Source organism: Streptomyces cinerochromogenes (assembly GCF_014648635.1).
Taxonomy (GTDB): domain Bacteria; phylum Actinomycetota; class Actinomycetes; order Streptomycetales; family Streptomycetaceae; genus Streptomyces; species Streptomyces cinerochromogenes.
Genome location: NZ_BMRM01000018.1, coordinates 56,962 through 114,632 on the forward strand (window position 1 = coordinate 56,962; position 57,671 = coordinate 114,632).

The 57,671-nt window shown below is 71.0% G+C and carries 47 protein-coding genes and 3 pseudogenes (2 of these 50 only partly in view); 17 read left to right on the plus strand and 33 right to left on the minus strand.

Annotated features, from left to right (window positions below; genetic code table 11):
- Both IEZ20_RS30030 and IEZ20_RS30035 read left to right on the plus strand, forming a co-directional pair.
- Window positions 1-447 carry the 3' portion of a hypothetical protein gene (locus IEZ20_RS30030; RefSeq protein ID WP_189304468.1) on the plus strand. The gene continues 324 nt to the left of window position 1, outside the view, so the window shows 447 of its 771 coding nt (coding positions 325-771); its start codon lies beyond the left edge, outside the window; it ends in the stop codon at window positions 445-447.
- Between the two features lie 1,577 nt (window positions 448-2,024).
- Window positions 2,025-3,284, plus strand: a complete 1,260-nt coding sequence (locus IEZ20_RS30035) for a metalloprotease (protein ID WP_229896321.1) — start codon at window positions 2,025-2,027, stop codon at window positions 3,282-3,284.
- A 50-nt stretch (window positions 3,285-3,334) separates the two neighbouring features.
- On the opposite strand, the gene IEZ20_RS30040 is transcribed toward IEZ20_RS30035, so the two are convergent.
- Entirely contained in the window at window positions 3,335-3,655 is a 321-nt protein-coding gene (locus tag IEZ20_RS30040) for a hypothetical protein (RefSeq protein ID WP_189304469.1), read from the minus strand.
- A 322-nt stretch (window positions 3,656-3,977) separates the two neighbouring features.
- Here IEZ20_RS30040 and IEZ20_RS30045 point away from each other — a divergent pair, with 322 nt between their 5' ends.
- Complete coding sequence (locus IEZ20_RS30045) at window positions 3,978-6,308, plus strand: ATP-binding protein (RefSeq protein ID WP_189304470.1); 2,331 nt, start codon at window positions 3,978-3,980, stop codon at window positions 6,306-6,308.
- 12 nt (window positions 6,309-6,320) lie between these two features.
- Here the strand turns inward: IEZ20_RS30045 and IEZ20_RS30050 are convergent, their stop codons facing one another.
- From IEZ20_RS30050 to IEZ20_RS30065, 4 genes are all read right to left on the minus strand, one after another.
- Entirely contained in the window at window positions 6,321-6,809 is a 489-nt protein-coding gene (locus IEZ20_RS30050; protein WP_189304471.1) for a TolB family protein, read from the minus strand.
- Window positions 6,810-7,316, minus strand: a complete 507-nt coding sequence (locus IEZ20_RS30055; protein WP_189304472.1) for a TolB family protein — start codon at window positions 7,314-7,316, stop codon at window positions 6,810-6,812. It abuts the gene before it with no gap.
- A gap of 194 nt (window positions 7,317-7,510) precedes the next feature.
- Entirely contained in the window at window positions 7,511-8,056 is a 546-nt protein-coding gene (locus tag IEZ20_RS30060) for a hypothetical protein (protein WP_189304473.1), read from the minus strand.
- 273 nt (window positions 8,057-8,329) lie between these two features.
- Entirely contained in the window at window positions 8,330-8,806 is a 477-nt protein-coding gene (locus IEZ20_RS30065) for a MarR family winged helix-turn-helix transcriptional regulator (RefSeq protein WP_189304474.1), read from the minus strand.
- A gap of 43 nt (window positions 8,807-8,849) precedes the next feature.
- On the opposite strand from IEZ20_RS30065, the gene IEZ20_RS30070 reads away from it, so the two are divergent.
- On the plus strand, window positions 8,850-9,773 hold the full coding sequence (locus IEZ20_RS30070) for an alpha/beta hydrolase (protein ID WP_189304475.1): 924 nt from the start codon (window positions 8,850-8,852) through the stop codon (window positions 9,771-9,773).
- Between the two features lie 237 nt (window positions 9,774-10,010).
- Here IEZ20_RS30070 and IEZ20_RS30075 read toward each other — a convergent pair whose 3' ends face one another.
- Window positions 10,011-10,796, minus strand: a complete 786-nt coding sequence (locus IEZ20_RS30075; RefSeq protein WP_189304476.1) for a helix-turn-helix domain-containing protein — start codon at window positions 10,794-10,796, stop codon at window positions 10,011-10,013.
- A gap of 63 nt (window positions 10,797-10,859) precedes the next feature.
- On the opposite strand from IEZ20_RS30075, the gene IEZ20_RS30080 reads away from it, so the two are divergent.
- The 3 genes and pseudogenes from IEZ20_RS30080 to IEZ20_RS39935 form a co-directional block, all read left to right on the plus strand.
- Window positions 10,860-11,666: an SDR family oxidoreductase gene (locus IEZ20_RS30080; RefSeq protein ID WP_189304478.1), complete on the plus strand. Its 807-nt coding sequence runs from the start codon at window positions 10,860-10,862 to the stop codon at window positions 11,664-11,666.
- Window positions 11,667-12,121: 455 nt separating this feature from the next.
- Window positions 12,122-13,270, plus strand: coding sequence for a serine hydrolase domain-containing protein (locus tag IEZ20_RS30085; RefSeq protein ID WP_189304480.1), 1,149 nt, complete (start codon window positions 12,122-12,124; stop codon window positions 13,268-13,270).
- A gap of 172 nt (window positions 13,271-13,442) precedes the next feature.
- Window positions 13,443-13,538, plus strand: a pseudogene (locus IEZ20_RS39935) (IS5/IS1182 family transposase); the annotation flags it as partial.
- A 68-nt stretch (window positions 13,539-13,606) separates the two neighbouring features.
- Here the strand turns inward: IEZ20_RS39935 and IEZ20_RS30090 are convergent.
- Window positions 13,607-15,028: an NAD(P)/FAD-dependent oxidoreductase gene (locus IEZ20_RS30090; RefSeq protein WP_189304482.1), complete on the minus strand. Its 1,422-nt coding sequence runs from the start codon at window positions 15,026-15,028 to the stop codon at window positions 13,607-13,609.
- Between the two features lie 74 nt (window positions 15,029-15,102).
- Here IEZ20_RS30090 and IEZ20_RS30095 point away from each other — a divergent pair, with 74 nt between their 5' ends.
- Window positions 15,103-16,278, plus strand: a complete 1,176-nt coding sequence (locus IEZ20_RS30095) for a carboxylate-amine ligase (RefSeq protein ID WP_189304484.1) — start codon at window positions 15,103-15,105, stop codon at window positions 16,276-16,278.
- 407 nt (window positions 16,279-16,685) lie between these two features.
- Here the strand turns inward: IEZ20_RS30095 and IEZ20_RS40775 are convergent, their stop codons facing one another.
- On the minus strand, window positions 16,686-17,039 hold the full coding sequence (locus tag IEZ20_RS40775; protein WP_373303996.1) for an 8-oxoguanine DNA glycosylase OGG fold protein: 354 nt from the start codon (window positions 17,037-17,039) through the stop codon (window positions 16,686-16,688).
- 195 nt (window positions 17,040-17,234) lie between these two features.
- Between IEZ20_RS40775 and IEZ20_RS30100 the strand changes: the two genes are divergently transcribed.
- On the plus strand, window positions 17,235-17,795 hold the full coding sequence (locus tag IEZ20_RS30100; protein WP_189304487.1) for a cysteine hydrolase family protein: 561 nt from the start codon (window positions 17,235-17,237) through the stop codon (window positions 17,793-17,795).
- Between the two features lie 34 nt (window positions 17,796-17,829).
- Here IEZ20_RS30100 and IEZ20_RS30105 read toward each other — a convergent pair whose 3' ends face one another.
- From IEZ20_RS30105 to IEZ20_RS30120, 4 genes are all read right to left on the minus strand, one after another.
- Window positions 17,830-18,102, minus strand: coding sequence for a hypothetical protein (locus IEZ20_RS30105; protein WP_189304489.1), 273 nt, complete (start codon window positions 18,100-18,102; stop codon window positions 17,830-17,832).
- Between the two features lie 464 nt (window positions 18,103-18,566).
- Entirely contained in the window at window positions 18,567-19,013 is a 447-nt protein-coding gene (locus IEZ20_RS40780; protein WP_189304491.1) for a DUF3618 domain-containing protein, read from the minus strand.
- A gap of 58 nt (window positions 19,014-19,071) precedes the next feature.
- Window positions 19,072-20,709: a M4 family metallopeptidase gene (locus IEZ20_RS30115; RefSeq protein WP_189304493.1), complete on the minus strand. Its 1,638-nt coding sequence runs from the start codon at window positions 20,707-20,709 to the stop codon at window positions 19,072-19,074.
- A gap of 421 nt (window positions 20,710-21,130) precedes the next feature.
- Complete coding sequence (locus IEZ20_RS30120) at window positions 21,131-22,534, minus strand: PAS domain-containing protein (protein ID WP_229896323.1); 1,404 nt, start codon at window positions 22,532-22,534, stop codon at window positions 21,131-21,133.
- A 366-nt stretch (window positions 22,535-22,900) separates the two neighbouring features.
- Between IEZ20_RS30120 and IEZ20_RS30125 the strand changes: the two genes are divergently transcribed.
- The 3 genes from IEZ20_RS30125 to IEZ20_RS30135 are packed head-to-tail and all read left to right on the plus strand — an operon-like array spanning window position 22,901 to window position 27,686.
- A complete protein-coding gene (locus tag IEZ20_RS30125; RefSeq protein ID WP_189304497.1) occupies window positions 22,901-24,274 on the plus strand; it encodes an ATP-grasp domain-containing protein in 1,374 nt (457 codons plus the stop codon).
- On the plus strand, window positions 24,271-26,301 hold the full coding sequence (locus tag IEZ20_RS30130) for a PEP/pyruvate-binding domain-containing protein (protein WP_189304499.1): 2,031 nt from the start codon (window positions 24,271-24,273) through the stop codon (window positions 26,299-26,301). The genes IEZ20_RS30125 and IEZ20_RS30130 overlap by 4 nt, the downstream gene beginning before the upstream one ends.
- Window positions 26,298-27,686, plus strand: coding sequence for an MFS transporter (locus tag IEZ20_RS30135; RefSeq protein WP_229896324.1), 1,389 nt, complete (start codon window positions 26,298-26,300; stop codon window positions 27,684-27,686). Before IEZ20_RS30130 ends, IEZ20_RS30135 begins: the two co-directional genes overlap by 4 nt.
- A gap of 170 nt (window positions 27,687-27,856) precedes the next feature.
- Here IEZ20_RS30135 and IEZ20_RS30140 read toward each other — a convergent pair whose 3' ends face one another.
- The 3 genes from IEZ20_RS30140 to IEZ20_RS30150 form a co-directional block, all read right to left on the minus strand.
- Window positions 27,857-28,219 (minus strand): hypothetical protein, encoded by a 363-nt coding sequence (locus IEZ20_RS30140; protein ID WP_189304501.1) that lies wholly within the window; start codon window positions 28,217-28,219, stop codon window positions 27,857-27,859.
- 323 nt (window positions 28,220-28,542) lie between these two features.
- Window positions 28,543-29,838 carry an MFS transporter gene (locus IEZ20_RS30145; RefSeq protein ID WP_189304503.1) on the minus strand — a complete coding sequence of 432 codons (1,296 nt, stop codon included), beginning with the start codon at window positions 29,836-29,838 and terminating at the stop codon, window positions 28,543-28,545.
- On the minus strand, window positions 29,835-30,374 hold the full coding sequence (locus tag IEZ20_RS30150; protein ID WP_189304505.1) for an ArsR/SmtB family transcription factor: 540 nt from the start codon (window positions 30,372-30,374) through the stop codon (window positions 29,835-29,837). The genes IEZ20_RS30145 and IEZ20_RS30150 overlap by 4 nt, the downstream gene beginning before the upstream one ends.
- A 71-nt stretch (window positions 30,375-30,445) precedes the next feature.
- On the opposite strand from IEZ20_RS30150, the pseudogene IEZ20_RS39945 reads away from it, so the two are divergent.
- A pseudogene (locus IEZ20_RS39945) lies at window positions 30,446-30,753 on the plus strand (IS630 family transposase); the annotation flags it as partial.
- A gap of 267 nt (window positions 30,754-31,020) precedes the next feature.
- Here IEZ20_RS39945 and IEZ20_RS30160 read toward each other — a convergent pair.
- From IEZ20_RS30160 to IEZ20_RS30185, 7 genes and pseudogenes are all read right to left on the minus strand, one after another.
- The gene (locus tag IEZ20_RS30160) at window positions 31,021-31,497 is read right to left on the minus strand and encodes a hypothetical protein (RefSeq protein WP_189304509.1); all 477 of its coding nucleotides are present in this window, start codon (window positions 31,495-31,497) and stop codon (window positions 31,021-31,023) included.
- A 61-nt stretch (window positions 31,498-31,558) separates the two neighbouring features.
- A pseudogene (locus IEZ20_RS40620) lies at window positions 31,559-31,764 on the minus strand (NF041680 family putative transposase); the annotation flags it as partial.
- A gap of 217 nt (window positions 31,765-31,981) precedes the next feature.
- A complete protein-coding gene (locus tag IEZ20_RS30165) occupies window positions 31,982-33,187 on the minus strand; it encodes an alpha/beta hydrolase family protein (protein WP_189304511.1) in 1,206 nt (401 codons plus the stop codon).
- 79 nt (window positions 33,188-33,266) lie between these two features.
- Window positions 33,267-33,629: a winged helix-turn-helix domain-containing protein gene (locus tag IEZ20_RS30170; RefSeq protein WP_189304513.1), complete on the minus strand. Its 363-nt coding sequence runs from the start codon at window positions 33,627-33,629 to the stop codon at window positions 33,267-33,269.
- The gene (locus IEZ20_RS30175) at window positions 33,626-34,372 is read right to left on the minus strand and encodes a hypothetical protein (protein WP_189304515.1); all 747 of its coding nucleotides are present in this window, start codon (window positions 34,370-34,372) and stop codon (window positions 33,626-33,628) included. The genes IEZ20_RS30170 and IEZ20_RS30175 overlap by 4 nt, the downstream gene beginning before the upstream one ends.
- Before the next feature lie 139 nt (window positions 34,373-34,511).
- Entirely contained in the window at window positions 34,512-34,841 is a 330-nt protein-coding gene (locus IEZ20_RS39955) for a recombinase family protein (protein WP_229896325.1), read from the minus strand.
- Between the two features lie 786 nt (window positions 34,842-35,627).
- A complete protein-coding gene (locus IEZ20_RS30185; RefSeq protein WP_189304517.1) occupies window positions 35,628-36,035 on the minus strand; it encodes a VOC family protein in 408 nt (135 codons plus the stop codon).
- A gap of 442 nt (window positions 36,036-36,477) precedes the next feature.
- On the opposite strand from IEZ20_RS30185, the gene IEZ20_RS30190 reads away from it, so the two are divergent.
- The gene (locus tag IEZ20_RS30190) at window positions 36,478-39,768 is read left to right on the plus strand and encodes an amidohydrolase family protein (RefSeq protein ID WP_189304519.1); all 3,291 of its coding nucleotides are present in this window, start codon (window positions 36,478-36,480) and stop codon (window positions 39,766-39,768) included.
- A 189-nt stretch (window positions 39,769-39,957) separates the two neighbouring features.
- On the opposite strand, the gene IEZ20_RS30195 is transcribed toward IEZ20_RS30190, so the two are convergent.
- Window positions 39,958-40,944, minus strand: a complete 987-nt coding sequence (locus IEZ20_RS30195; protein WP_229896326.1) for an SMP-30/gluconolactonase/LRE family protein — start codon at window positions 40,942-40,944, stop codon at window positions 39,958-39,960.
- A gap of 136 nt (window positions 40,945-41,080) precedes the next feature.
- Here IEZ20_RS30195 and IEZ20_RS30200 point away from each other — a divergent pair, with 136 nt between their 5' ends.
- The gene (locus IEZ20_RS30200) at window positions 41,081-41,527 is read left to right on the plus strand and encodes a MarR family winged helix-turn-helix transcriptional regulator (protein WP_229896327.1); all 447 of its coding nucleotides are present in this window, start codon (window positions 41,081-41,083) and stop codon (window positions 41,525-41,527) included.
- A gap of 279 nt (window positions 41,528-41,806) precedes the next feature.
- On the opposite strand, the gene IEZ20_RS30205 is transcribed toward IEZ20_RS30200, so the two are convergent.
- Window positions 41,807-42,154: a GNAT family N-acetyltransferase gene (locus tag IEZ20_RS30205; protein ID WP_189304522.1), complete on the minus strand. Its 348-nt coding sequence runs from the start codon at window positions 42,152-42,154 to the stop codon at window positions 41,807-41,809.
- A 619-nt stretch (window positions 42,155-42,773) separates the two neighbouring features.
- Here IEZ20_RS30205 and IEZ20_RS40480 point away from each other — a divergent pair.
- Window positions 42,774-42,902, plus strand: a complete 129-nt coding sequence (locus tag IEZ20_RS40480) for a hypothetical protein (protein WP_268253084.1) — start codon at window positions 42,774-42,776, stop codon at window positions 42,900-42,902.
- 235 nt (window positions 42,903-43,137) lie between these two features.
- Here IEZ20_RS40480 and IEZ20_RS30210 read toward each other — a convergent pair whose 3' ends face one another.
- The 3 genes from IEZ20_RS30210 to IEZ20_RS30220 all read right to left on the minus strand — a co-directional run bounded on the left by IEZ20_RS30210 (window position 43,138) and on the right by IEZ20_RS30220 (window position 47,998).
- A complete protein-coding gene (locus IEZ20_RS30210; RefSeq protein ID WP_189304524.1) occupies window positions 43,138-43,359 on the minus strand; it encodes a hypothetical protein in 222 nt (73 codons plus the stop codon).
- A gap of 113 nt (window positions 43,360-43,472) precedes the next feature.
- Window positions 43,473-44,612, minus strand: a complete 1,140-nt coding sequence (locus IEZ20_RS30215; protein ID WP_189304526.1) for an NAD(P)/FAD-dependent oxidoreductase — start codon at window positions 44,610-44,612, stop codon at window positions 43,473-43,475.
- On the minus strand, window positions 44,612-47,998 hold the full coding sequence (locus tag IEZ20_RS30220) for a LodA/GoxA family CTQ-dependent oxidase (RefSeq protein ID WP_189304528.1): 3,387 nt from the start codon (window positions 47,996-47,998) through the stop codon (window positions 44,612-44,614). Before IEZ20_RS30220 ends, IEZ20_RS30215 begins: the two co-directional genes overlap by 1 nt.
- Window positions 47,999-49,000: 1,002 nt before the next feature.
- Between IEZ20_RS30220 and IEZ20_RS30225 the strand changes: the two genes are divergently transcribed.
- Window positions 49,001-51,841 (plus strand): ferritin-like domain-containing protein, encoded by a 2,841-nt coding sequence (locus IEZ20_RS30225; RefSeq protein WP_189304530.1) that lies wholly within the window; start codon window positions 49,001-49,003, stop codon window positions 51,839-51,841.
- Window positions 51,842-52,139: 298 nt separating this feature from the next.
- Here the strand turns inward: IEZ20_RS30225 and IEZ20_RS30230 are convergent, their stop codons facing one another.
- The 6 genes in view from IEZ20_RS30230 to IEZ20_RS30255 are tightly spaced (at most 5 nt apart) and all read right to left on the minus strand, a layout consistent with a single transcriptional unit that may run on beyond the window.
- A complete protein-coding gene (locus tag IEZ20_RS30230) occupies window positions 52,140-53,528 on the minus strand; it encodes an alkaline phosphatase family protein (protein WP_189304532.1) in 1,389 nt (462 codons plus the stop codon).
- A complete protein-coding gene (eboE, locus tag IEZ20_RS30235) occupies window positions 53,525-54,694 on the minus strand; it encodes a metabolite traffic protein EboE (RefSeq protein ID WP_189304534.1) in 1,170 nt (389 codons plus the stop codon). Before eboE ends, IEZ20_RS30230 begins: the two co-directional genes overlap by 4 nt.
- 5 nt (window positions 54,695-54,699) lie before the next feature.
- Entirely contained in the window at window positions 54,700-55,548 is an 849-nt protein-coding gene (locus IEZ20_RS30240) for a TatD family hydrolase (RefSeq protein ID WP_189304536.1), read from the minus strand.
- Entirely contained in the window at window positions 55,548-56,201 is a 654-nt protein-coding gene (locus tag IEZ20_RS30245) for an EboA domain-containing protein (RefSeq protein ID WP_189304538.1), read from the minus strand. The genes IEZ20_RS30240 and IEZ20_RS30245 overlap by 1 nt, the downstream gene beginning before the upstream one ends.
- On the minus strand, window positions 56,195-57,037 hold the full coding sequence (locus tag IEZ20_RS30250) for a sugar phosphate isomerase/epimerase family protein (protein ID WP_189304540.1): 843 nt from the start codon (window positions 57,035-57,037) through the stop codon (window positions 56,195-56,197). Before IEZ20_RS30250 ends, IEZ20_RS30245 begins: the two co-directional genes overlap by 7 nt.
- On the minus strand, window positions 57,034-57,671 hold the 3' portion of the coding sequence (locus IEZ20_RS30255) for an SCO3242 family prenyltransferase (protein WP_189304542.1). 283 nt of this gene lie beyond the right edge of the window; only the last 638 of its 921 coding nucleotides appear in the window; its start codon lies beyond the right edge, outside the window; its stop codon occupies window positions 57,034-57,036. Before IEZ20_RS30255 ends, IEZ20_RS30250 begins: the two co-directional genes overlap by 4 nt.

Consider the following 57,671-nt stretch of genomic DNA (forward strand, 5'->3'; position numbering starts at 1 on the left):
GGTGTCCTGTACGACGCCGAGGGTGTCATCGTGCCTTCTCGTAAGCGCAGCAGGTCGCAGAAACCGAGTGCTGTGGTCGGTGCCCACAGGTTCGAGGCTGGCGTCAAGAAGCTGCTGCGGAGCCGGGGGGTGACGGCCGTCCCGGCGATGATTCGCGACCTGGACGGAATCGCGAGCGTGTTCCTGACGGACCTTGCCCGGGACGCGGCCATGGTCGTCCGCGAGGGCGGGGTCAACCGTTGGGGTACGGTCACCCCAGTGATGTCGGGCGAACCGGCCCCACTCCCGTTCCTCAAGGATTCCTTCCGGGCCGTGCCCACCCGCAGGGGGGACAGGCGGACCATCGGCAGGGATGACATCCTGGCCGCCACCACGATTCAGTTGTTCGGCGGCAATCTCAGGCAGCGCGCCCTCACCGAGGCACGCGAGGCGACACCGCACACGTAGGCCCGCTGAGCGGGTGCGACCGACATCGCCGCCCGCACCCTCAACTGCCAGGACGGACGCGCCGAATGAGATGGCCTCTCAGATGATCACCGGGAGCCCGGAGCAGCATGTTCCAGCGCTTCGCCGTGCCGAGGTGCTGAAGCACTCTGCTGGCGGCGACCGCGGCCGTCCGGCCGACGCCCTCGAGGTGCAGAACCTGATGGCGATTCTTGGAAACGGTCGGGGGCGACGGTCGGGGGCGCTCCTCGCCTCGCTTCCTTGGCCTTCGAAGTGAGGCTGGGGAGCGAAGAGCCAATCTTGATCTCCTGTGGATGGGTTCGGGCCATGACTGGTGACTGGCGGAGGGACCGGATCGGGGCTGCACGATGTGCTGCGGGATGCGATCGGCAGCGAACTGGACCGGTTGCGTTCGACGGACTGACGGTGGGCCGGTCGATCGTCAGGACGGCGCGCCCGGGGAGTGACCTGCAGTACGCCGTCGCGGCACAGCGCAGGGCGTTACCGTGACGGGCTGATCGTCGCTGCACGTCTCACATCACGGTCGGGGCCGTGGCGCCCCGGGCGAACAGTCCGACTGGTGAGGAGGGGACTCATCGATCGGGATGGCTTTCAAGGCGGTGCCCCTGGCCACGCTGGTGTCGTGAGGCCGGTGACGCGGTTGTCGTCGTCGCGCCGGGCCGTGCGCGGGTCGGGGACGGCAGGGACAGCCTGGCCGCTGTCGAGGGGTTGGGCGCGGGCGAGGAGCCGGCGGTGGCCGGCCGGTACGGCCGTGATGCGCAGGTGGAGCCCGGACCGCCAAAAGCCAGGTGCGGGAAAGGGGGTGCGGCGGGTCCAGCCTCTCGGCGACTGGGGCGGTGGCGGACGCTGCTGTCGGCAGAGCCGGCCGAGGCCACGGGGGTGATGTCGGCGGACAGCATCAGTCGGCCACAGGGGGCCGATGAACGTGCTTGGAATGATCAGGCAGGCCGGGTGCCCGGTCTGTCGGCCGGTCGTTCGTCAACTCGTGGTGCGCCTCTTCACTCTTGCAGATGATGGACCAGACGCATTGACGATGATTTTCCGGCCATTCACGTCGCGTCAGCAGGTAGCGCCGGGGCATCTGTGGTCTGAGCGACATGAAGACGGGTCGGACGGAGCCGACGGCCTACTGCTTATCAGGCACGTGCCTGATAAACCGGCCTCGCTGAATTGGCCGGGAGACGCGATCAGCCGCTTTCTCTGATCAAGCGCATGCGCTGTGATGTCTTCCCGCCGGAGTCGTCCCGAGACACACGTGTGCGGTCCGGTGGTGGCCGCAACGGGGGGTACGCCCCACCCGTTCCCATTCCGCACCGAGCCATTCCAGCAACGGCAGCTCCGAGCAGGCCATCAGCCTCGGTGGCATGCCCCGACGACTGTCTTCCGGATCCAGCCCGACCGCGCTCCGGGGCGGCAGCAACCCCCGCCCACTCCCCATGCCATGGCCACGCCGCATGACCGGTGGCCAGGCAGACCGCGCAATATCCGCTCGCACGGTCGGCTCGTGGCACCCCCAAGAGGCGGCCACCGCTCTCCACTGCGCCCTGCAAGGAGTTTGGATGCCATACCCGTCCTTCCCCCGGTGGTTCGCCGCTCTGTGGCCCAGCCGGCGACGGCAACCGGGCGGCCCTGCACCCCACACCACAGATCATCACCCCCACACCACCACCACCACCCGGAGCCGAAGCACACGTGCCCTCGTCCGTGGGCTGGTTCCCGCAGCACTGGTCCTGCTCCTGTCCGGCACTCCTCTTGCCACACCGCAGGCGAGTGCCGCCGCGGCTCCCATCTGCCTGAGCGGAGCCCTGGCGTTCGACCACCGCGACGCCGAGGCCGGGACCGCCAAGCCCTGGATCACCTCACCGGCCCGCAACGCCAACTGGGAGCTGTGGGGCCAGACGTCCCCCGGTGCCGCCTCGCGCCTGCTGGCATCCGGACTCACCGGCGTGGACGGCGGAACGTTCAACGCCTGCTACCAGGCCACCGGGTCCCTGCCCGAGCTCCACATGAAGTTCCTCTCCGCCAGCACACAGACATGGCGCGTCATCCCGGATCGCCGGTCGGCCACTCCGTATTCGTTCACCACCGCGTCACTGACCGGCGTTGCCACCAGCCGGGACCTGGGCACGGTCAAGGTACCCAGCTCGATCCAGGGTGCCTGGAACGTGGAGGACACCCTCAACCTGCTGTACTGGAAACGCGGCAACCCCGACTCCGGGTGCTGGACCAGCCATCAGGCCAACGGTGCCTGCGACCAGCTCACCGTGGTCTGGGACCCGGGTGCCAGTGACGGCGGTTACTGGGACTACGGCAACACCAACTACGTCATCCTCGCCGGCGACATGCCCGACTCCCACCACCTGGTGCTGCACGAGGCAGGCCACTGGCTGCAGTGGCAGCTGTACAACCACTGGTTCCCGCGGGTGACCAACTGCAACCCGCACTACATCAACAGGAGCAGCTCCACCACCTGCGCCTGGACCGAGGGATTCGCCGACGCAGTCGCCGCCTACGTCCTGGGCGACTACCGCTTCGTCTACCCCGACGGCACCTCGTACAGCTTCTCCAACGGGCGCTCCACCCCGGGCTGGGACGCCGGTGACACCGTCCAGGGCAGGGTCGGCAGTTCCCTGCTCGACCTGTGGGCGGCGAACGGACCCGACGGCGGCAACTGGGACCGCACCATCCGTCTGATGACCTACAACGCCAGCACCGATTTCCGTGAGTACTTCATGGCCGACCGGCCCACCGCCTCACCTCCGCTGAGCACGGCAGGGGCTGCCAGAAGCATCATCTTCAGCCACACCATCGACTACTGAAGCGGTGACCGACCGTTCCCCCGCGACGGACCACTCCTGGCTACCCGGCGTCACCCCGACCACGTCAGGCCCGAGTTCAGCCCGCCGCCCGCCCTGACGAACCCGGGCAGCTCGCCGGACCGGCCCACTCGGCTCAGCCGTTGAGGACCGGCCGGAAGACGAGACTGCTCCTCGGTCGCCTGTCCCGCCGGGTTGCCGGCCCGCCCCTCGTGCCTCGTCGTGCCCTCGCTGCGGCTGCGCCGTTCCCCGGCTGACACGCCGCCACGGCTCTTCGGCGTGCCGACCACATCGACCACGCCGACCACGCCGACCACGCCGACCACGCCGACCACGCCGACCACGCCGACCGCGCCGGCCGCCAGCGCGGTCACGGCAGGACGGCTTGTGCCGGATCAATCCACGCTGACGCCCGTGCCCGTGCCCGTGCCCGTGCCCGTGTCCGTGCCCGCGTCCTGGCGCGGCACCGCGGTCCCGTCGTGGCCGATCGGTCGACGGGCCGGTCCGGATCCCCTGCAGAGCGGTCCTCATGTTTCGCAGAGGCACTCACAAACGGCATCAGACGAAGGAGAACAGGGACTGGTCGGACACCAGGGGCGAACCCCTACCATTACCTCAGTGGAAGGGGGGCGGCTCGTGACGGGAAACCACTACGCAGGTGACCACATCCCCATCTCAGGTACGTTCCACGGCCCCGTGACGGGAAAGGTCGTGCACCACCATCACGGCCCTGTCCCGAGAGCCACCGCGTCCCTCCCGGCCGCGCCAGCTCTCTTCACCGGCCGGGACCACGACCTGGCCCGGCTGTCGGCCGCACTCGACCCGTCCGCCGAGTCCGAGCTTCCCGTCCTGGTCTGCGCCGTCTCCGGCCTGGCGGGCATCGGGAAGACGTCACTCGCCCTGCACGCCGCCCACCGGGCCGGCGAGGACGACTGGTTCCCGGGCGGCACGCTCTTCGTCGACCTGCGCGGTTACGACGACCACCCTGTCGCCGCCGGCCAGGCGGTACTCGCACTTCTCGACGCACTGGGCATACGCGGCACCGACCTGCCGGCCACACCCGAGGGGCAGTACGCCCTCTACCGTTCCCTCCTGGCCAGGGAGCAGGCGCCGCTCCTGCTGGTTCTCGACAACGCCTCCCACGCGGAGCAGATCACCCCCCTGCTGCCCGGCCTCCGTCACCACCGCGTCCTCGTCACCTCCCGCAACCGCCTCACCGACCTCGACGCCCGCATCATCGACCTCGACGTGCTGACCGAAGAGGCCGCGATCGATCTGATCACCAAGGCTCTCCGGCTCAGCGACGCCCATGACGACCGGCCGGCCCGGGAGCCCGACGCCGTGAGAAGGCTCGCAGCCCTGTGCGGTTGCCTCCCGTTGGCCCTGCGGATCGTGGCCGGCGCCCTGCGGAAGCAACGCCATCGTTCGCTCTCCTCGCTGGTGGAGGAGATCAGCGCCGCGAGCGACTCCACCCGAGCCCTCGGCGTCCGCCCGGTCCTCGACGTCTCGTACGCCCGGCTGCCCAGAGCGCAGGCCCGGCTGCTGCGGCTGCTCGCACTCGCGCCCGCCGCCGACATCTGCACGGAGGCAGCCGCAGCGCTGGTCCGCCGGCCGCCCGATCTCGTACGCGGTCTGCTGGAGGAGCTGGCCAACGCCTACCTGATCACGGCTCTCCCGGACTGCGCGCGGGGCCTGAGGTGGCGGTCGCACGACCTCGTACGCGCCTACGCGGCGACACTGAACGCCGGGAACCGCCTGCGGGCTCCGGGGCGTGAACAGGCGCGGGCCCGCATGCTGACCTTCTACAACCGGAGGGCGCACGCGGCCGCGCTCCGCGTGCACTGGACGCCGGGTCTGCCCGAGCCCGACTTCTTCTCCGACAGAGAGGAGGCGCTGGCCTGGCTGGACGCAGAGCGACACGCCCTGGTGAGCCTCGTCCAGGAGGCCGAAGGCGCCTGGTACGCCCCCGCGGCCGTCGACCTGGCTCTGTGCCTGGCGCCCTTCCTGGCCTTGCGACGGCACTTCAGCGACCTGGTCACCGTCAGCCGGGCGGCTCAGCGGATGGCGCACCGCAGGGGCGACCGCTGGAGCGAGGCCGTGGCGTGCACCAACCTCGGTCGCGCGCTGTCGTACCTGGGGCGAGCGACGGAGGCGATCGACGCCCACGTCGAGGCACGTGCGCTGTTCCGGGGCATCAGCGACCGCCAGGGCGAGGCCGAGGCCATGCACGACTTCGGCAGCACACTCGTGGCGGCGCGACGTCACGGGGAAGCCGCCGACGTCTTCACCCGAGCCCGCGAGCTGTTCCAGGGCATCGGCGACCGCTGGGGCGAGGCGATGGCCTGGTACAACCTCGGCCACACACTGCGTGAAGCGGGAGAGCCGCCAAGGGCAGTCGACGCCCACGCCCGCGCCGGCGGACTGTTCAGAGAACTCGGCGACCGCGAGGGCGAGGCCATGGCCTGGAGCGGCCTCGGCCTCGCCCTGGGGGACGTGGGGGAGACGGAGCAGGCCATCGATGCCCACGCCCGTGCCCGCGACCTCTTCCATGAGCTCGGTGACCGCGTGAGCGAGGCCTCGGCGTGGATCGACCGCGGTTCCGTCCTCGTGCGTGCCGAGCGCCGGTCCGAGGCCGCCGGTGCCATCAGGCACGCCCAGGAGCTCCTCCGGGGAACGGCCAACCGCGCGGGAGACGCCACGAAGTGGCACGGCCTCGCTGTCGTCCTGCGGGACATGGGGCGGACAGAGGACGCCATCGAGGCGTTCGGCACCGCCCTGGAGCTCCATCGCAGGGGCGACGACTGGTACGAGACCGGACGTACCCTGAACCATCTCGCGCGCGCTCACCACGACACCGGGAATCTCGCCGCAGCCGGGCAGACCTACGCTCGGGCCGCCGACGTGTACGGCCGTGCCGGGGCCCTCACGGAAGCTGCCGAAGCCAGGGCTCTGGGTGAACGATGCCGGAGCCACCGGGGCCCGGCCGGCCGCTGCGAACCGGACTCGCAGGCGCCTTACGGGGAATGACCGAGGAGTACGTCAGGGGCGCCAGTCCGCCTCCATGTCGTGGGAGTCGGTCTTGGTGAGCTTGGTCGTTCCGGTGCCGTCCGCGTGGACCAGGTACAGGTGTTCGGGGTCCGCGTCGTCGCCCCCGCCTCGGGTGAAGACCAGACGGCTGCCGTCCGGGGACCACGAGGGGTACTTGTCGTTGAAGCGGGCCGAGGTGATGCGGTGCACTCCGGTGCCGTCGGGGCGGACGAGATAGAGGTGCGCGAAGCCCGAGGAGTCGACCCGGCTGAAGACGATGCGGTTGCCGTGCGACCAGTCCGGCGTCCAGTCGTGGGAGCCGGAACCGGTGACCGCCGTCTGGGCCAGGGTGGACAGCCGGATCCGCATCACCCTGCTGTGTCCGCCGGCGTCCGCCCGGCTGAACGCGAGGAACTTGCCGTCCGGGGACCACGTCGGATGGAGGTCGTCCGCCGAGGTGTGGGTGAGCCGGGTGGCGGGAGTGCCGTCGATCTCGGCCACCTAGATCTCGCGCTGGGTGCCGACCGGCTTGGCGTAGGCGATCCGCTTGCCGTCCGGGGACCACGCCGGGTCGGATGCGCCCTTGGTGCCGGGGACGGCCTTCAGGCCGCCGCCCGTCGTCTTCATCGTCCAGACGCCGTCGATGGCGCCGCCGGATCCGTAGCGCACGAAGGCCACCCGTTTGCCGTCCGGGGACCAGCTGGGCATCACGTCGCTGACGGTGGAGGTGTGGGTGAGTCCGACCGGCGTGCCGCCGCCGGCCGAGATGGCGTACAGGTCCTCGACGGGGGCTCCCGCGGTGTAGCGGGCGAAGACGATGGGGTGGTCCGCCGCCGCTCCCGCGTTCCCTGCTGCGTTGAGCGTCAAGGGCACGGTCATGGCGAGCACGGTGGCGGCCACGGCCGCCCGGCGCCGCCGCGTCGTGCCGGCTCCGCCCGTCCTGACGGTTCTTCGTGCCGCCCCTTCGGCGATACCGCCGCTGCCGGTCTTGTGGTGCAGGTGCGTCAAGGTGTCCCCCCGATGGCTCGTCCGCGGCCCGCTGCGGGCCGCTCCGGCGGGTAAACATCCCACCCGGCGGAGCTCCGGGGAAGCGACGATGGCCGACGGTACGGGCTCTGTGACACGTTCCGGACGCCGCCGTCACACGCGCGGGGTGCGGACCGGCGGTGACCGGATGTCAGGGCGCGGACGGTGACCGGATGTCAGGGCGCCTCCGCCATGAAGTCGGCGACCAGGTCCGCCGGATTGGCGCTCGACGTCAGCTCGAACATCGCGTCCGGGTCGAACATGTCGTAGAGGATCACCGGCACCGGCCGCCCCAGCACCGCCACGATCCGGCCGCTGTCGTGGAGGTGCCTGGCCGCCGCGACGCACACCTCGTAGAACCATTCGACCAGCCGTTCGCCGCGGTCGTCCGCCTCCTCGTCGTCCTCGTACCAGAGCCCCCGGGACTCGGCCTCCCGCCGGTGCGACCGCGCGCCGTCAGGGTCACGTCCGACGGTTCTCACCCCTTCGAGTCCCGTCTCGGGGAAGAACGCGTAACTCCAGCGTGCCTCCCAGGCATCCGGCATCTGCCGCGCCGCCGCCACAGCGTCGGCCTCGGTCGTGTAGCCGATCGCCACGTACGGATACCGCGGATCCTGGTCGACGCTGTCGACGCGGAACGTCACCGCGTAGATCCCGCTGTCCGCCGGGAACTCTCCGACGACCTCGCCGGCGACCCGTTCCATATGTTCTCCGAACGCCATACGAGCCCTTCCTCGATGAGGTCGAAGATCATAGAGAACGCGAGGAGCGGAACTGCGTCGCCCCCCCGGCTCCGGCGGTTCGCCCACGGCGCGACCGGGTGACCGGACCGGACGGCCTGATCCGCCCGCCCGGCAGGGTGGGGGACCCGGGCCATGGGTCGCCCGGGCGGCGGCCGCCGCCCGTTCCCTACAGCTCCGGGTCCTCCCGAGGCGGGCGTGCAGACCCGTGCAGGCCGGGTGTTCCCACCCGCCCTGGACCGGGGGGGATGTCCATCAGCCTGTGGGCATGCCGGTCCGGTTGCGTTCGAGTACGGAGCGCAGCTTCGAGATGGCGCGGACGGCGGCCGCGCCGGAGGGCCCGTCGAGCGTGTCTGCGATCAGCGTGGTGAGTCCGTCGGTGAAGGTTCTCTCCGCCGCGTAGACGAGTTGCGAGCCGTCGTCGGTCAGGGCCAGCAGGGAGGACCGGCGATCGGATGGATTCGGCTGCCGGACGATCCATCCCTGTTTCTCCAGGCGGTCGGCGCTCTTGCTGGTCGCCCCGACGCCGATGGCGAACTCGGCGGCGATGTCCGCCACGCGAGCCCCGGGATGGTCGCGCAGGAAGCGCAGGAACTCGAACTGCGAGGTGACGATCCCGTGCCGCTCACGGAGACGGTCGTTGAGGGCGTTGTACAGACGCGTCTCGCAGCGGACCAGATCGGCGAAGAAGCCCGGGAGGTCGACTTCGTCACCGCTCAATCTATATGCCATGGCATATAGTGTAGAGGAAGCTACTTACGGCGGGAGCACACCCATGAGCAAGGAACAACGCGCCCGGATCGACGCGATGATGCGGCAGCCGCGGCCCGAGGGCCCCCGGTCGGCCGAGGAACTGCGGGCCGGATTCAAGGCGTTGATGGCCCAGATGATCGTGCCCGACGGCATCCGCACCACGCGGACGACGCTCGGCAACCGATCCGCCCTGCATGTCGAGCCGGGCAACGGGCCCCGCGCCGGGACGATCCTGTACTTCCACGGCGGCAGCTTCGTGTTCGGCTCCCCCGAGACCGCCCTGCCGCTGACGGGACACCTCGTGGCCAAGACCGGCTTCAGGGCGTACTCGCCGGACTACCGGCTTGCCCCCGAGCACCCGTTCCCGGCCGCGATCGAAGACACCCTGAGCGCCTACCGCGACCTCCTCGACAGAGGCACAGACCCCTCGGCCATCGCGTTCGCCGGCGACTCCGCCGGCGGCGGCCTCACCGTCACCACCTGCCTCGCCGCCCGTGACGCGGGCCTCCCACTGCCCGCCGCCATCGTGGCGTTCTCCCCTGGCCTCGACGCCACCCGCACGGGCGAGAGCATGGACACCAAGGAAGGCATCGACCCGATCTTCACCCGTGAGACCGTTGAACACACCGGGGCCATGTACCTGGCCGGGGCCGACCCCCACCAGCCCCTGCTCAGCCCGGCTGTCCTCGCCGACCTGACCGGCTTCCCTCCCATGCTGATCCAAGTGGGAACGAACGAGATCCTGCTGGACGACTCCACGCGCCTTGCCGCGCGTGGGAGGGCGGCCGGGGTGGACGTCATCCTGGACGTCACCGCCGACGTGCCGCACGTTTTCCAGTCGTTCGCCGGCGTTCTGGACGAGGCGGACGAGGCACTGGACCGCGCGGCTCTCTTCCTCAGGCAGCGACTTGGCGCTGGGTGCGCGGCAAACGCGTCAGCGAAGTAGGTTCAGCCCCAGTCCGCGGAAGCTGTCGGGCACCACACCGGCAGCGGCTCCCGGACGCCGTGGGGCACGGCTTCGCCCACCTCCGAAACTGACGCGTGCTCGGCAAGGTCCCGCACCCGGCACGAGCACCCCGAACTCTGCGCACCCCAGAGCTGTGACCAGCAGCATCACGATGCACCGTGCTCGTTCACCACAGCGCCGGTCGGGACTTCCTTGCGGCGGCAGAAGTCCGGCGCGTCAGGCAAGAGCCGCCAGGGCCGCTTCGGAGGGACTTTCGGCCGTCGCCTGATACACGATGATCACCTGATGCTCGGCGCCGCCGACGGTGAGCGCCTGCCTTCGCAGGGCGAGGCTGCCGACGACCGGATGCGTGAAACGCTTGAGTTCGTCCCGGGCGGGCCGCGTCTCGTGCCGCATCCACAGACGACGGAACTCCTCGTCCGTCTCCAGCTCGGCGATCAGACGGACGGTCTCGGGGTCGCGTGGGTCGGCTTCGGCGCGCAGGGCCGCTGCGGTCTGCGCGGCTACCTCTGCCCAGTCGGGGAAGAGCCGGCGGGACGCCGGGTCGAGGAACACCGCTCGGACCAGGTTGCTCCCGGGCCGGTACATCGGGGCGAGCGCACAGGCTTTCTTGTTCGCCGCCAGTACGTCGAAGCACCGGTCGCGGACGTACGCGGGGCGGTCCGCCCAGGCGTCGAGCAGCCGGTGCACGTCCGCGGAGACCTCGGTCCGCGACGGCGGCACGGGGGCGTAACCGGCGAGGGCGTGCAGGTGGGCGCAGGCGTCGGCGTCCAGCTTCAGTGCCCGCGCGAGGGAGCGCAGTACCTGGGACGAGGGGTGCCGGTCGACGCCCTGTTCGAGCCGGACCAGGTACGGCTCGCTGATTCCGGCGAGGTGGGCCAGTTCTTCCCGGCGCAGTCCTGCCACCCGGCGGCGTCCGCCTGCGGGCACCGCCGCGTCCGCCGGAGCGACCCGTCCGCGCCGGGCCTTGAGGAAGTCTCCCAGAAGATTGTCGGCCGCCATGATGCGAGGGTAACCCTGCAAGGGTGCTGGCTGGCCAGGTGGGAACGGCGCAGGCTCGATGTCATGAAGACCTGGTTCATCACCGGCGCGTCCCGCGGCTTCGGCCGTATCTGGGCCGAGGCCGCTCTCGACCGCGGCGACCGTGTCGCCGCCACCGCACGTGACCCCGAGACCCTGCAACCGCTCCTTGACACACACGGGGACGACATCCTCCCGTTCCGCCTCGACGTGACCGACCGCACCGCCGTGACCGCCGCGGTGCAGCGGGCCGCCGAGGTCTTCGGCCGCCTGGACGTGGTCGTCAACAACGCGGGCTACGGCTTGTTCGGCATGGTCGAGGAAACCACCGAGGAACAGGCTCGCGCGCAGCTCGACACCAACCTGTTCGGCCCGTTGTGGGTGACGCAGGCGGCCCTGCCGTACCTGCGGGCCCAGGGCAGCGGTCACATCCTGCAGGTCTCCAGCCTCGGAGGCCTCGCCGCCTTCCCCACACTCGGGCTGTACAACGCCTCCAAGTGGGCCCTGGAGGGAATGAGCGAGGCCCTGGCCCAGGAGATCGCCCCCTTCGGGATCCACGTGACGCTGCTCGAACCCGGCCCCTACGACACCGACTGGTCGGGCGCCTCCGCAGTGCACACCGAGCCGCTCCCCGCCTACGAACCCGTCCGCGCCGCACGCCGGGCCGGTGCGTCCGCCCGCACGCCCCAGGACGCGCGAGACACCGCCGCCGTTGTCCTCGAACTCGTCGACACCGACGCACCGCCCCTGCGGCTCTTCCTCGGCACCTACCCCTATCCGGTTGTCGAGGCGGCCTATCGGAAGCGGCTCGACACATGGAACGAGTGGCGGCACCTCGCCTCCCGTGCGTGACCGGCACGGAGCATCCAGCGGCCTCCAGGACCCCCACGCGTCACCTGCTGCACGCTGTCACCGGCATCGGGTACGGCACGCTTCGACGGCAGCCGGTGCGTCTGCCCGCGCCGACGTGACAGGAACAGGGCGCCCTGCGGCTCGGTGACAACCGGCCTGCCCTTGCGACTGCCGACGATCAGCCGATTCCCCACCGTAGGCCGCAAGAACAGCTGGCAGCTGGCCGGGCTCGCCGGTCATCGCACCCCCCGTTGGATGCCGTCCCGCCCGTTCGCGGCCGGATTGGCCGGTAGTCGAGCGGACCTTGGCCGGGACTGGCTCCACGGCTTCCGCCGACTGCGGCCTTCTTGAGACGTTCCGTGACGAGGCCTCGGCCACCGCACCTGTCGACGCCGATGATTCCCGGCCCGTGCGGGAGTCTGTCTTTCGACAGCAATCTCCTGGAAGGCGGCCTCATGACGACCCTGCACGACTTGCTCGAAGCCCACGTCGGTGCCGGTACGCTGCCGGGAGCGGTTGGCCTCGTGGCCCGGGGTGACCAGGTCGAGGTGGTGGCCGTCGGCACGCAGGACGCCGGTGACGGCGCCCCGATGGCGAGGGACTCCATCTTCCGGGTCGCCTCGATCACCAAGTCCGTCACCGCCGCCGCACTGCTGATCCTCCTGGAGGAGGGCAGGGTCGCACTGGACGACCCGATCGGGATGTGGCTGCCGGAGCTGGGGAAGCCGGTGGTCGTGCGCACGCCGGCGAGCCCGGTGGACGACGTGGTGCCGGCCGACCGGCCCATCACCGTATTCGACGTGCTGGCCTCCCAGGCCGGGTACGGATTCCCCTCCGACTTCACACTGCCGGCGGTGCAGGAGTTGTTCACGGTGCAAAAGGACGGCCGGGTGCCGAGCAACTTCCCGCCGGCCGACGCGTGGATGGCGGCGCTCGGCCGCATCCCGCTGCTGTACCAACCGGGCGCTGCCTGGCTGTACGACACCTGCTCCGTCCTGCAGGGGGTACTGATTTCGCGGGTCACCGGACAGCCGCTGCCGGAGTTCCTGACGGAGCGGATCTTCGGGCCGCTGGGCATGGTCGACACCGGTTTCGAGGTGCCGGCCGCCAAGCGGGACCGGTTCACCAGCTTCTACAGGCCAGGCGACGACGGCAGCCTGGAGCTCGCCGACGGCCCGGATGGCGAGTGGAGCAGCCTGCCCGCGCTACCGCTCGGCAATGGCGGGCTGGCCTCGACCGCCGACGACTGGCTGGCCTTCTGCCGGATGTTGCTGGCCGGCGGGGTGGCGGCCGACGGCCACCGGGTGCTGTCGGCCGACTCCGTGCGCATGATGACCACCGACCATACGAATCCTGCGCAGCGCGACATCGGCCGGCTGTTCCTGGAGGGCCAGGGCTGGGGCTTCGGCGGCTCGGTTGACATCGACCGGACCAACCCGTGGAATGCGCCGGGCCGTTACGGCTGGGTCGGCGGCACGGGCACAGCGGCGCACATCGTCCCGGCCACGGGTACGGTCACCATCCTGCTGACTCAAGTGGCAGCCATGGGTCCCGTGCCGGCACCGGTGATCAGGGAGTTCTGGCGGTACGCGGCGAACGCCTGACACCCGCATCTCACGCCCGTGGCCTCACGGCGGGCCCGGCTGACCGGGTGGCGAAAGCGGACCACGACGCATAGCTGTGTAAGCCCGCCAAGAGATCTTGCTGAGGTGTCCCGGTCGAGCGTGACTGGGGTGACGATCTGATCGTTCGGTGGGTGTGCCGGCTCGGCCGTGGATCGTGGACGATGACTTGTGGGCCCTGATCGAACCGCTGCTGCCACCCTGGCCGACGCGGTCGCCGGGGCCGAGGCCAGTGGATGATCGGCTCGCCTTCGAGTGATTGCACCGGACCCTGCTCGCCGAGCTCAACGCGGCCGGCGAGCCCGCCTGGGCCCCTGTTCAGGCGGGCTCGGTGGGATGGAGGTGGGGGTGCGGGTGGAGGTTGAGGTAGAGGCCGGCGGCGGCGTGGGCGGCGGTGGTGGGCAGCGGGAGGAGGTGGCTTGTTCCGTGGCCCGCGAGTCCTTGCGGGGCCCGGCCGTTGGCGGGCTGGCGGACGGTGCGCAGGAAGGTGCCCACGGGGTCGTCGGTCTGGCTGTCGTGGAGGTCTTCGGCGCCGGTGATGATGTTGAGGAAGCTTTCGTGCAGGCGTAGGGGGGCCTGGTCGCGGTGGCTGAGCTGCTGTGCGGTGCGGAAGTAGCTGTCGCGGCCGGAGTGGATGCGGTAAAAGGCGCTGACCAGGATCAGGAGCCGTTCGTAGGCGTGCCGGTAGGCCTGCTGGTAGAAGGCGCGGGCGGCGTCTTCGTCGACGTCGCCGCGCAGCATGCTGTTGATGGTGGCGGCGGTGAGCAGGCCGCTGTACATGGCCAGGTGCACGCCGGTGGACAGCAGGGGGTCGAGGAAGCAGGCGGCGTCACCGGCGAGGAACCAGCCCGGTCCGCTGAAGGTGTCGCTGACGTAGGAGTAGTCACTCTCGGTCTTCAGCGGCGCCACCTGGCGGGCACTGGAGAGCAGGCCGGCCAGCAGCGGGCAGCGGGGGATCGCGTCGTCGTAGACGGTCTGCAGTGAGCCGCCCGCTTGCTGCCGGGCGCGGGCGAAGGAGCGTTTGTCGGTGACCAGGCCGACGCTGAGGGTGCCGTCGTGCAGCGGGATCGCCCACAGCCATCCGTCGTCCGGCAGGGAGAACACCCCGATCGCGCCACTGGGGGCTGCGGCAAGAGGGGCGGCGCCACGCCAGTAGCTCCAGGTCGCGACGTTGCGGAAGGCATCATGGACGCGCCTTGAGCCCAGGTGCCGGGTGGCGAGGAGGCCTGCGCGGCCGGAGGCGTCGACGAGGTGCCGGAAGCGGATGTGCCCCGCGCCCTCGTGCCGGCCGGCCCAGGTGGCTTCCACCGCCCGGCCGGCCGGTCCGGTCTCGCCGCCAGCCTCGAAGCCGACCCGTTGCGCGCGGGTCTCTTCCCTCACGTCGGCCCCCTGCGCGCGGGCATGCTCCAGCAGCAGGTGGTCGAACTCGGAGCGGATGACCTGAAAGCTGTAGGCCGCCGGTCTGCCCGGTTCGTCGAAGCCCAGTGACCATTCCTGGCCACCCCAACCGTAGAACGCCCCCGTCTTGCGGATGAACCCGTGCGCCTCGACCGTCTCGCGGGCCCCCAGGATGTCCAGCACGGGCAGCAGGGAGGGCAGCAGTGACTCGCCGACGTGGTAGCGCGGGAACCGTTCCCGCTCCAGCACCCGCACCCGATGGCCCTGACGGGCCAGGAGGGCCGCGGCGGTCGCGCCCGCCGGACCGCCTCCGACCACCAGAACGTCGGTTTCTTCGTGCATGCGGTGCTCCTCAGCCTTCGGCAACGAGCGATTCCACCCACCGGTCGAGCACTTTCTGAGACAGTGCCATCACTATGAGCAGTGAACCTCACGGTGGGGCCGGCCCGACAGACGGCCTCGGGCCCGCCCGCCCCTTCGTATCAAGCCGCGCTCCAGCCACGCTCACTGTGGGTGTCGAGGAGGAGCTCCTCCTGGTCGATCCCCTCACGCGCGTGCTCAGCCCCCGCGGACCGGAGGTGGTGAGCGAGGCGGCCGGTGAACTCGGTGATCGGGTCGGCACCGAGCTGACCCGCTATCAGGTCGAAGTGCGCACCGATCCGCACACGTGCCTGAAGGAAGCCGCCGAACAGATCCGTTCCACAAGAGTGGCGGCCGCCCGCGCCGCTGCCCGCCTCGGCGTGCGCCTCACCTCGACCGGCACCCCCGTGCTCGGCCAGACGTCCCCTGTCCCGATCACACCCGGCGCCCGCTATGCCCACAGCGCCGCGCACTTCCGCGCCCTGGACGACGAGCAGACCGCGTGCGCCTGCCACATCCACGTCGGCCTGCCCGACCCCCGCGACGCCGTGCACGTCAGCAACCACCTGCGGCCCTGGCTGCCCACCCTGATCGCCCTCAGCGCCAACTCCCCGTTCAGGGACGGGCAGGACACCGGATACGCGAGCTGGCGCACCACCACCTGGGGACGCTGGCCCGTCGCCGGCCCGCCCCCGTACTTCGAATCATCCGCCCACTTCGACGACCTCGTCGACACCCTCCTCGACGCGGAGGCACTCATCGACCGCGGCGGCCTGTACTGGGACATCCGCCCCTCCCACCACCTGCCGACCATCGAAGTCCGCGTCGCCGACGCAGCCCTGACCCCCGACGACACCTTGATGCTCGCCGCTGTCGTCCGCGCCCTGACCGCCACCGCCCTCGAACGCATCCGAGCCGGAGAACCGGCCCCCCGCCCGGCACCGGAAGTCCTGCGCGCAGCCTGCTGGCGCGCGGCACGCGACGGACTGGCCGGCACCGGCATCGACCCTCTCACCGGCCACCTCATCACCCAGACCACGCTCGTCGAAAGACTGCTGCACACCATCGCCCCAGCACTGCGTCGGCACGACGACCTCGACCACACCCGCGAGCAATGGCAGCGCCTGCGCGCCGAAGGAACCGGCGCCGCCCGCCAGCGCGCCGCCTACCGGCAACGCTCCAGCCCCCACGACGTCGTCGACTACGTCATCTCCGCCACCTGCCCGCAGTAGGGCAGCGGTGCAATGAGCACCAGCATGCGCGGCGTTGCACTACGCCGGGCGTGAGGCAACTCGGATCGGAAGCACTCACCTCCGTCTGCCGCACATGACACAGCGCGGCCAGCGTCGTGTACGGCGCGCCGGCGCCGCTGCCGCCCGCAGAGCCGAGAGGTACGTCGCCGCCCGCGCCACGCCGTCACCAGCTCTTCCGACAGGACTGTGCGGAAGGCCGGACCCGCAGCAGAGTTACGCGGGCGTCGGCGCCCGATCCGGGCGCAGCGACGCGAGCGGCGGGGGCAGGAAGTTCACGGTGCGCGGCGCTTTGCCGCTGCTGCAGACAGTGCGGACGGGGCAGGGTTCGCAGGACCACCGCGGCGACACCCTTCAGTGCCTTCACCGCATCGCCCTGAGCCATGTGATCACCGGCCAGTGTCGCCTCGACGTCGGCGGCGGGACAGAACCATGTGCCGTGTGGCCGGCCCGCTGCCGCGGCGCGTGCCTCGTGTGCCCTTCCCCCAGACGTAGGTCCCCACCAACGCCTCGCTGAAGGCTTCGCGCCGCAACGCGTCAGCCACCACGGAGACGACCTCCGTCCGGCTGCCCCAGGCATCACCGGTGTGTGGCGCCGGAGCAAGAGCTGACGGCCACGGGGCGATCCCTGCCCACCGGCTGGGGGCGTAGCGGACGGTGTGCGCGCCAGGCCTTCCGTCCGCGTAGCCCACCGTGTTCTCCCTCCACCAGCGGTGCCGTGCCTGCAAGGCCGCATCGGGCATCAGGCGCGTGCCCCTCTCGCGGTCCACCGCGTCCGCTCGGTCCTGTCTGCTCACGTTCCACCCCCACGGTCGTTCCGGCAGGCCGTCGGCCGGATACTCCGATGACCACGGCTCACGGCGGCCGATGCCGCGGGTGGTGCTGCCTACGATGTCGCTGGCCGAGCAACACGGAACCGACCTTTTCCGGGAGACGACATGAACAAGGCCCTCCTCGTGATGGACGTCCAACGGGACATCGTGGACCTCGCCGACGACGGCTCCGGGTATCTGCCGCGCCTGCGCACGGCGATCGACGGCGCACGGGCGGCCGACATCCCCGTGATCTACGTGACCATCGCGTTACGCCCGGGCTTCCCGGAAGTAGGCACGCGCAACAGGGCGCTCACCGCCATAGCGCGGGCGGGCCTCTACGTCGAAGGAGCTCCGGGCACCGAGATCCACCCCGCTGTCGCACCGCGGCCGGGCGACGTCGTGATCACCAAAAGGCGGGCGAGCGCCTTCCTGGGCACCGACCTCGACGTGGTGCTCAGGGCGCGCGGCATCGACAGTCTCGTACTCACCGGCATCGCCACCAGCGCAGTGGTGCTGCACACCCTGTGCCACGCCAACGACCTGGACTTCGACCTGACCGTCCTCGCCGACGCCTGCCTGGACCTGGACCCCGAGCTCCACCGGGTCCTCGTCGAGAAGCTGTTTCCCCAGTGGGCGGACGTCGTCACCGTCGACGACTGGATCGACACCCTTGGCCCCCACTAGGACCTGCCGCACCAGCAGGCCTTGTTCTGCGGGATCAAGCCCCCAGGGCAGCGTCCAGGGCCTTGCCGGTGTCCGCGCCAAGGGCCCCGGCCGCGGCGTAGAGGTCATCGACGGCGCTCCCCACCTTGTCGATCGAGGCGATGGGCACACACCGCTGTCGTGGCCCGCCAGCGAGCAGATCCGTCCCGTCGGCGAGGACGCGCAGGCGGTGAGCGTACTCATCGACCAGCTGCCCGCCCTCGGAGACAGCGTGGTGGTAGCCGACCTGCCGGACGACTCCTTCCTGACCCGGCAGGTGCGCAGCCACGGGGGTGCCACTGCCCTCCAGACGCTGGTCGCCACCGTCTCTCTGCCTGTGGATCTGGCGTCCCTGTCCCGGTTGAGGCGGCGGGAGCACGCGCGCCGCCGCCGGGGCGTGCAAACCCTGGGTGACCGGGTCGGATACCACCGCTCCTGGAACCTTGGTGCACTTCCAGTAAAAACCGCAGGCGGGCCCTGGTGCCTGAGGGAACGGGCCGCGTGCGCAACGTACGCTCCAGTCCCTCTTCGAGCTGTCCCACGTCCGCCTCTCCAAGCGGCCAGGCGGCAGGGGCCGGCACCCCGCCGTCCGTAGGGTGGTCCTCCCACACCACCGCCGTGCACAGGCTACGAGTCCTGGGGGAGCCCGGCCCGGCCACGTCGGCTACAGGTCGGCCAGGGCTGACTCCACCGAAGAGGCTCTTGGGGGCGGCAGCCCGGATGCGGTCGACCACCGGCCAGAAGCGGGGGAACTCAGTGTGCGGTCGCCATGCCCTGGTGATCGTGGCCGAGAGGGGGCCACACTCTGCCCACGTCTTTCGGGCCGCTCTTACGAGGCTTACGACCGCTCGATGCGTCTTGGCCGGAATGCCCGCAGCATTGACGTGAAGGTCCGGGGGCGCCTGCCTGACCGCTTCGCCCGCCTGCGGGGCGGCGTCGACGGCGGTGTCGGTCGCCCGCCCGGCGGTCAGCTTGCAGGGAGCCGGCCGGGGACCGGGCGCCGCTCGCGCATGCTCTGACCGGTTTCCGGAGGCCGGCCGGTCCCATGATTCGGCGCCGCGTCCCGGATCCCGTGTCGCGCGCCCTGCTGGTGCGATGGCGCACCAGCTGCCGGGGACTGGCCCGGTCGGCGAGACGGCTGGCGTGGGCGGACAGGCGGACGCGGGTGGCGTCGATCTCGGCCCTCTGACCGGCGGTCACAGGTACGCGAGGGCGGCACCCGGGGGAGTCCCGGGTGCCGCCCGTCAGGCCTGCGCTGTCACTTGACGTTGACGGCGCTCCAGGCCGCGGCGACCGCCTTCGCCTCGGTGCTGTCGGCGCCGTAGAGGTCGCCGGCCGCCGAGAGGGTGCCCTTGCGGGCGCCGGCGTAGTCGGTGGTGGACGTGAAGTACGTGGTCAGGGCCTTGTACCAGATCTGCAGGGCCTTGTCCCGGCCGATCCCGGTGACGGTGGAACCGTCCTGGGTGGGGGAGTCGTAGTCGACCCCGTTGATCGTCTTCTTCCCGCTGCCCTCGGCCAGCAGGTAGAAGAAGTGATTGGCGACGCCGGAGGAGTAGTGCACGTCCTTGTCGCCGACGGAGGAGGACCAGTAGTCGGCCGAGCCGCCGTCCTTGCTGGGCTTGTCCATGTAGCGCAGCGGCGTGCCGTTGCCGTTGATGTCGATCTTCTCGCCGATGAGGTAGTCACCGACGTCGCTGGAGTTGCCGGCCGCGAACTCCACGCCCGTACCGAAGATGTCGCTGGTGGCCTCGTTCAGGCCGCCGGACTCACCCGAGTACTCGAGGCCCGCGGTGTTGGACGTGACGCCGTGGCTCATCTCGTGGCCGGCGACGTCGAGCGAGGTGAGCGGGTCGTTGTTGCCCTCGCCGTCGCCGTAGGTCATGCAGAAGCAGGTGTCGTCCCAGAAGGCGTTGACGTAGGCGTTGCCGTAGTGGACGCGCGAGTAGGCGCCGACACCGTCGTTCTTGATGCCGTTGCGGCCGAAGGTGCTCTTGTAGAAGTCCCAGGTGACCTGCGCGCCGTACGCCGCGTCGGCGGCGGCGGTCGCCGCCGAGGCCGTGGTCCCGTCGCCCCAGGTGTCGTTGTCCTGCGAGAACAGGGTGCCGGTGCCGGATTCGCCGTGGGCGAGGTCGTACGTCTTGTGGCCGCCGCGTGAGGCGTCGGTGAGCGTGTACGAGGAGCCGGACTGCGTGCTCGTCAGGTCCACCTTCCCGCTGTACTTCGTGTTGCCGACGCCGGTCTCCACGCCCTGGTACTGGAACAGCTTCCGGCCGGTGGCGGCGTCGGTGACGACATGCAGTTCGTTCGGGGTGCCGTCGTCCTGGAAGCCGCCGACCACGGTCTCGTAGGCGAGGACGGGCGTGCCGGACGCGGCCCAGACGACCTTGCGGGGCGCCCGGGAGGCGCGGGACTTCTCGGAGCCGGCGGACTTCGCCACGCCCAGGGCCTGCTGCTCGGCGCGGTCGGGGGCGATGCGCGGCGTGAGCGAGGCGGGCTTCAGCGACCCCTGCGCCGCTCTGGTCACGCCCTTGCGCTCGCCGGACTTCGCCGTGTGCACGATCAGGTCGCCGCCGAGCACGGGCAGACCGGCGTAGGTGCGCTCGTAGCGCGTGTGCACGGTGCCGTCGGCGTCCTTGACGACGTCCTTGGCGACCAGCTTTTCCTGGGCGCCGAGTCCTATCGCCGCCGCCGTCGCGGTGGCCGAGGTCCGGGCCTGCTGGAGGAGGGCGGCGCGGGCAGTGGCGGACAGGGCGACCGGAGCCGCGCCGGGCCGGTCCTGTGCGGCCGGCTGTGCCGTGGCCGCGCCGCCGAGGGTGGTGCTCAGCAGTGCTCCGGCCGCGACGGCGGTGGCGAGGGTCAGCAGGGTGTGCTGGTGACGCTGGGAACGGGAGGTCACACAAACTCCTCTGGAGGGGTGTGGGGGGTGGTCCGGCCGGCGGACGCCGGCCGGTTGGGTGTGGGGAGTGGCCGATACGGCGCCGCCGCCCGGCCCGCAGACATGCCGCTCACGCCGTCTGTCCTGCGCATGACAAGTTTCAACGACTTCGCAGCATCGAGGGGTGGAGGGAGCGGTCGGCGCATGCCGCACGCCCCGGCGGCTACGGCCGTCCGGCCCGGCCCGGGCTTGCCGAGTGACCCGGGGTCACCCGGGCGGTGGACAGCCTGACGGCAGCGCGGCGCATGAAGTCTCCATGGAATGTGGGGGGTTGGAGAGGTGAACACGACAGAACCTCAGACGTCACCGGGAGCGCTACGCCTGTTTCCAAGGTCCGACAACTCTCCCACAGCTCCTTCACGGCCGGGGCACACACAGCCGGTCAGGCGGGGCTGAGCGGATGCGCCGCCGTGGTGGAGCGCGGCGGCCAGGAGTGAGGGGAGAGGATGCCGAGCACGTAGGCGCGCGCCACCAGCGCCGGACGGGTGGCGGCGCCCAGCAGACGCCGCAGGCGGGCGAGGTGGTAGTCGACCGTCTGCCGCGACAGGCGCAGCGCCGCGGCGACACCGGCGTTGTCGTAGCCCGCGGCCAGCAGGGCGAGTATCCGCACCTGGGCCGGTGTGAGCGCGGGATGCGGCTCGTGGCTCAGGCCGAGCCGCGTGACGACCGCCCACACGCCCGCGTCCCGCCCCCGGGTGCGGTTGACGACGCTGAGATGGACCCACACGCGGCGCAGGCGCCGGTCCCCGTCGACGAGCACGGCACTGGACTGCGCGTTCCTGCGCCGCCCGGTGGTCAGTTCACCCCAGGCGGCGTGCAGCGCGGCGCGTTCCGGGGTCTCCGCCAGGAAGGCGTCGGCCGGCGACCCCACCAGGTCGCCCGGCCGTAGACGCAGTAACTCGGCCGCCGCGGCGCTCGCTTCCCCCACCACCCCGTCCGCGGACAGCCGTACGCAGGGCAGGCCGCTGTGGTCCCGCAGGGCGCGCAGGTCCTCCTCGGCCCGGCGCCTGCCCTCCAGCGCGTGGATGTACTCGCTGACGTCCACATACGTGCCCGCCACACAGCGCAAGGCCCCCCAGGACACGGGAAAGCGGTATCCCGCCGCATGCCCGGGCGAGCCGTCCGGGCGCCGGTAGGTCAGCGTGTGGCGCAGGGAGTGACCGCCGGTGAGGACCTCGTCGTCGAGCGCCAGGAACCGGGCCGCGTCGTCCGGGGCGTCGAACTCGCCGAGGTGACGGCCGACCATGCGGTCGCGCGTGGTGCCGTACAGGTGGGCGTAGGCGTGGTTGGCCCACACGTAGCACCCGGCGGCGTCGCGGACGAACATCGCCGCCGGGCTCAGATCGGCGAACGACGCGTAGGCACCGGCGCCCGCCGGCGCGCCGCCGCCCACCTCCACCGCCACGCCCCGGCTGCCACGACGCCCGGCGTCGCCACCCCGGGCCGACCAGGTGACGTCGAAGGTGCGGCCTTCGAACCGGGTGCGGCGGGGGCCGACACCCGACGGTGCGCCGTCACTTGACGGTGCGCCGTCACCTGACGGCGCACCATCGCCGGGTCGGGCGCCATCGCCGGGCCGGGCACCCTCGCCGGGCCGTGCACTGTCGCCCCGCCGGGCCGTCGGCAGCCCCCCGGCCTCCGCCGAAAGGGCTTCCAGGAAGCGGTGTGCCGTGTGCTCGTCGGTGAAGGCGCCGCCCCCGCTGCGGACCCGCCCCGAGTCGGCGTCCGTCTCCCACCAGGACACCGGCAGACGGGCGAGCAGTGTCTTGAAATCGGCCTCGTCCACAGCCCAACTCCTTGAATCGCGTACGGGTGTCACGGTGTGTGACATCTCATGCGTGTCCCGTACATGCCCAGCCATGCGGCCGCCTGAGGCCCGCGTGGCACCCGGGCCGCGAGCCCACTCAGGCATGTGCCTGAGACGACCGCGCTCGAAGCGGCGAGAGCCGGGAAACCCGACTGCTTCGCTGGACGGGAACCGTCCCACGGCGCACACGGACGGCAGGCCGTACGGCGGCCCGTACGGCAGGCGCGGACACGGAGCCGGCGCACCGGAAGCCCGCCGCCTCGCACGCGTCGCCGCGCCGCCCAGCCGTCCGTCCGCGCGACGTGACACCCGAACAAGCCGCCGAAGAGAAGGAGTTGAAGTCCCGTGGCGAAGGTGCTGTACGTGCATGCCAAGGGTGGTCCCCCGGTCGGGTACGCCCTGCCCAGGGTGGCCGCGAGGGCCGAGGTGCACCTGCTGGCACTGAGCGAACTGCCCGCCGGCAGCGCGGCGCGCACCCGTGCGTGGTGTGCCTCGGCCGTCGCCGCCGGGGGCGCGGAGGCGGCCGACCTGGTCGCGTCCATCACCTCCCGGGCCCGCGAGGTGGGCGCCGACGCGGTGGTCACCTTCTCGGAGTACGCGGTCGTCGCGGTCGCCGAGGCCGCCCGCCGGCTCGGGCTGCGCGGGGCCGGCCCGGCCGCGGCCCTCGCCCGCGACAAGCGGCTCATGCGCACGGCCTGGGAACGGCGGGGCATTCCCCAGCCCCGCTTCCGGCCCGTCGCCACGGTGGACCGACTGCGAAACGCCACGCGTGAGCTGGAGTGCCCCCTGCTGCTGAAGGCGGCCTGGAGCGCCGGTTCGACCGCGCACCAGATCATCGCGGCCCCCGCCGACGCCCCGGCCGCGTGGGCCCGTTCCCGCGAGGTGATGACGGAGTCGGCACGCCTGGGATACGCCGAGCTCCATGTCGCCGGCGCCGGCGAGGACTTCCTCGTCGAGGAGATCGTCACCGGCTGCGCGGGGGAGTGGTTCGCGGGACCGGGCTGGGGAGACTACGTCAGCGTCGAGGGCGTGGTCACGCAAGGCGTCTTCCGGCCGGTCTGCGTGAGCGGCCGGATGCCGACCGTCGCGCCGTTCACCGAACGGGCGGGCATCACGCCGGCCGCCGTCACCGGCGAGGCGCAGGACGCGATCGTGGCGCTGGCCCGGCGGGCCGTGGACGCGCTCGGCCTGGAGGACTGCGGCACCCACACGGAGATCAAGCTCGGGGCAGGCGGCCGCATGTGGGTGATCGAGACGGCGGCGCGCTTCGGCGGCGCGATGACCGTGCCGCAGATCGAGGAGGTCTTCGGACTCGACCTGGTCGGCCTGTTCACCGAACAGCTGCTCGGCGGCACACCCGACTGGCCGGCCAGGGCGCTGACCCCCGCGGACGCCCAGAGCGCGGCCGGCTCCCTCGTCGTCCTCGCCGTGGACGGCGCGGGCGCGCCGTGGCCGAGCCGTCACCTGTGGGACTCCACCGCCGTGATCCGGTCCGCCCCGGTGGGACCGCACAGCAGGCTGAGCGTCGTAGAGGAGAGCTCGCTGCCGGACGGCGCCCCCGTCCCCGTCTACGACCCGGCCGCGGGCGCCAACACCATGGCCGCGCTGTGCCTGCTGTCCGCGGACCGGCCGCAGACCGTCGTCCACGACCTCAGCGCCCTCGTGGACGCCCTGCCGGACCTCCTGCCCCTGCACGCCACGGAAGGAGCGCGGGCATGACCTCCGCCCTGGACCGCACCGACCCGGCCGAGGCGGGCGCGGACCGCACCGTCGTCGGCGCCAACCTGACCCTGCCGCTGTTCCGCACCCTCTCCGGTGTGCTCGCCGGGCACCCCTACCTGAAGGTCGTGGTCGACCGGCACGTCTGCACCTGGCACCTCCTCGACACCCGCGTCCACCCCTTCCACGTCAACTACATCGCCACCCGCATCCTCGGTATGACGGTGGACGAACTGGACGCCCGCCTGGACGCGTTCAACGCCTCCGTGTACACCGACCCCGACCGCCGCTTCCTGCTGGGCGTGCTGTCCCTGCACACCGACCGGGCGGCGGACGGCAGCGAGTGCCCCTTCCTGGTCCTGGAGACCACCGAGGCCGACACCATGCACGGCGCCCTGCTGGAGGAGTTCTACCTCTACGTGCGCGGACGCGTGGACGGACGCCTCCCGCTGCTGCTGAAGCCCGCCAACCACGGTCAGGAGGCGGAACTCGCCCCGATCCCGGAGGCGGTCGTCCCCCGCGTCCTCAGCCACAAGCTGTTCGGGGACCGCACCCGCACCTGCCTCAACCCCGGGCAGGCCGAGGGCCGTCTGCGGCACTTCCGCACCACGGCCGCGTACGAGGCGGCCGCCTCCGACCTCGGCTGGGCGGACATCGTCGCCATGCCCCGCCTGCCCGACGACGTGCCCAGGGTGGCCGGCTTCATCAACACCGCACCCATCACCCCGCTGTCCCACACCAACGTGCTCGCCTCCGGCTGGGGCATCCCGAACGCCATCGTGCGCGACCTCGACACCCTGGACGACCCGGACGCCCTCGACGGGCGGGGCGGCCTGGACGGCACCTGGGTGCGCTACCGGGTGAGCGAGGACGCCGTCACCCTGGAGCCGCTCGCCGCGCCACCCCGGCTGACCAAGCCCGCCTGGCACCAGCAGCGCATCCGCATCGACACGCCCCTGCTCGAAGAAGCCCCCGTCCTCGCCCTGCACCGGCTACGGCGCTCCGACCGCGACAGCTACGGCACCAAGGCGGCCAACCTCGGAGAACTCCACCACGTCCTCGACAGCCGGACCGCCGACCTGACGGTGTTCCACGCCCGGCCCCGCCCGCCGCGCCGCGACCTCCTCGGCCACCTGGCGGCCCGGCTCGGCGAGCGGGACGCCGCACGCGAGCACCTCCGGTCGGCCGCCGCCCAGTACGTGGCGGACACCGTCCGCGCACCCGAAGGCGTGGCGCTGCCCTTCCGCCTGCACCACCTGTTCCTCACCTCCTCACCCGCCCTCCAACAGGGCATCGGCAAACTGAAGATGGCCCTGGAACTCGGGGCGTTCGACATCGTCGACCCCCTGTGCCTGAACCTCCAGCAGCTCGTGCGGGCCACGCCCGTACCCCCGGACGTGGCCCGCGCCGTCACCTCCGCGGTACCGCGGCTGCTCGCGGACGGACGCCGCATGGTGGTGCGCTCCTCCTCCAACGCCGAGGACCTGCCCGGCTTCTCCGCCGCCGGCATCTACGACTCCGTGACCACCGTGCGGGGAGCGGAACAACTCATGGACGCGGTGCGGCAGGTGTGGGCGTCCCTGCTGTCACCGCGCAGCGTGCGCCTGCGGCACCAGGTCGGCATCTGCCTGGACGACACCTACATGGGCGTGATCGTCCAGGAGTACCTGCCCGCGAGCCTCGGCGGCGTCCTGGTCACCTGCAACCCCACGCGCCGCGAGGACTTCCGCACCGTGTACGTCAACTGCACCCCGGGCTCGCCCGAACACGTCGTGGACGGCTCGGTGCTGCCCCAGCAGTACCTGTACAACACCGTCGAGGGCGGCGGGCGCACGCTCGACGTCGGCACCGCCGGGGAGGACCTGCCCGCCCCCACCCGCGCGGCGCTCGCCCGGCTGGCCCTCGCCGGACGCCTGCTGCAGTCCCACTTCAGCGCCGACGACCCCGACGACGCCCTCGACATCGAGTGGCTGATGACCGGCGACGGGGACTTCCGGCTGGTCCAGATCCGCCCCTACGCCCGGTGAGCCGTCCGGTGCCCGCCCGCTCCGCCCGCCGCGCCGGCCCGGTCCCCTCCCCGGCCGCCCGCCGCGTCATCCGCCTCAACAACGCCTTCCAGTTGCTGTTCAACCTGCTGTGGTGGATGCCCGTCTTCTACGCCTACCAGCGCGACGCCGGACTGTCCGACGGCCAGATCTTCGGCATCCAGAGCATCTACTACACCGCGTTCTGCCTCTTCGAGATCCCGACCGGCGTGGTCGCCGACCGCATCGGCGCCCGCAACTGCCTGCGCGCCGGCGCGGTCGTCATGACGGCCGCCAACCTGGCCCCCGTCCTCGCCCCCTCCTACACCGGCTTCCTCGTGCACTTCCTCGCCATCGCGGCCGGGCGGTCCCTCGCGTCGGGCGCGGCGAGCGCCTACCTCTACGACGCGCTGCGCGCCGAAGGGGCCGACGCGCACTACCTGGGCGCCGAGGGCACCGCGCGCTCCCTCGGGCTGGCCGCGAAGGTCCTGTGCTGGCCGTTGGTCGGCCCGCTGATGACGCTGGTCCGGCCGGCCCCGTACGTCCTCAGCGCGGCCTGCGCCGCCGGGTCGCTGCTGTGCGCGCTCGCCCTGCCGCGCCTCGCCCCCCGCCCGGCCTCCGGGCCCCGCGCGGGCGGACGGCGGCGCGGCACCCTCCTGCACGACACGGGGGCCGCCCTGCGGGCTCTGCGCGCCTCACCGTGGCTGCCGCTGCTCATGGTGCAGGGCGTCGCGGTGTTCACGCTCGCCCGCATATGCCAGGTCAACCTCTTCCAACCGGTGCTCCTGGACCACGGCATCGGGGAAGGTGCGCACGGCGGCGTACTCGCGGCCATGACGGTCGCCGAGGCCGTGGCCTCGGCGCGTCCGCGCTGGCTGAGCCGCCGGCTGTCCGCCGCCCAATGGGTGTCCCTGCTGAGTGTGGCGCTGGCCGTGACCCTCGCCGCCACCACCCTCGGCGCACCGTGGGCCGTGGTCGCGCTGCTGTGCGCGTTCGCCGCCATCACCGGGTTCGTGTACCCGGTGCAGCGCAAACTCGTCAACGACGCCGTCCCGGCCGACGCCCCGCGCGCCACGCTGCTGTCCGTGGAGAGCATCGTGGACCGCGGGGTGTGCGCCCTGGCGGCGGTCGCCGCGGGCGCGTACCTCACGGCCGGCCGGCTCGACGCCCTGCTGTGGCACAGCGCCGCGGTCACCTGCGTCCTGATCCCGGTCCTCCACCTGGCCCTGCACCGAACCCGCCGGGCGGGCGAGTCCCGGGCCGAACGCTCCACCGCCCGTACACCCACCCCCGGCTCCCACGTCCCCGGACCGTCGGAGCAGCCGGCACCCCTGCCGGCGGACGAGGGCGCCGCCCAGCCGCCCCTGGGTACCCGCCGGGGCCGGTGAGTGCGTCGCGGAGCGCGCTCGTTGACGTCCGCCGGCCGGGACGGGGACCAGCCGTCCTGCAACGTCCTGGTCACACCGGGACGTTCATCGGGTGCAGGAGTAAGCGCTCCCTGGCCGCCCCGCGACGCCGACGGTGTTCCGTGGCCCGTCGGGGTGCCGGCCGTACGGGGTCAGGAGCGCGTCCGCAGCCAGTGACGAGCGGTGGCGAGTGTCACTTCGATGTCGTCGCTCCATGAACAGACTTCCAGCCACGACAGGTAGCCGTCCTGGGTGAAGACCAGGACCTCGCCGGGGCACTCGCCCGCCTCGGTGACGAGTCGTGCTTCGGCCGCCACGACAGTGCCGGGTCCGGCGGGCGCAGGTTTCGCCTCGCTGGTGTCGAGTGCGAAGTAGGCGGTGCCGCAACCACATCTGCAGCGCGCTCGCACGCTGAGGTGCGGGACCTGCCTTCGGAGCGCGACATGCACCGGATCCTCCGCGCTCAGGACTGCCGCAAGCGCGTCGGCTACGTCGGCAGGAAGGCTGTCGCTCATCCCGTCACCGTATCTTGAAGTTCTCGCCCTGGAAGCGAGGGTCGGTGCGGCGGAGGCCATCGGCGGGTGGCCATCACCCCGTTGTCCTCGATGCCGCGCTCGAAGCGCGAGTAGTCGGTCTGAACCGCCGTGACCGGGTGGACGGAGTGGGAGCGGCGGATGGTCTGCGGAGCGACCCGCGGAAGCCGAGGTCCGCCAGCGCTCGGAGGCCGGCGGCGCGCAGGCGGGCCAGGACGTGGTCGTGGCGCGCGGCGGTGATGTCGTGGGTGCGGCCGGGCCGGGCGGGGGATTCCCGACGTGGTGTGACGCCTTCGCGGCAGGCGTCACACCACGTCGGGTGCACTCTCCTGGGCGGGATCCTTGGACGCCCTGGGATCTGGGCCGCCGCCCCGGCCGGCGGCACGCAGCGCCGCTTCGACCCGGCGGTTGCTGGTCATGGATGCGGTGACGGCCGTCATCGCCAGGAGGAGGACGGCGGCGGTGTAGAGCGGGGTGCGGATGTCGTAGGTGGTGGCCAGCCAGCCGCCGAGGAAGGCCCCGATGGGGGCGGCGCACATGGCCAGCATGCGGGAGGTGGAGGCGACCCGGCCCATGAGGTGGGCCGGGACGATCGCCTGTCGGAGGGAGGGCCCGAGCACCATCGTGGCGCCCATGCCGGCCCCGCAGACGGCGAGCGCCAGCCCGGCGACGTACGGGTCCGGGGCAGCGGCCAGGCCCAGGATGGCAAGCCCTTCGACTGCGGCTGTGCAGGTCAGTGCGGTGCCGGTGCCGAGTCGTCGGCCGAGGTAGGAGGCGATGCCTGCACCGAGCAGGCCGCCGGCGGCCTCCGCCGTGAGGAGCAGGCCGAAGCCGTAGGTGTCGATGCCGAGGCGGTCGTGCGCGAAGAGGGCGAGGACGGTCTCGACAGCGAGGAAGGCGACGTTCCCGATCGCCGGGCGGAGCGCGAGCCCGAGCAGCAACCGGTCCCGGAAGACGTACGAGGCCCCGGCCCGCGCTTGCCGAAGCAGCGACTCGCGGATCTCCGGCACGGGCCGCGGCATGGCGGGAAGCGACTGTACGAGCAGTGCGGAGAGCAGGAACGACACCGCGTCGGCGAGCAGCGGAACCGCCCGCCCGAGCGCGAGCAGCGCACTGCCCGCAGGCGGCCCCGCGAAGCCGGACATGGCGGTCTGGGCGCCGCGCAAGCGAGAGTTGGCACGCTCCAGGAGTGCGGGGTCACGGCCGAGTAGATCCGGTAGATAGGCCGTGGCGGCCGTGTCGAAGAAGAGTCCGCCGATGCCGAGCAGGAAGGCGACGGCCGCGAGCAGCGGAATGCTCAGCACGTCGAGCGCGGCCGCTGCCGCCGGTATCGTGAGCAGCACCGCACGCGCCGCGTCCATGACCCACATCGTGCGCCGGCGGTCCCAGCGGTCCACCAGCGCACCGCCGAGCACCCCGAAGAGCAGCCACGGCAGCGTCCCGGCGGCCGTGACGACGGCGAGCGCCATCGGATCCCGCGTCAACGTCAACGCGAGCAGCGGCAGCGCGGCATGCGACACCCCGTCACCGAGCGAGGACACCGTCTGCGCAGTCCACAGCCGACCGAACCCGATCGGCAACTTCTGTATGTCCGAGGTCACTTGGCGCCCTCCTCGGCCTGCTCTCGCGGCGCCGGGTGGAACAGTGCGAAGACGAGTGACGCGTCCGGCAGCGACGGATCGGACAGCTCCAGGTACTCGTCCGCCAGCGCCTGCAGCCGCGCCCCCAGCTGAGCGAACTGCTCCTCGGTGAGCCGCAGGTGCGCCATCCGGACGTGCCGCTCGCCGTCCGCCGGCGACGCCTCCAGGTCCGCCACCGCATGGCGCATCAGCACATCCGGCCCTCCCTCGCCCGGGTCCGGCAGCACGATCGACCGCGCGGCCATCGCGTAGTACCGCTCGGTGACACCCCGCACCTTCCGCGTCCGCACCACCTTCACCAGGCCGGCGCGCTCCAGCAGCCGCACGTGATAGCTGGAACTCCCCTTCGCAAGGCCCACTCGCTCGGCGATCTGCGTAATCGTCGCCGGCTCGAAGCGGAGCACGGCCATGATCCGGTGACGCGTGAGATTGGAGACGGCGCGCAGCTGCTCGTCCGTAGTGACGTGAAACGTCTCGGGAAGATCATCGGTAGGCATGCGAGCAATGGTCAACGATTCTTGACCATTGAGCAAGGGGATTTCGCGTGGATCTCCGGAGTCTGCTGTCCGATGCGAAGCCGGACCAGATCGAGGAAGTCCTCGACCGCCTCCCTGACCGGGTCTTCACCTTCGACGAGGTCGGCCCGCTCGGCACCCACCCCACCGCAGGCGCGGGCCGGGCCGCGCGCCAACGCCCCGACCGGCTGCCCGTCACCTACCAGCGCACCCATGGCGCGCGGTACTTCCACTGCTGCTATTCGGTCGGCGACGACCGGCTAGGGGCGTCAACAGGCGTACGAACGGCGCTGCCAACACGCTGGCCGCGCCGAAGTCCATCCGCGCCACCCGGCCCGACGGCGCCCCGATCTACGTGGTCTCCTGGAGGCCGGCCCGGGCTGTGAGCGGTGAGACGCGAAGGGCTTGGACCATCCCGCCTGCGGGGGAGTATCTGTCGGCCGTGACGCAACGGGGGGGGAGCTGCCGGTACCGTCCCTGCTCCTGCGGGGGAGCACGAGTTCGTAGAACAACCCATCCGGCGCGGCATGCGACCATCCCACGGGCGCGGGGAGCAGCCCATACACGGGGCGGCAGACGCAGGGTGTTAGCTTGACGTTTATCGTCGCGCACGGAGTCTGCTTGGACGTCAGTCCCATGCGTTGAAGAGCAGTCCGCCCAATGTGGTGATGCCGTAGAAGCGAACTTCGCGCCAATCCGCCCGGGTGAGGACCGAGGTGTCGATGTCCGAGAGCGGCAGAGTGAGCTGCGCGCGGTCAAGTACTACGAACCCCAGGTCGGCAAAGGCATGGGCCCACGGTGGCGGTGTGAGGAACTCCTCGGTGTACCAGTCCCGGCGTTCCTGAGCGAATGCGATCCAGGGGTGGTAGGCGTGACACAGGATGACGCACTCGCCTGTGCCCTCGATGACCGTCGCGGTGTGGAACGTACGAGGGTACGTCTGTTCCTCTATCTCGCCCACATGGCCTGTGGCCGTCCGGGCGGCCGCATAAAGCGCTGCCCGGAACGCCCGCTGGTCGGTTTCCGGTAGCGGCCCGTCCTTCGGCTGGAAGAAGCCCGTGGCGCCTCGCGGCAGTGTGAACGCTGCGTCCTTGTCTACGGCCATGTGGCTCATTCTGCCGAGGAGAAACCCTGACGACGTCTCACCTGCGCTCTGAGCTGCTGCTTCATGCAGTTCGCCGAGGCTTCGTCCCTACTCGTGATGAGGCGGGCGAGTATAGGCCTCGCCACTGGCGAGGACCCGGCCCACATCGTGACGGATGGCCGGGCGGCGGTTCTTCGAGCCGGGTGGCCGCCCGGGACCGGGACGCGTCGGTTCGGGTGCACCGAGACCGGGCCGCGAACCGCAAGCGGCTCGACAACCGCGGCGGACGGCCTCCAGCCTTCGATCGCGCCGCCTGCAAGCCGGCGTCCGCCTGCCCGATCTGGACGAGGCCGATGATCAGCATGTCGCCAGTTCGCCCGGGGGAACGTGTGGCGCTACCTCTTCCGTGGCGTGATGGTCGGCGACGGCCACCGCCTCGGCGAGGGGCGGCACCCGAACGCCGATCGGTCTTGGTCGGACCGCGCATTGCATGGCCCGACGCTTCTCACGGGATGAACTTCACCTCTGGGAATGCCGCGCTCGGGCCGTCGAGCAGATGTCCCCGGCGGTGTCGCAGGTGCAGGTCGAAGAACGCGAGCGGGTATGCCTGTTGGATGCGGACCGCCCGATCCGGATCGAGGGTGCCGATCATGTCCTGGATCTGCTGGTTGGTCATGCCGAGGACCTTGCCCGCTTGTGGGATCAGTGTCGCGTCGTCGCTGTACGTCTTGTGGATGGCCCCGTCGGCCTGGATGTTCAGCCGCCAGCCGCGAAGGCGTGTCCAGAACTCGGCGACGTCCGGCATGGCGGCCCGGGTAAACGAAGCGGTCATCATCATGAACGGCCGGTCCAGGTCGGTGGTGATGGTCGGCTGCATCGGACCGTCGATACTGAGCCCGGCGCCAACGCGCTGGTCGGCGAGCATAGTGAGCGCGGTGGCGGTGCCGCCCTTCGACCAGCCGAACGCGCCGATGCACTTCGGGTCGAGGGCGCCGAGCAGTCCCTGGGGCAGTGGCCTGCCGTCGACGTCGGGGTTGTACCCGCCGGCAAGGTCCTCGACGACGTCGAGCACGAACCGGATGTCCGTGGCGAAGTCCCGGGGCCCCAGGAACGGCGGGACTTCTGACGGAACGGTGAGTCGACCGTCGGGGAACTCACTGAACGCGTCGTACGTGTGGTCGACGGTGACCACGGCGTAGCCGTGGCTGGCGAGTTCCTGGACCATGAGGGTGTGGTCGCCGCGATGGCTGCCCGCGCCGTGCGAGTACACGAGGACGGGCAGGCGATGGCCCGTTTGGCGCACGGGTGCGCCGACGTGTGCGGCGGTGAGTGGGCCGAGGGCGGGATCGAGGGGGAAGCCGACGTCCGCGAGAAATGCCCGCAGCGCACCCTGGGTCATCCAGGGAGCGCGCGGCAGGCCCTTCGTCTTGCAAGCGGGGTACCAGACGCTGGCCATCAACTCGCGGTGATGCCCCGGGCCGGCCACAGGATCCGGACGCGAGGTGTCGACGAGGTGGAGCGGCACCGTGCCCACCGGGTGCGGCCCGCTGGGCCTGGGCAGCGTGAGCTGCGACAGACCGAAGGCGGTCGAAGCCGCCCACGCCTGGCTCGCTGCGCTGATCGGCACGGCGGCCCCGATCCCCGCCGCCAGCGCGGCTGCGAGCAAGCGACGGCGCGTCACGTCCGTCGTGGTGACCGGTGTGATGGGCACATGTCCTCCCTGGGTTTCTTGGACGGTGTTCGGCGTGCTGTCCGGGTCCGCCGGACGTCAGCGGGGAGCCGTTCACGGCTCACCACGGTTCGACGGGGTTCGGATCAGGACTCCGGGGGGAGCTGCCGTGCTCGATCTGGTGGATGAGGCGCTTGAGCTGGACGACCTCGTCCCGCAGGGCGCGGTCGCCCGCGGGGGTGAGGGAGAGCCAGGTGCGGGCGCGTTTGCCCTCGTAGCCCTTCTCGATATCGACCAGTCCGGCCTTCTCCAGGACGGCGAGGTGCTGGCTGAGGTTTCCGGCGGTGAGGCCGAGCGTTGTGCGCAGGAAGCCGAACTCGACCCGGCGCGCCTGGTGGGCGACGGTGAGGATGCCGAGGCGGACGCGCTGGTGGACCACGTCGTCCAGACCGGTGACGGGGTGCTGTTCGGGCTGATCGGTCATGACGCGTTGCGCCTGCGGGGCAGCTCGGCCAGGCCGAAGCCGAGGGCGCCGAGCAGGAGGACCACACCGGGGACGGCGTAGCGGGGCAGGAAGAACCAAGGCGAGGTGAAGGGGATCCCGGACCAACCAGTGGACAGCGGCGCCAGTTCGATGGCCAGATACACCGCGGTGAGCAGGAGCAGGACGCGACTGCGTTCCACCCAGGAGAGCACCAGCAACGGCAGCCCAACGTCCGTGGCGTTCCCCACCAGTCGCTCGAGGAACCCCGTCATCGCGGAGCCGGCATCGAGATGCAGGCCCCAGAAGTCGAGTGGTTCCCCGGGCCGCGGGATCCCGTGGCGGGTGCTCCAGAAGGTGGTGGCGGCCACCACACCGAGCAGGGCGATGCCGGTGAGGATGTAGGGCCGGACTGGGGTGCCGACGCCGCGGTTGCGGGAGCGGCGGATGTAGAAGAACGCCGTCGCCGCGTAGGCGAGGGCGATCCCGATGGGCCAGTAGAGCGGCGACCCCTGCTTGACCAGGGTGCAGCCCGTGCCTGCGGCGGGGTCGGTCGCCGGGCAGGGAACGGTCAGGACCTGGAACGTGAAGCGGCTGACCAGGATTCCGCCCAACGTGAGCACGCTGAGCAGCAGGAGAGGAAACCAGGTGCCGCGCTGAGCGGATCGGACCTTGCGGGTCAACTCGTCCAGACCGGCGAGGACTTCCTGAGGCGTGCCCTGCAAGGGCATCGAAGCGTCTGTCACCCAGTCAGCTTTGCATCACAAATCAGTTCTGGCAAGAAACCTATGTGTATTCCAATCGAGTCCGGGAAACCCGCTGGTCCGAGGTCGGCCCCGCTGGCTCGCGTTGATGCGAGGGGCCATCAAGTCCTCGCCCCAACACCTACAGCTGCGTGCCGAGTTCTCGGGGCTGGGCAGCATCTCGCGGGCGGCGCAGGGTGATTTCGGGGGTGGCTACGGTGGGCCGACCGCCGGGGGTGGTGGTGTCCAGGCGCTCGTGCAGCGAGCAGAACCCGGTCTCCCGGCGGCGCAGTTCACCGACCATGTTCACCAAGTCCTTGAGGGAGCGGCCGTAGCGGTCGAGGACGGGGACCACCAGGGTGCCGCCGGCGGCGAGGAAGGCGTGGCAGGCCTTCAGCTCGGGCCGGAGGTCGTCCGTGCCGGACTTCTTGCCGGCGACGATGCGTCGGCACCCGGGCGGCGGTGAGTGCATCGATCTGGCGGTCGAGCTTTTGGCCGCCGGTGGAGACCCGGGCGTAGCCGATGAGGATCTCGGTGCGGTGGGCGGGTTCGGCGACCAGGGGGTTCGAAGAAGTCGTGCTCGGAGGGGGTGCTCACGCTCTGAACGGCAGGAGCTCCGCGCCTCCGGCCGCGTTCCGAACCAGCTCACTGGCAGCTGACCGCTCCTGCTACTGGCCGTTCCGATCCTCCCCGAGGGCCTACGTCCACGCCGATTCTGCTGCTCCCAGATCACCGGGGGGGTGGGAGTTCGGGGAAGACCAGCCGACCGGGACGACACGCGGCACGGGCCCGGTCCTCCGACGGCGGGGTTCAGCGCCCGCGCCCGCCGTCAGCTCGCCGGCGACCAGCGGGGGGGGGCGTCGGCGGGGGAGAGGTCGCGCCGCGTCCGGTGCCGGCGGGCAGCACGCCGCCAGAGGCCGGAGGCATCGCGGGCGACGTCGACACCGAGCGGGCGTGGGCAGTTGGTCCCGTTCCTGCGCGAGCATCGGCGTCACCGGTGGTCGCAGCTCCATGGCATGGCTCCGGTGTGCGACCGCGGCGCCCGGAGCGCAACTCTGCAGAGCACTGGTGGAGGGGCGGCACGCGGCCGCCGGTGTGCCGTCGGACCCGGAAATGAGCCTTCGGCCCGACCCCGGACCGGGGTGCGGCAGGCCGGTTGAGGACGGCCAGCCGTAGGGCCGCGTACCCGTCCCCTGGGCGGGCCGGTGGCCGACGTCTGCGGTGCGCAGCACGCCACGTGCACGTGGCCGTGTGCGGCCTACCGCTTGGGCCAGATGAGACCCTGATCGGTCCAGGTGACACCCTTGTTGCGGCAGAGGCAGAAGGGGTGGCTGACGGGGTCGGCGTAGACGCGGAAGCCGTAGCCGTCGGGGCCGACGCAGTCCCGCTGCAGGGTCGCGCCGAGGGCCAGGACGCGGCGCTGTTCGGCCTCGATGTCGTCGACTTCGAAGTCGAGGTGGAACTGCTTGGGGTGCTCGCTGTCGGGCCACTGCGGGGCGCGGTAGTCCTCCACCCGGGTGAAGGCCAGTTCGATATCGCCGAACTGGATACCGGCCCAGTTCTCGTTACTGCCCTCCTTGACCGGGAGCCCCATCACCTCGGAGTAGAAGGCTGCCAGCTTCATCGTGTCCGGGCAATCGATGATGAAGTCGGTTAGTCGTAGCATCCCGCGATCTTGCCACAAGATCAGATGGGCCGGACTTGGGCGCCGAACTCGGCGTCACGGCGGACTCGGTCAACCGCTGCCGCCGCGGCGCCCGCAACTCGACGGGGAATGCGAGCACCCCCCATGCAGCGGCGGCGGGATGGTCGGCCCGACGACGGCGATCGGCTGGGCCCGGGTGTGGCAGCCTACGTGAGTGACCGCCCCCGGACAGCCGCGGCGGCATCCGGCATTCCGGAGGTCATCCGAGGACGTGCCCGTGCGCTCAGCAGGGTGAAGGAGTGCCTGTCGAGCCAACGCCTCGTCCGTAGGCACGTAACGTCTCTGGACTGTCGAGGGTTGGGAGCTTGACCGCCCCCCTCGATCGCCTCCCTCGCGGACCTTCCTCGAGCGTCCCTGGAATGGGAACTCCCGCCAGATCTCCTCCACCACCGGAGCTCTCCTCATGACCACAGCGGCACTGGGACTCCCCGGCGAACCCTCCGACGAAGAGCCGGCCGACCCCCCGGCAGGTGTGCCCGCACATCCTCGCGCGGCCGCACCCGACGAGACAGCTACCGGAGGGCTCCCCGCGGGTGTCACCCGGCGGTGCTTCCTGAGCGCGACGGCCCTGGGCGGCGTCGGTGCCACGCTCGCCCCGTTCTCGGCGTCCTCTGCGGCGGCCGCATCACCCTGCGCCCCTTCGCCGGGCAGGTTCGGGGCAAGAGGACCGTACAGCCGGACGCTGACGTTCACTGCCGGCACCAACGCGTCCGCGACGGTCTCACCCGACGGCGACCGGCTCGTCATCGAGGTGCAGGGCGTGCTGTGGGCGTTGCCACGCGGTGGGGGCACGGCGACCGCGCTGACCGCCCCGGAGCTGGAACCGACCCGTCCCGCCTGGTCCCCGGACGGCTCGGCGATCGCCTTCTGCTCCTACAAGGGCGGCGGCTTCCACGTGTGGACGATGGCCCCGGACGGTTCGGACCCGCGCCGGCTCACCTCCGGCCCCTGGGACGACCGGGGCGTGTCCTGGTCACCGGACGGCACGCGGATCGCCTTCGCCTCCGAGCGCGGCGGAGACCCGGTGCGGGGCAGTTCGTACGACATCTGGACCGTGGACGTGGCGGCCGGTGAGCTGACCCGTCTGACCAGCCGGCCGGACGTCGAGGACTACGACCCCGCCTGGCACCCGGACGGCGCCCGGATCCTCTTCGTACGCGCGGACGCCGCCGGAGCGCGCACCCTCGCCTCCGTACCGGCCGCGGGCGGCGAGGTCACCACGGTACGCACGGTCGACGCCGGCACGGTGATGTGCCCCGCCGTCTCCAGGGACGGCCGCGTGGCCTTCGTGTGGACCGCCGGCGGAACCCGATCCGCCGCCGCGACCTCGGCCCTGGTCGTGGACGGCCGGACGGTCTCGGGCAGGGAGGACGTCTCGCCACTCCCGCCCTGCTGGACGCCGGACGGTGGCCTGCTCCACTTCGCCGACGGTCGGCTCAAAGCCCTGAGCCCCTCCCTGGAATCGGCTCGGGACATCCCGTTCACCGCCTCGTTCGACGTCCCCCGGCCCGTGTACCGCCGCAAGGCACGCGACTTCGACTCCACCGCTCCAGGGCCGGTGCGCGGCATCCACCTCCCGGCGCTCTCACCCGACGGCGGATCCGTCGTCTTCGCCGCACTGAACGCCCTGTGGCTGATGCCCGTCGGCGCGCGGCCCCGCAAGCTGTTCCAGGCCGACCCGTCCCGGTACGTGCAGATGCCGTCCTGGGCCAGGGACGGCAAGAGCATCGTCTACTCGTACGACGGGGACGCCGGCGGCGACGGTCTGGCCGCCGTCCACCGGTTCTCCCTTCCTGTCGGCGAGGACACGGTCCTGGCCACCGGCGGCCGCCTCAACCCGGCCCTCGCCCCTGACGGGAAGCGGCTCGCCTGTCACGACACCACCGGGAACCTCCTCCTCGTCGATGTCGCATCCGGTGCCGAGACCACACTCGCCGCACCCCTCGGCGGCAACGGCCTGCCTGGTCGGCCCAGTTGGTCCCCGGACGGCCGGTACATCGCTCTGTGCGACCGCAACCGGCTCAACCAGCGGTTCCGTGAGGGCTACAACGTGATCCGGGTGATCGACACCCGTGACGGATCTTCCAGGGCCTTTCTGCCGCTGCCCCACACCTCGGTCTCCGACCGCTGCGACAGCGGACCGGTCTGGTCGCCCGACGGAACGGCGCTGGCACTGGTCGTGGAGTCCGCGTTGTGGGTCCTGCCCGTCGGCCCGGACGGCACACCCGCCGGCGGACCGCGGCGCATCACCGACGAACCGGCCGACCACCCGTCGTGGTCCGGTGACTCCCGCCGCCTGCTCTACCTCTCCGGCGGCCGGCTGCGGCTGGTCGACCGGGACGGCACAGGGCGCCGTACCCTCCGCGTCCCCTTGGCGGCCGCCCGCCGCCTGCCGCTCCGCACCGACGTGACCCGGGTGCACGCCGGACGGCTGTGGGACGGCACGGGGGACACCGTCCGCGAGGACGTCGACATCGTCGTCACCGGCAACCGCATCACCGCCGTCGAACGGCACCGCTCCGGCGCCCGGCGAACGGGAGAACGGCGGATCGACGCGTCCGGATGCACCGTCATCCCCGGCCTGTGGGACTCCCACACCCACCCCTACCAGAACATCTACGGCGGCCGTCAGACCAGCCTGATGCTCGCCTACGGCATCACCACCAACGTCTCCCTGGGCGGCTTCGCCTACGAGCAGGCACGCCTGCGCGAAGCCGCCGACAGCGGCGCCATCGCCGGCCCCCGGCTGCTCACCACCGGCGAACTCATCGACGGCAGCCGGGTCGCGTACAGCATGGGCCGCGCCCACAACACTTCCGACGGCCTGCGGCGCACCCTCCAACGTGCCATCGCGCTCGACTACGACTTCGTCAAGACCTACGTCCGTGCCCCGGCCCAGGTGATGGCGGAGGCGGCCCGCACCGCCCACGAGAGGCTCGGCGTCCCCGCCGGAAGCCACCTGCTGACGCCCGGGACTCAGGTCGGCCAGGACCTGACGACGCATCTGACGGCGACCCAGCGCCAGGAGTACGGCCGCTCAGCGTCCGCCACCGGACACACCTACGAGGACGTCCACGAAATGTACCGGGCCGGCCGCTTCGGGATCATCATCACGCCCTTCAACGCCCTCTGCCTGCTCGGGGACGACCCGGCTCTGGCCGATGACCCCCGGGTGACCACTCTCATGCCCCCGTGGGACTCCGTTGCCGTGAAAGCCTTGGCCAAGGCCCGGCCCACTGAGGAGCAACTGCGCGAACTTCGAAGGGAAATGACCACCTACCGGCGGGTCGTCACCGACGGCGGCACACTCGCCATGGGGACCGACTCCCCTCTCACCCCCATCGGTCTCCAGGTCCACCTCGGCCTGCGGGCCCTGCACCAGTACGCCGGTCTGTCCCCCGCCCAGACCCTGCGGACCGCAACCGTCGTGCCCGCCCGCATGTTCGGCGTCGAGGACGACCTGGGCACCGCCGAACCCGGCAAGCTGGCCGACCTCACGGTGATCGACGGCAACCCCTTCCAGGACTTCACCGACCTGACACGCGTCTCCTGGGTGATGCGCGATGGCATCGTGCACCGTCGGGACGACGTGGTCGGCCCCCACCACCTCGCCGCCGCGCGGACGGTCGGCGACAGCGAGCACTGGCACGCGGTCGGCCGGATCATCCGTCGCGAAAGCTGCTGCGCGCCCTGATCGTCGTCGCCGTGCGCGAGGGGCCGGCCGCAACGCCGTGTTCCGCAGGGCGACGGCCAGGGGAGCGGAGCATCCGTCCGTCCGGACGGACGGAGCACAGAGTGCGCCACCTGGTCGCAGCCGCCCCGCGGCGAGTTCCGCGCTCAGCACCCTCCGTTGCGTTGCGCCCCTGCGCCTCGGCCGCCGGAGTCACATCCCCGTCACCCGTGCCACCGTGAACGGTGTCCGAGGGGTGCCCGGGCCCATCGGGCCCCCCTTGTCGAACTGGGAGCGGACGACCAGCAGGCCGCGACGGTCGCGGGCCAGGGTGGTCGGGGTCTGGAGCGCGGGGTCGGTAAAACTGCCGGTGAGGCGGGCCCTGGTGCCGTCGGGGGACAGGCGCCAGCGCGTGAGGGTGTGGGTGGCGTTGTGCGCGGCCCACAGCGTGCCGTGCCCCAGCTCCAGTCCGTCGCCGTGCGCAAGGTCGCCGCCGTGCAGGGCGACCTGCTGTACCGAGCCGTCGGTCACGGCCACCCGGTAGAGGCCGCCGCCGGGCATGTCGACGACGAACAGCAGACGTCCGCTGGGATTGGCGGCGATGCCGTTGAGGGCATAGGCCGCGGACGGTCGCGAAGGCAGGTCCGCGCTCAGGTCGTAACGTGCGGTGAATGCCGCCCGGCCGCCGCGTGCGCGGGCCAGTTCGGCCGGGGTGACACGGTAGATCAGCGGACGCACGCTGTCGGTGATGTACGCCGTTCCGTCCGCGGTGACCACGAGGTCGTTCAGGAAGCGCGGATTGTCGTCCGGTACCTCGAAGCGGGCCAGCAGGCTCCGGTCGCGCAGGTCGTACACGTCCACGCCGGTGGTGGAGTCGATCACCCAAAGGCGGCCCGCGCGGTCGACCTTGAGGCCGTTGGCCGTGGTCCGGCCGTCGGCACCGGCCGGCAGGAAGACCTGGGCGGTGCGGTGTCCGGCAGCGGCCCGGTAGACCGCACCGGTGGTGTACGAGCCGACGTACGCGTCGCCCGTCCTGCGGTCGAGGGCGATGCCCTCGGGATAGGCCCGCTCGTCGGGAAGGGTGAACGCGGTGGAGATGCGGGGCCGGGTGGCCGCTTGTGCGGACATGGGGGCGGTCACAGCCAGGGCGACGGCCGCGCCGGCCGTCAGGAAGGTGCGGCGGTCCATCGAACGGGGCACGGGTATCGGCGCCTCTCGGATCGATTGAAGTCTTACTTACTGACGGACGCGAATCTATGTTAGAGCACTAATATTCGTCAACGTGTGAATCTGTGCAGGAGCGTGCATGGATCGATGCACCCGTTATCATGCGCGGGTGACCACCTCCTTGCCCGCGTCGGAGCGCCTCGGCTCCCATCTCAAGCAGGCCGAGCAGGCCCTGGCTGCCACCAAGACCGCGGTGCTGAAACCGACGGGGGTGACGGTCGCGCAATACGCCGCGCTGCTCCACCTCGCCGACAAGCCCGGCATCTCGGCGGCCGCTCTGGCCCGGCTCTGCGGCGTGACACCGCCCACCATGAACACCGTTCTGAAGAACCTCCAGGACCGCGGCCTGATCGCCCGCACCCCGCACGAGTGGCACAGAAACGTCCTGGAGACTCGGCTCACGGACGAGGGCCGTACCGTGCTGGCCGACGCCGACGCTCGCGCCGTCCGCGTGGAGCGGGCCCTCGCCGCCGAGTTCACCGACGAGGAGAAAAGCGCGCTGACTCAGCTCCTCGCCCGCTGTGTCAGGGTGCTGGGGGAACAACGCCCCCGGTGAGCGCCGAAGCGGGCCCTTCAGGGCGGGGCCCGTCAACGGCTCGCAGCAGCACCCGCCCCCGGCCTTTCAGCCCGCCACAACCAACAAGCCCGGTACCTTCGTTGGCACGCTCCGTCCGGGCGCGAGCGGCACCGCCGGGACCCGCATCGGCAGCTCCCATCACCAGGCTGATGCCGCCGGTGCAGCCCTCGCGCTGATCCCAGCCGACCGCGATCTCTGCGAATCGGCCTGCGCCCCCTCGTGTGCCAGGGTCGGCCGTCAACAGAGCCCTATCGGTGTTCACCTCCTGGTTCTGTTCACGAGTTCCGGTTCTGCCTCAGCTTGTTCGCACTTCGCGGCACGGGCTTCTTCGGCCGCAGTTGCAACGAGCGTGGCTCCGACTCCTCTCGACCGGCAGGGCTGCGCGACCACCGTGTCCAGGATGAAGGCATGACCTCCGCCGTCCCAGACAACGTTGACGAAGCCGATCAGAGAGCCGTCTTCCCACGCGCAGACCCAGCCGAGGCTGTGGCGCTCGAGTCGCTCTCGCCAGTCGGTCTGAGCGACTGGGTGACCGAAGCCGTCGGCGTGTAGCGCGTTGAGGGAGGCGTTGTCGAAGTCGCCCCGCCATTCGTACTTGATCGTCACGCCCCGAGTGCGCACGCGTGGGAGAGTGCGAGCGAGGGGTCCAGACATACGCGTGCTCTCACCTGTTCGCACCGTGCGAAGGGCGCGAGTTGCCGGGCGAGTTCGTCGACCCCGTTCCCGCAGCGCCGGCCTGTCGGCCGAGGAGCGCGCTGCGGCGAGGAGCGGCATGGCGGTCTCGGCAACGACCTTGTCCGGGGGGGGGGGCGTCCTGCGGCCGGATCCGCGGGATCGGTGTAGCCCTCCGGTGCGAGGACTTTCAGCGCCCGCAGCGCGACATCGAGCACCGCGGTCAGTCTTCGTTCCAGGTCGGCAGGATGCCCGTGCCGGGGAAACCCGCTCATTTGACTTGGGCCCTTGTCCAGGTCCGGAGGCCGGCCCGGGGAGTGCCCGGACCCGTGTCTCGCGTCAGCCGGTCAGTTCCTCGCCGACGCGACGAAGTGCCGCGGGCTGTTCGATCTCGGGTGGCGTTCGACGTCGATTCTGTTGCCCACGGGGTTCCTTTCTTCAATCTGAGTGTGGAGTGCACGAAGCCTCAGGGGGATCGTTCTCGTTCACGATCCGCAACATCTCGGCTGACGGCGCGTACTGCTTGGTCACAATCTGGGGGCAGCGTCGGCACATGTCCGCGCCTTCCTGGTGGAACCAGCGGCACCGCGCACGGATCGGACACTTCGGCAGCTGTGCCACCACCTCGTCCAGCAACACAGTGCTGCGAGCAGAGATCTGGCAGGCCGCGTTCCTGAAGTGAATGCAGCTTCCGGTACGGCACGGGGCCGCGAACCGAAAGACCTCGGTGGGCGAGACCGGCTGTGCCAGATCGAGGACTTCCTGCGTCACCGGCATCGCATGATCGGTGGGACGAACCCGTGGAGCATCGGCCGAACCCGTGACGACACCGATCAGAACCGATTCGGAATGAGCAGCAGCGCTGGGGCAGAGGAGTTCTCCCCGCTGCCTGTCCGGCTCGTCGCGCGACATGACCGCTACTGGCCGGGCTGGTAGGGCTCGACGCTACGCACCTGGATTCCTCCGTTGGCCTCGTTCCTCTCCAGGCGCACTTCGAAGAGCGCATGCGGAAAATTGCCGGCCACGATGGGTCCCTGGAAATCCAGGTCGCCCGGCACGTTCCGGGCGGCGAGAGCGATCGCGACGCCCTCGGCTGCGGCCCGCGCGATCTGCTCGGGACCGATTGCCTCACCGTTCATCTACTGACCTCCGTTTGCATTGAGTTGTGCATCGAGTGGGAACGAACCATCGCCGCCCATGCCACCAGCACGGCCGGGCGACACCACGCTGCCGCGCCGGTGCGACGGGCACGTCACCCACCCGGCCTCGGCTGCTGAGGCGAACGGCTACGGCGACGGGTCCAGAAGGGGGTGTCCCAGCGCTCCTCGGCCCGGTAGCACAGCCTGCGGGCATCAAGGTATTCCGCGTGGATCGCCTCGACCCGTGCCGCATACCGGCCGAGCGCTTCCTGGTCGCCGGCGGCGTCCGCTCCGACGGCCTCCGCCGCGGTGACGCCGGTGGCGAGCGCTGTGAGGATTCCCCGGCCGGCGATCGGGTCCGAGGCGGTGGCGGCGTCCCCGACCGCCGCCCAACCGGGTCCGGCTGCCGGGCAGGTGCGGGAGGTGGCGGCGCGGAGCACCCGGAGCCGGACCGCGGCCGGGCCCGTGTTGTGGTCCACGCGGGCGCGGACGTGTGTGGTCGCCATGAGCTCCTCCCACCAACTCCATGGCCGGTGGAAGGCGCGCTCGGCGACGACATCGGCGTCGGTCATCAGCATGGCCAGTGACGTTCCGTCCGGTAGCGGAGCCGTGTACCACCAGCCGGGCGCCGCGGACTCGACGAGCGACGTCAGCGACGGCGGTCGCGGCCTGACACTCGGAGCCAGGCGCGCCGCGAGGGCGATCAGGCGGTCGTCGCGCCTGACGGCCGCGCCCACGCAGCGGGCGACGCCCGCTCCGGCGCCGGTGGCGTCGATGAGGTAGCGCGCGCGGACCGTCTCTGCGCCCAGCATGAGCCGCCAGTGGTCACGGACCCGGCGCACTGCCCTGACCTTGTGGGCGCGTCGCCCGACCCCGGCATCACAGGCGGCCCTGAACAGCGTGCGGTCGAAGTACGCGCGGTCTAGATGCCACCCCGGTCCGTGCATGCCGTACAGGAAGTCGCTGTCGGCGAGCTCCGCCCCTCCCCAGGACGACTGGTTCCCGAAGCACGGGGTGTGCGGCCCGCCGACCACTCGGTCGAGGACACGGAGGCGTTCGAGCAGGGGCCGGGCCCTCGGTGCGAGGCTTTCCCCGAGCTTCCACTCCTGCCTCCGGCCGGGATCCGCGACGACAGGGTCCGCCAGGACGACCGAGGCTCCCTGGCGCACCAGGGTCAGCGCGGTCGCCGACCCTGCGGGTCCACTGCCTGCGATCACCACGTCGCAGACGGTCTCTCCGGCGCCGGGTGTCATCAGTGGACCATGCCCATCCCCTGCAGCACCGGTTCGCCTCCGTCCGCCTCGGGAACCGCGATACCGGCCGCCGGGAGCACGATCGCGTCCAGCAGCACGGGTCCCGCGAGCAGGGCGGGGCCCGGCAGGGGACACCCCTCGGTGACCCACCAGCGCGCGATGTCAGTGCCGGTCATCTCCGTGCCCGGTACCACTGCCTCGAAGGCTGCCCCCATCGCATTGGCCGGAGCGATCAGATCGGTGATGAACCCGCTCTCGTCCGGATGGCCCGGCGAGACCAGCTGGTTGTCCGGATGGGCGAGCGCCGCCAGCAGCGCCCCCGTCGGTTGGGTGAACCACCAGGCCACCGACTCCGTTCTGGTCCGCGGCGGAACGGCATGATCGGTCGGGTCGGGACCGGTGAGGAGCACCTTGGTGTGCGCGGGGTTGCCCGCCTGGCGGGGGCGGAGCGTGTCGACGAGGAGGGTCATCGCCTTCAGTGGGGTCAGCACCGGTCCGGTCGGCGGGGCCGTGAGCGAGCGCGTCCACTGGCGCCACAGCTCCAACTCACTCTCGGAGAAGACCTTGTACATGGGGCCCGTGTACGTCGTCTTCTCGAAGAAGGAGCTCTTGTCGGGGTCACCCGGCACAATGAGGCCGGAGTCCTGGAGCTCCTGCAGCAGACCGGCCGGGTCGAGGAACCAGTCGTTGAGTTTGTTTTCGCCCAGCGTCTTCCCGTCATGGTTCTGGGAGGCGTAGGGGGCCTTGCGGGCGATGAGGTCGAGTACCCGGTCCTCCGGGGAAGGCGGATTGAGCAGCAGGTCCCGCAGATCCTTGCTCAGGTTGCCAACGGTGGCGAAGGCGACGTAACCGTTCCAGATCCGCTGCCACTGCTGTTGCACGGCGGCGTCGCCACCGTCCTCGTAGATGCCCTCCAGGTACTGGACGACCGCGTCACGCGCCTTCGCTCCGTGGCCGTTCGTCGCGTTGTCGATGCCAATGTGCATCGTGTAGAACTGTGGATTGATGCCGTAATACTCGAACAGCCTCACCGTCGGCTTGAGTCCGAGCACCTCCCACTCCAACCACAGGGTCATTCCCAGAATTTCGGGGAAGAACTCCTCGGAATGCTGCGAGATCGCCAACTCGAAGGCTGCGGCTGTGTAGGCCGAGTCGAGCATCTCGGGCAGCATGGCGAACTCGTACGAGTCGACCGGGGGCAGATACAGACCCACGCTGTGGAGCAGGTCGGTGTAGAGGTTGGCATGGTTGAGAGCCGGGTTGCCGTTGCCCTGCTCGTCCGTCCAGATGGCGAACAGCAGGGAATGGACCTCGCTGATGGGTCCGGGCTTGGTGACGTTTCGCAACCAGGCGCCGTCCATCAGGTTGAACGGTGCGAGCTGACGGATTCTCTCCACCACGTCCTGCCGCGAGCGGTAAATCGAGCGCGCGGGATTTGCGTTCTCACCCGCCTGTACGAGGTCGCTGTAGATGAGCTCGAGGCGGGACTTGAAGGCCTCGGCCGAGTACCGGAACGGGCGGTACGACGGTTGCACCCTCGGGTTGGACGCTGCGTGCTTCAGCACGTCCTGCGCATATTGACGGGCTGCCTGCGCCTGCTTCGGGAAGCGGTCCGGATGCTGCAGGAAGTAGAACCACTCACGATCGCTGAGGCCGACCTGCTCCGCCCGCTCCGTCTCGACCAGCACGGTTCCCCCGGACGCGTCGGTGCGTGCCACGACGAAGCCTAGCTGGCTCCATTTCTCGACCATGTCGTTGTCGCCGGAGTATGCGCGGATGGTGTCCCAAGCGCTATGTAGACGGGCTGCGTAGTCATGGTCGGTTTCGCCGGCTTGCCGCGCCGGCTGCGGTAGGTCCACCGCTTGCAGGCCGATCCCACGGTCCCATGGCGTCCGGTATACGTACTGTTCCCCGGCCTTCTCCGCCGCCGTGCGGATCAGCTCGCGGTACTGCTCCTCGGGCAGCACGTCGTCCGGGCGCTGGGCCGGCCACCAGTGCGTGTTGCACTCGTAGAAGTCGGCCTGCCAGGGGACGGCCATGTACTTGGTCACGTCTCCGGGGGCGAGGCCGTCGCGCAACCGGAAGGCTCCCGCCCAGGTGGCGGGATCGTCCGCGATGAACGTCATCTCGATGCCGGGGAAGAACGGGCCCCCGTTGCATGCTTCGAGTGCGGCTCGGACGAGGGCGTGCGGCTGTTCTGCGAGCGGGAGATCAGCCAGCGGCACCGCGCTGGTTACGTCGGTTCCGTCGGCGACGAAGTCACCGGACGCCCAGCGGCGCATCCGCTCGTACTGGCCCGGCAGGATCGTGAACCAGGTCCGCGGTTTGCCCTCGACGGGATCTCCGTCGTCCCCCGCGAGCTGAGGCATGAATGTGTAGTTCGCCTGCGTCACGTCCTCGGCGCCCGGGGTTCTCAGTCTGCCGAAGATGTTCTTGCGCGGCGGCGCGTCCTCAGGGGCGTTCGAGGCCAGGCGGGCGAGACGATCGGGATCGAGGAAGTCACCGGCACGTCCGTCGCCGTGGCCACGCACCGCGACCCCGCTCACCCACGCGTATCCGCAGATGCGGGTGAGCAGCGGCAGGATGTCGCGGCTGAACGAGACGTCCGAGGACCGAGGCAGCCAGCCGGCGTTCTCGGCGACCTCGCGGGCGACGTCGTAGAGCGTCACCAGGTTGGTGCTGTCGGGAGCGAAGTCGGGCGGTGCCACGAGCACCCACGCGGGTGTCACCGGAATCGTCCGCCCCTGGCCGACGGTCACGGTCGCGGTGACCGGGCCGTCCGAGGTGTCGTCGAACCAGTAGTCGTTGTTCGCGTAGTTCGTCACCAGGTTGGCGGGTTGTTTGACGGATGCCGAGTGTCCGAAGCCACCGAGGACCAGCAGGCGTCCGGCCTCGTCCGTGCGTAGCTCTCCGAGCGGGACGGGGGTGCCCAGGAACGTACCGGTGTCGAACTTCGCGCCGCTGCCATCGGCGTTCGCGCCCTCGACGCTGCGTGGGCCGGGGCTGATCACCAGTGCCGCTCGTTGCTGCGGATCGGACACGCCGATCGTGGCGTTGCGCCGGTTCTCGGGTGCCTCCGACTGATGGAAGCGCCCGTGGAACTTGAACCAGGCCGCTTTTGCGTTCGCGAGCTCGACCGCCCACCGGACGGTCGCCTCGTTCGAGGTCACCTCGCCCAGCAGGTTGTGGTCCTTGTCGTATCCGTACAGACGGAAGCGCGCGGCCTGTCGTTTGACCCGTCCGTCGGCATCCTTGAAACCGTCCTCCGGACGCGCCGCCACCCCAGGTGCCTCGGGCCCGACGAAGAAACTGTCCGGGCTGTTCCCAAGGCGCGCGACTCCCACTGTCGGGTGAATTTCGCAGTAAGCAAGGTCGTCAAGGTTCACACCATGAGTGACTACCCACCGCTCCTGGTCCCGCTCGGCGGTCGTACGCAAGTACGCACGTATGAGTCATCTGCGCAGTCGGCTACGGGGCGCCTCTCGGGCGAGTGCGGGCCGCCTGCCCGACCGGGCAATGCGCCCTGGCATATGCGTGTCCCTTGATCGTCGGCAGACGGCATCCGGCCGACCGGAAGAACACCGTGCCCGTCTACGCCATAGCCCATCTGCGGGAGGCCGTCGGCAGCGCGACTACCGCCTCTACGTCACGCGCCCCAGAACGTGACGTACCCCGGCGGCCGGAACCGGGAGGGTAGGACGCCCGGCCCGGGCGCGCGCTCGCCCCTGTGCGTCGGACGACGCCCCGACCCGATCGGGTGGCACGTCCCCTCACGACTGCCGCGGAGGTGCTCGTACAGCCGATAAGCGCAATCGCGACCCCGCTGGCGGCAGGCTGCCCTCGTTCCCCCCTCGGAGTGCGGGCAGTTGCCCTGGCCCGCGGCGTCCCGAGCCCCGAGTTGAAACGTCACCCGGGCGAGGCCATCGTGCCGCCCGGAGCGTCGAAACCTTGCCCCCAGGTGCCCGGCGCTGGCCGAACTCGACCTCTACGGGCCGCGGCGACCGGACCTGCAGAGGCGGGCCCCGGCGCTGCTGCAGCACCGACTGCACGCGCAGCACGGCTCCGCGCCGCCGCTTCCGGCTGCCGTCGCCAGCATGCCTCTCCCTCACCTGCTGTCACTGGTCGGTGTCCGCACCCCAGCCGTGGACTCGGCGACCGCCGCGCGATCCAGACGGGCCAGGCGGTTCCACGAGCGTTTCCGGCGCCTTGCCGGCCGTTCCCCGGAATGCCGGGAATTCCCACGGGAAACCCCACCCGTTCGGCTTGATTCCCTGACCGCCAGGCGTGGCATGAACGGGGCGTCTGTCACCGCCGGGTCTCCACACCGCCCCTCCTGGCCAACACTGGAAACGTGTCCGGTGAACCCCCGCGTCCGAACGGAGTTTCCGTTGAGTTACCTTCAGTTCCCGCGCCTGCACTTCTCAGGAAGGTTCGTTTTCGACCCTTCCACCGTCAACAACGACCCGGAGCACTTCGACAACGACACGTTCCAACCTCGTTTTCACAGACGCAGCCGGTTCACAGAAGACGGCTGGTGGAATCCGTGGGGAAGCGCCTCGTTCCGTCTGCTCGACTGCGTGGTGACCAGCGTCGTGGGGGCGGATGGCCGCCTGGTGACGTCCGGTGGGATCGAGCCCGTCGTCGGCGGCTCCCTGGTGGACGACGGCGATCGCGTCAGCGCAAAGATCCAGGACCTGGACCCGGTGCAGCAGGGCGCTTCCCAGATCTGGGGTCTGCGCCTTCGGCTGTCCGACAGCGAGCAGCGACAGGTGCTGTACGGGGACTTCCGCCACGCCTCGTTCGTCGACCTGTGGGGGCGCTGCCGCCGGGCCACAGGCCTGGACAAGTATTCGGCCGTCTACCAGTCCGTCATCAGGTTCAGTCCTGACGAGACGGACACGGGGTCGTCGCCGTTCCTGAAGGAACTGGTGGAGAGCACGGCCGATGACGAGTTGTCCATCAAGTTCATGCTCGACGGCTACGAAGCCGACTGGGACTCACCGCGGTTCGGCACGGGCCGCATCGTGGGCTCCATCGGGCCGACCGCGTCCGGAGAGCCCCGGCACTTCACCGCGGCGCGCCGACTGCGCCGCCCCGCCGAGGGGGGACCCCTCATGGACGCGCCGTGCCGCATCGACGGGCAGGACCGGCTGCACATCGATCTGGGGAACAGTGTCCCCACCAGTGCCCCCGGCGGCCCTCCCCTCGACAGCATCGGCCTCATTCAGGTGGTGGCGCTGCCGAAGGGCGCCGGCGAGCCGGAGGTGCTGGCTCAGCTTGGCCCCCTCGACGCCGGGTTCCTCACCGAGCGCGCGGGCATCGCCACCATTCAACTCGGGCAGGACAGGGCGGCGTTCTCGAACCGCCGGCTCGCCCTGAGGACTCTCGACGGCACCGTGCTGCTGGAGGAGAACAGCGACGCCAGCTTCGCCCGCGCCGACGACTCCGTCTTCCACGTCTATCCGCCGGTGCGGGCAGGGGAGGGCCCGACCACCACCATCCACGCCACCCGGTTCGGTGAGCCGGCCGACAATGTCAAGATCGTTTTTGACAACGCCGCCATGGAGGACGCCAAGCGGCATTCCGACGACAACTCACTGGTCGCACCGCCGATCCCGATGAGCGAGCGAGGCGGGCTCCAGCCGATCCAGCCCGTAACCACCGATCGGCGGGGGCAAGCCACGGTCCGACTGGCGGCGACCGATCCGGGCAACCCGCGTGGTTACATCGACGGACAGGTCTACAACGTCGACTACGGCCCGGAGTACTCGAGCAGCGGCGGGACCGGGATGCAGAAGGAAGGCCAGCTCAACGTGCTGGTCTGGGAGGAGTACAAGGAGCCGGCCGACATCGCCTGGATCCCCGACGTCAAGCCGATCCTCCAACAGTACGCCAACCTGTACCCGGTGATGCGGGAGGTACTCGACCTGGCGAACTACCACGACGTCGTCAAGTACAAGCGCCGCCTGCAGCACGTCCTCACCGAGCCCGTGGATTCACCGAGCCACATGCCGGTCACCCGCGACCTGTCGCCGGGGAAGCGGGATGCGATCGTGGGGTGGCTGCGCCAAGAGCGGCCTCCCTTCCTGGCGCTCCGGAACGTCGATGACCTACGCCACGCACTCCAGCTCGCCCTCGAGCTCGAACACTCCACCATTCCGCCGTACCTGTACGCGCTGTTCTCCCTCAAGCCCGGCCGCAACCACGAGGTGGCCGAGATCATCCGGAGCGTGGTGATGCAGGAGATGCTGCACATCACCCTGGTGGCCAACATCCTGACCGCGTTGGACGGGAAGCCTCGGATCGGTCGGCCGGGATTCGTGCCGACGTACCCGAACCACTTGCCCGCCGGGGTACTGCCCGACCTCGTCGTCTCGCTGCGCCGGTGCTCGATCGAGCAGATCCGCGACGTGTTCATGGGGATCGAGAGGCCCGAGCGGCCTCTCACGAAAGCGAGGACGCCGTATCCAGAGCCAGTCGTCCCCGAGCGGATCGAGCTCAACGAGCGGGGCGAGGTCACCTCCTACCACTACGAATCGCCCCAGAACAACACTGTCAAGATGGCCCAGGCCATCTCGGCAGAGGATCTGGACACCCATCTGTTCTCGCCGCTGAGGACTTTCTTCCAGGAGGCGGAGTTCGAGGAGTTCACCATCGGGTGGCTCTACACGCAGATTGCCAGGAAGATCAGCGAAATGGGGGACGGCATCTTCACCGGAAGGGACAGGCCCCAGGTGCTGAACTGGCCCGGCGGGGCGCCGGGGAACCTCCACAGGGTGTACGACGTTGCCACCGCCCACTCTGCGATCTACGAGATCATCTATCAGGGTGAAGGCACCATCGGCCACCCTGAGTACCAGGGGCAGCCCTCCCACTACTACCGGTTCCAGCAGGTCGTCAGAGGCAGACGCCTGATCCAGAAGGATGGCGCATGGGTGTTCGAGGGTGAGGAGATCCCTTTCGACCCGGACGGCGTGTACCCGGTGATGGACGACCCCGATACGTCCGCGATTCCGCTGGACTCCCCCGGCCGGCTCCCGTCCGAGCAGTGCGACCGGACGTACGGTGATCTCCTCAGGGCCCTGAACCGGGTCTTCAACGGGCACCCCGAGCACCTACAGGAGGCAGTCTCGCTGATGTACTCCGTCGAGGTCCGCGCCAAGGAGCTGTTCCGGCACCCGTCCGCTCCCGGCGCCGATACCGTCCTGGGACCGAGCTTCCAGGTCTGACGCGACGCCAAGCGCCGACTCCTCCACGATCGCCACTCGCGCGGTTGCGTCCAGGGCCCGGCCGGATGATTACCCGGCCAGGCCCGGAATCCTGGTCGGTACCACGGTCAGCAGGAGAATGGCGAGGCCGACCATGACGCAACGAACAGCGGCATGCGCCGGGCGGCCTTGTCCGAGCAGTCCTCGACCACTGCGGTGGCCCCGCCGGCCAGGTATTTCGTGCGAGGTCCGCCGCGGGTAGTCCTGCGGGCCCGCCCGCCGTCCCGGCAACGGGCTCCCGGTGCGGGCCGGGCACGCGCTAGCCGAGGCCCGCCAGCCGCAGGAGCAGCGGCTTCACTTCGGTGGCCTGGACCCGACCGCAGACGGCCCCGGGAGCTGAGCACACGATGACCGGCCCGTCGCCGGGGTCTTCAGGCAGGCGGCCGTGGCTGCCGCGGACAGGCGAGGGGTCGAGTGGTACGACCGCCATGTGGTACCGCATGCCGAGTCTCTTGCGGGCGAGCGCCCACACCGCCCTGGCCCGCACCCACGGATCGAGGGGGTCCAAGAACAGCTCGGCGGGGTCGTAGCCGGGCTTGCGGTGGATCTCCACCGTCCGGGCGAAGTCCGGGGCGGCCGCGTCGTCCAGCCAGTAGTAGTACGTGAACCAGGCGCCGGGCTCGGCCACGGCAACCAGGTCACCCGAGCGCGGGTGGTCCAGTCCGTGGTCTTTCTTGCCCCGGTCGTCGAGAAGGAGGTCCACGCCCTCGAGGGCGAGGAGCGCCCCGCGGGTAGCCTCCAAGTCCTCCGGTCGGCGCACATAGACGTGCGCTACCTGGTGGTCGGCCACCGCAAAGGCGCGTGAGGCCGCGGGGTCGAGATACTCCATGCCGTCCTGGGTGTGCACCTCGAGCAGTCCGGCGCGGCGCAGGGCCCGGTTGATGTCGACCGGGCGGCTCACACGGGTGATGCCGTACTCGGACAGGACGACGACGGTGCGGCCCTCGGCCTCGGCGTCGTCGACGAGGGGGGCGATCACGGAGTCGAGTTCCTCTGCGGCTCGCTCGGAGCGCGGGTCGTCCGGGCCATACCGCTGCAGGTCGTAGTCGAGGTGCGGCAAGTAGGACAGAACGAGGTCCGGAGCGCTGGCGCGCATGATGCGGCGGGTGGCCTCGGCGATCCAGCGGCTCGAGTCGATGCCCGCGCCCGGTCCCCAGAAGCGGAGCAAGGGGAAGGTGCCGAGCGTCCGGGTGAGCTCGTCGCGGAGCCGGGGCGGACGGGTGTAGCAGTCGGGCTCCTTGCGGCCGTCGGCTCGGTAGACGGGGCGGGGGGTGACGGTGATGTCGGTCCCTGCGCCCATCGCGTACCACCAGCAGACGTTGGCGACGGTGTAACCGGGGTGAGCGCGCCGGGCCGCATCCCACAGTTTGTCGCCGCGGACCAGTCCGTTGTGCTGGCGCCACAGGAGCACCTCGCCGAGTTCGCGGAAGTACCAGCCGTTGCCCACGGCGCCGTGCTCCGCCGGGAGCGTGCCGGTGAGGAAGGTGGACTGGGCCGCACAGGTCACGGCGGGCAGCACCGTCCCCAGGTGCGCCCATGAACCGGACCGGGCCAGCGTGGCGAGGCGGGGCATGCGGTCGAGGAGGCGCGGGGTCAGGGCCGCGACGTCGAGGACGAGGAGGGGCCGTGGCGGGCGGTGACGTGTCATGGCAGCTCCTTGAGACCCAGATCGACCAGGAGGTCGCGGGCGAAGGCCAGTTCGGAGGCGATGCCTTCGGCGAGCTGGCCGGAGCCGCCGGGGCGCAGCTCCGAGGGGAGGGCCTGCCAGGTGTAGGTCTCGACTTCTAGGTGGCGGCTCAGCGGCGCCGGGCCGCCGATGAGGTGTTCGAGGGTGCCCCGGAGAACGGTGGTGGTGGAGGTGAGCGGAGGGGAGGGCGGCGCGTGCAGGGGAACGTGGAAGTGCGCGCGCCACGGCGACTCGTCCGGCAGGACACCGCCGGCCAGCGCCTCCGCGAGGTCGTCGGTGCCCATCAGGCCGGCGGCGGTCCGGGTGCGGGTCTGGTGCAGGAAACGGGGCTCGGCGAATGCCGAGAGGGCCTCGCGTACTTCGGGCAGACAGGGGTTCTCGGCGTGCAGGGCGGCAGAGAGCTGGACCTTGGGTACGGGGATCCGGGCGGCCCGAAGGGCGTCGAGCGCGGTGCGCGGGTCCTCGAAGCAGGTGGCGAGGTGGCAGGTGTCCAGGCAGACGCCGATACGGTCGCCGGGGACGGCGGTGAGCTGCGCGACGGCGTCGGCGGTGGTCTCGATCACGCAGCCGGGCTCCGGCTCCAGGCCCACGCGCACGCGGCGGCCGGTCTCCTCCTCCAGGGTGGCGAGCCGTTCCGCGAGCGCGGCCAGGGCGGCACGGGCGGCTCGCGCCCGGGCCGCGTCGAAGGGGGTTCGCCAGGCGATGGGGAGAGTCGAGACGGTGCCCTCCGCGGCGTCGTCCGGCATCAGTGTGGTGAGGAGCCTGGCCAGGTCGGCGGTGTGGGCCAGACGCTTGGGTTCGGTCCAGTCGGGCTGGTATACGCGGTACTTGACCTCGGCGGCGCCGAATCCTTCATAGGGGAAGCCGTTGAGGGTGACGACCTCGAGGCCGCGCCGGTCGAGTTCGGAGCGCAGCCGGAGCAGGGCGGCGGGGTCCATGGTCAGGGTGCGGACTGCCTCCCTGGCCAGCCACAGGCCGATGCCGAGCCGGTCCCGCCCGAGCAGCCGTCGCACCGGCTCGCAGTGGTCGCGGAGCTGGGCGAGCACCCCGTCGAGGGTCTCGGCCGGGTGGACGTTCGTGCAGTAAGCGAGGTGGACCACGTCGCCGTTGGGGTGGCGGAACCGCATGGGGTCTACTCCCCGCCGCGCAGGATGGTGTTGCCCTCGTAGGGGGCGTCCGGTCTGCCGCGGTCGAGGTTCAGTCGTCCACTCAGTCCGTAAAAAGCCACGGGGTTGTGCCACAGCACCTGGTCGGCCTCGTCCTCGCTGAACCCGGCCCTCAGCATGGCATCGCCGACCCTGCGGGTCGTGAGAGGGTCGCTTCTGCCCCAGTCTGCGGCGGAGTTGACCACGACGCGTTCGGTCCCGAAGTCCTTGAGGACGGCGACCGTGCGGTCCACGTCCATCTTGGTGTCCGGGTAGACGGAGAAGCCGAGCCAGGCGCCGCTGTCCTTGGCCTCCTTGGCCGTGGTCTCGTTGAGGTGGTCGAGCAGCACCCGCTCCGGAGGTAGGGCCGACTCGCGCACGATGTCGACGGTGCGGCGGAGGCCGTTGAGCTTGTCCCGGTGCGGGGTGTGGACGAGGGCGGGAAGCCCGTGGTCGTGGGCGAGCTGGAGCTGGGCGGCGAACGCGGCGTCCTCGGCGGGGGTCAGGGAGTCGTAGCCGATCTCGCCGACGGCGACGACGTGGTCCTTGACGAGGTAGTGCGGCAGTTCGTCGATGACGGGCACGCACCGTGGGTCGTTGGCCTCCTTGGGGTTGAGGGCGAGCGCGCAGTGGTGGGCGATGCCGTACTGGGCGGCGCGGTAGGGCTCCCAGCCGAGCAGGGAGTCGAAGTAGTCGAGGAAGCTGGCGGGAGAGGTGCGCGGCTGGCCCAGCCAGAACGAGGGCTCGACGACGGCCCGCACGCCCGCCGCGCGCATGGCCTCATAGTCGTCCGTGGTGCGGGAGGTCATATGGATGTGGGGGTCGAAGATGCGCATCAGGGCTCCTCTGCCTCGGCGGTCAGGGCCTGGACGAGATACAGGTCGACAGGTACGGGGCGGCCGGCGGCTGTGCATTCGCCCGTGTGGTCGGTGAGCATGCGGGCGAGTTCGGCGTCGCCGCGGGCCCGCCTGGCCAGGCCGGCGACCGCGGCCGCGGGGACCCCGGTGCACAGGCATTTGAGGACCGCGTGCCGCCAGGCGTGCTGGGCGAGGTGTTCGGCGGCGTACGAGCCGACGGCAGCGGCGATCAGGCGGGTGTCGCTGGTCCGCAGCGCGTCCTCCACGAGCGGCAGCCCTTCCTCGGGGGCGAGCTCCAAGCCGGGCAGGGCGAGCAGCACGGCGCGGCGTTCGTCGGCGGTGCCCCGGCGGTAGAGCCGCGCCGCGGTGGCGGCGTCGGCGCCTGCGGTGTGCAGCAGCAGGACGCGCGCCGCGTCGGCGGCGGTCTCGGAACCGCAGCGGCGGCCGGCCTCGGCGAAGCGCAACTCCCAGGCCGGCAGGCCCCGCCGGTGTCCGGCCGGGGCCGTGGCTTCGGCCGCCTCGGCAAGGGCCGCGTCGAGCCAGGCCTGGACGGCGGGCGTCAGCCGCTCGTCGATGGCTGTGAACGGCTTGTCCGCTGCCGCGTTCGTGGCGGCCGGTGGGGTGGTCACCATGTGCCTCCGTTCCGCAGGAAGCGCAGGGAGCGCTGGGCGAGGTCCGGGCCCATATGCGAATGCCGGGGCAGTTCAACGACTGTCAAGCCCCGGTAGCCCGTGGCGCTCAGGGCGTCCAGGACGGGCGGGAAGTCGATTTCGCCTTCACCGAAGGGCAGGTGCTCGTGGACCGCTCGGCGCATGTCCTCGATCTGCACGTGTCGCAGCCAGGGTGCGGCGGCCCGCACGCAGTCGGCGGGTGGCTCGGGCTCGAGGCACTGGCAGTGCCCGATGTCCAGGGTGAGGCCGAGGACACCCGGGTCGCCGAGATCCGCGCGCAGGCGGTGGAAGTCGGCGAGGGTGCCGAGGAGGTGGCCGGGCTCGGGCTCGACGGCGAGGGGCACCCCTTCGCGTTCCGCCGCGGCGAGTACCGGTTCGAGCGCTTGGCCGAGCCGCTTCCACGAGGTGCCGTCATCCGCTCCGTCCGGCACGGTGCCGCTGAAGCAGTGCACGGCGTGCGCCCCGAGTTCGGCGGCGATGTGCACGGCGGTCACCAGCAACCGGACCCTGGTGGCGCGCGCTTCGGGGTCGGGGTCGATCAGGGACGGTCCGTGCTTGCGGCGAGGGTCGAGGATGTAGCGTGCGCCGGTCTCGACAGTCACGCCGAGGCCGAGCCGCGCGAGGCGCCGCGCCACCTGCCGGGCGCGGGCGGGCGCATCGGGGCCTGCCGGGTCGAGGTGCATGTGGTCGAGGGTCAGCCCAACCCCGTCGTAGCCCAGGTCGGCGAGGAGTCCGAGGGCGTCGTTGAGCCTGAGGTCGGTCAGACCGTTGGTGCCGTAGCCGAATCGCAGGCTCATGTCGGACTGACCCTCCGTGAGAGCCTCCGCGCGGCTGGCGCCAGGGCGATGATGGCCGCTGCTGCACCGACCGACCCGTCCCGCGCGGTCAGTGCAGCCTGCAGCGGGATCATCGCCCGGATACCGCCACCGACGGCCCGCTGGGTGAGGGCGGGCGAGGGGTCGAGTGCTGCACGGATCAACGGCCCCGCGGCCGTGACCGCATACCCGGCCGCGAGCCCGGCGCGGGCCGGGCCCCCGGGGGAACGGCTCCGACGCTGCCCGAGCCCGCGCCCACGGCTCGTCGCGATCCCCACCGCTGCCGTCGTGCCGAGCGCGGCGAGGGGGGCGGTCACCGAGCCGCCCAGCGTCTCGTGGCGGGAGACCATCGTGACGGCGAAGGTGTGCGCTCCCAGGGCGGCTGCCGGGCCCAGCGCCGCCCGAGTCCCCGAGCGGCACGTGGCCGCGGCGCCCAGGAGCAGGTCCAGGCAGCGGGCCGCCGCCATGACTGCCGGGCCCGCCTTGGTCCGCTTCAGGCCCAGGTCATACGCCCACGCCGTGGCCGCAAGGACCGTCGCGGCCCGCGCGGCTTCGCGGCCCGCGTGGCCAGCCAGCACCAGGCCGGCCGTTGTCAGGCCCGCCGAGGCCGCGAGCG

Excerpts from the sequence above, each read along its gene's own strand:
- IEZ20_RS30130 (WP_189304499.1), top strand. The coding sequence starts at position 24,271 with ATGACCTCCGCCCTGGACCGCACCGACCCGGCCGAGGCGGGCGCGGAC.
- IEZ20_RS30095 (WP_189304484.1), top strand. The coding sequence starts at position 15,103 with ATGAGCAGTGAACCTCACGGTGGGGCCGGCCCGACAGACGGCCTCGGG.
- IEZ20_RS30250 (WP_189304540.1), bottom strand. The coding sequence starts at position 57,037 with ATGAGCCTGCGATTCGGCTACGGCACCAACGGTCTGACCGACCTCAGG.
- IEZ20_RS30170 (WP_189304513.1), bottom strand. The coding sequence starts at position 33,629 with ATGACCGATCAGCCCGAACAGCACCCCGTCACCGGTCTGGACGACGTG.
- IEZ20_RS30065 (WP_189304474.1), bottom strand. The coding sequence starts at position 8,806 with ATGGCATATAGATTGAGCGGTGACGAAGTCGACCTCCCGGGCTTCTTC.
- IEZ20_RS40480 (WP_268253084.1), top strand. The coding sequence starts at position 42,774 with ATGTCCGCGCCTTCCTGGTGGAACCAGCGGCACCGCGCACGGATCGGA.
- IEZ20_RS39955 (WP_229896325.1), bottom strand. The coding sequence starts at position 34,841 with ATGCACTCACCGCCGCCCGGGTGCCGACGCATCGTCGCCGGCAAGAAG.
- IEZ20_RS30210 (WP_189304524.1), bottom strand. The coding sequence starts at position 43,359 with ATGAACGGTGAGGCAATCGGTCCCGAGCAGATCGCGCGGGCCGCAGCC.
- IEZ20_RS30230 (WP_189304532.1), bottom strand. The coding sequence starts at position 53,528 with ATGACACGTCACCGCCCGCCACGGCCCCTCCTCGTCCTCGACGTCGCG.
- IEZ20_RS30070 (WP_189304475.1), top strand. The coding sequence starts at position 8,850 with ATGAGCAAGGAACAACGCGCCCGGATCGACGCGATGATGCGGCAGCCG.
- IEZ20_RS30100 (WP_189304487.1), top strand. The coding sequence starts at position 17,235 with ATGAACAAGGCCCTCCTCGTGATGGACGTCCAACGGGACATCGTGGAC.
- IEZ20_RS30245 (WP_189304538.1), bottom strand. The coding sequence starts at position 56,201 with ATGGTGACCACCCCACCGGCCGCCACGAACGCGGCAGCGGACAAGCCG.
- IEZ20_RS30150 (WP_189304505.1), bottom strand. The coding sequence starts at position 30,374 with ATGCCTACCGATGATCTTCCCGAGACGTTTCACGTCACTACGGACGAG.
- IEZ20_RS30075 (WP_189304476.1), bottom strand. The coding sequence starts at position 10,796 with ATGGCGGCCGACAATCTTCTGGGAGACTTCCTCAAGGCCCGGCGCGGA.
- IEZ20_RS30185 (WP_189304517.1), bottom strand. The coding sequence starts at position 36,035 with ATGCTACGACTAACCGACTTCATCATCGATTGCCCGGACACGATGAAG.
- IEZ20_RS40775 (WP_373303996.1), bottom strand. The coding sequence starts at position 17,039 with ATGCCCGATGCGGCCTTGCAGGCACGGCACCGCTGGTGGAGGGAGAAC.
- IEZ20_RS30090 (WP_189304482.1), bottom strand. The coding sequence starts at position 15,028 with ATGCACGAAGAAACCGACGTTCTGGTGGTCGGAGGCGGTCCGGCGGGC.
- IEZ20_RS30240 (WP_189304536.1), bottom strand. The coding sequence starts at position 55,548 with ATGCGCATCTTCGACCCCCACATCCATATGACCTCCCGCACCACGGAC.
- IEZ20_RS30035 (WP_229896321.1), top strand. The coding sequence starts at position 2,025 with ATGCCATACCCGTCCTTCCCCCGGTGGTTCGCCGCTCTGTGGCCCAGC.
- eboE (WP_189304534.1), bottom strand. The coding sequence starts at position 54,694 with ATGCGGTTCCGCCACCCCAACGGCGACGTGGTCCACCTCGCTTACTGC.
- IEZ20_RS30060 (WP_189304473.1), bottom strand. The coding sequence starts at position 8,056 with ATGGCGTTCGGAGAACATATGGAACGGGTCGCCGGCGAGGTCGTCGGA.
- IEZ20_RS30190 (WP_189304519.1), top strand. The coding sequence starts at position 36,478 with ATGACCACAGCGGCACTGGGACTCCCCGGCGAACCCTCCGACGAAGAG.
- IEZ20_RS30080 (WP_189304478.1), top strand. The coding sequence starts at position 10,860 with ATGAAGACCTGGTTCATCACCGGCGCGTCCCGCGGCTTCGGCCGTATC.
- IEZ20_RS30215 (WP_189304526.1), bottom strand. The coding sequence starts at position 44,612 with ATGACACCCGGCGCCGGAGAGACCGTCTGCGACGTGGTGATCGCAGGC.
- IEZ20_RS30160 (WP_189304509.1), bottom strand. The coding sequence starts at position 31,497 with ATGGCCGTAGACAAGGACGCAGCGTTCACACTGCCGCGAGGCGCCACG.
- IEZ20_RS30140 (WP_189304501.1), bottom strand. The coding sequence starts at position 28,219 with ATGAGCGACAGCCTTCCTGCCGACGTAGCCGACGCGCTTGCGGCAGTC.
- IEZ20_RS30085 (WP_189304480.1), top strand. The coding sequence starts at position 12,122 with ATGACGACCCTGCACGACTTGCTCGAAGCCCACGTCGGTGCCGGTACG.